Here is a 41339-nt window from a genome sequence, read left to right as displayed (position 1 = left end):
ATTACTAGCAATATTCGCTCAAATAAATTTTCGAGTAAATTCTTACTAATTGTAACCAATGATTTTAATTTATCAGTGATCAATCAGTAAAAATCCACACAAGTTGTTCTTCAATTCTCTTAATGATTTCTTCTCACTTCGTCAGCGAAAAGCATCAACACAACACTCCAAAACACATCAGCGTTTCGTTGTATCGCGTCGGTATGGGGTGCATTATAGGACGTTTTTTTTCTTTGACAAGCTTATTTTTAAATTTTCCTTACAAGCGTCTTTTTTTTGTACTATAAATCACACAACAATAAATCAAGTTATTGTTTTTTATAAATAATTTATTTTGATGTGTTTTTGCCTATTATCTGCACTCTTTCAATTTGGATTGGGTTTGTTGGAACATTTTGGTAAATACCTTTAGTAGTGGTGTTTACATTTGAAATCTTATCAACAATATCTAAACCTTTAACCACCTTACCAAATACGGTGTAGCCTGCATCGTATGTGCTTTGGTTGAGTGGTTGGTTATCTACAGTGTTAATAAAGAATTGACTTGTTGCTGAGTTTGGATCGTTGGTACGAGCCATTGCAATTGTGCCACGTGTATTCTTAACTCCATTAGATGCTTCATTTTTAATAGGTGCAGCTGTTTTCTTTTCTTGAAGATTTTTATCAAAGCCACCACCCTGAATCATAAAGTTAGGGATAACTCGATGAAATGTAGTTCCTTGGTAAAAACCACTTTTTACATAGTTCAAAAAATTTTGTGTCGTGATTGGGGCTTGCTGATCATAAAGTTCTATTTCTATATTGCCTTGTGATGTTTGCATGTTTACAAATGTATTAGCGAATGATGTGATACTTATCGCTGCTGTTGCGATTAATAAACCAATTTGTTTTTTCATCTTTATACCTGACATTTAAAAGTTATTTCACGTGAAGCCTTAATCTATCTATAAATAGTAATATATTTGAGTCAAAAATCCGTATTTTTGTTGTTATTAAAACGTCATTATATATTTTTCTAAATTTATAAATCATGCTTTGTTTATGAATAGTGATGTAGAAAATTTCAATTTTTGCGCTTGAATTTCCTTGATTCGCCCCGATTTTTTAATTTAATAGATTTGTATTTTCATGGCAGTTCAGGATTCATGCAGTTATCAGCTGATCGCCAATTAAGGACTGTACATGTTTGAAAAACTTTTTAAACGGAGATCATCAATGGCTAATGAGCAAAAAGACACCGCTCAAGAAAACCAAGCAGACGTAGAACAGCAACAAACTGACGAAGTGGTTGAGCAAGTAGAAGTTAGCATTGAAGATTTGCAAGAACAAATCACCAAGTTAACTGAAAGTTTAAAGTTAGAAAAAGCGCGTGCTGCCAATGCAGTTTACGATGCAGAAAAAGTAAAAGAGCGTTTAGAACGCGAAGCGGATAATGCTAAAAAGTTTGCCTTAGAAAAATTTGCTAAAGGTTTACTTGATTCTGTTGATAATTTAGAGCGTGCAATTACAGCAGCAGGCGAAGAACAAACACCATTACGCGAAGGTGTTGAGCTGACATTAAAGTCACTTTTAACCACTTTAGAAAAACATGCGGTTGTGGCTGTTGATACGGAAAATGGTTTTAATGCAGATTTGCATCAGGCTGTTGGAATTGATCCTGAAGCCAAAGCGGGCGAAATTGGTAACGTATTACAAAAAGGTTATACGCTTTCAGGTCGCCTACTTCGCCCTGCAATGGTAACCGTAGGTCAATAATTTTGGGTGTTTTTTTATTTTTTTAAAATTTTTTACTTGAAAAAAATAAATTAACTCTTATATCAGATGCATAGCAAAAACATTTAAAAAAATTTGAGGAATGTATTAATGGCTAAGATCATTGGTATTGATTTAGGTACAACCAACTCATGTGTTGCAGTACTTGAAGGCGATAAAGTAAAAGTAATTGAAAACGCAGAAGGCACACGTACAACACCATCTATTATTGCGTATAAAGATGGCGAAACGTTAGTAGGTCAAAGTGCAAAACGCCAAGCGGTAACCAACCCTAAAAACACATTATTCGCAATTAAGCGTTTAATTGGTCGTCGTTACGAAGATTCAGCAGTACAAAAAGATATTGGTCTTGTACCATACAAAATCATCAAAGCAGACAATGGCGATGCTTGGGTTGATGTAAACGATAAAAAATTGGCACCTCAACAAGTGTCTGCAGAAATTTTGAAAAAAATGAAAAAAACTGCGGAAGACTATTTAGGTGAGGCAGTAACAGAAGCTGTTATTACAGTTCCTGCTTACTTCAACGATGCACAGCGTCAAGCAACAAAAGATGCAGGTAAAATTGCAGGTCTTGATGTTAAACGTATCATTAACGAACCAACTGCTGCGGCACTTGCGTTTGGTATGGACAAAAAAGAAGGCGATCGTAAAATTGCTGTTTACGATTTAGGTGGTGGTACGTTTGACGTATCAATCATTGAAATTGCTGACTTAGATGGCGACCAACAAATTGAAGTATTGTCTACAAATGGTGATACATTCTTAGGTGGTGAAGATTTTGATACGGCTTTAATTGACTACTTAGTAGAAGAGTTCAAAAAAGATCAAAATGTTAACCTTAAAAATGATCCTTTAGCGTTACAACGTTTAAAAGAAGCTGCTGAAAAAGCAAAAATTGAGCTTTCTTCTTCTACTTCAACAGAAATTAACTTACCGTACATCACTGCTGATGCGTCTGGTCCTAAGCACTTAGTGATTAACGTAACACGTTCTAAATTAGAAAGCTTAGTTGGTGATTTAGTACAACGTACGTTAGAGCCTTGCCGTATTGCATTAAAAGATGCTGGTTTATCTAACAGCGAAATTTCTGATGTAATTTTGGTGGGCGGTCAGACTCGTATGCCACTTGTACAGCAAAAAGTACAAGAATTCTTTGGCAAAGAGCCACGTAAAGACGTGAACCCTGATGAAGCAGTTGCTGTAGGTGCTGCAATTCAAGGTGCAGTATTAGCAGGCGATAAAAAAGACGTATTGCTTTTAGATGTAACACCTTTAACACTTGGTATTGAAACAATGGGTGGTGTGTTAACTGCAATTATTGAGAAAAACACGACGATTCCTGCGAAGAAATCTCAAGTATTCTCAACAGCAGCTGATAACCAACCTGCGGTAGATATTTCTGTTTACCAAGGTGAGCGTAAGATGGCTCAACAAAACAAATTGTTGGGTAACTTCCAATTAGGTGATATTCCGCCTGCTCCACGTGGAACACCGCAAATTGAAGTGTCTTTTGATATCAATGCTGATGGTATCTTAAAAGTATCTGCAAAGGATAAGAGCACTGGTAAAGAGCAGTCGATCCAAATTAAAGCAAACTCTGGTTTATCTGATGCTGAAATTGAATCTATGATTCAAGATGCTGAAGCAAATGCAGAAGAAGACCGTAAGTTTGAAGAGCTTGCTAAAGCACGTAACGAAGCAGATGCATTAGTATCTAGTGCTAACAAAGCAGTAAAAGACTTAGGCGAGCAAGTAACAGCTGACGAAAAAACTGCGGTAGAAGCTGCTGTTTCTGAGCTTGAAGCATCAACTAAAGAAAACGATGCTGATGTAATCAAAGAAAAAACTGAAGCATTACAAAACATTTTAATGCCAATTACACAACGTGCTTACGAACAAGCACAAGGTGCACCTGGTCCTGAAAGTTTTGATCCAAATGCATTCAACCAACAAGGTAATGCAGGTCAACAAAAGAAAGATGATGGCGTTGTAGATGCTGAGTTTACAGAAGTAAAAGACGATAAAAAATAATTTATCGGCTTCAAAAAAACCGCACTTTATGTGCGGTTTTTTTATTAGACTGATCTACAAAATTTATCACCTGTAAAAAGATGCAATTAGCTCGTTTCGAAAAAATAATTTATATCAGCAAAATTTTATGTTGTGGCTTAATTATTACCTGTATTTCTATCTTTTTTAATAAAGATCAAATTTCTAATTTTTTTCTTTGGGGTTCTTTAACTGCTTTTTCTTCAATTCAATCAGATTTAAAAAACAAAGTAAATTTTAATCAAATTATCGGTAACTTAATTGGTTCTGTTTTAGGGGTTTTGACATGGTTGATTTTGTATAAAATTTCTTTTCACTACCCTATGTATATCAATATTGAATATTTATTTTTAGTGATTGGTATTTTAGTTACCACTACTTTATGTGTACTTTTAAAACATGCCGAATATTGTGGTATTGCTTTAGCAGGCTTTTTAATTGTAACGGTTTATGATGTTTCACATCACACCATTGAAGGCGCGCTTTTTAGAGTTTTTTACTGTGCAACAGGTTGCTTAATTGCATACTGTGTCGATAATTCAATTCGCTTTTTACTCAAAAAGAAAAATATACAATAAGAAAAACCTCTTTGTGGCATGTCATCACAAAGAGGTTTTTCTGTACCCTCGTTCTTTTTTTAATTATCTATTTTTATCATTTTTTGTTTCTTGTTTGGGTAAAGCTAAGATAACTAAATTTGCACTTAACGTCTGTAGGACAAAACATACATATGGTTAAAAAAATAACCCCACCATTTTAAGTGTATGATTTACAAAATAAATTTAAATGTTATCTTTCTTAACCTTATGTTATGAAACGTTAAGAACCAATAAACCTGAATAATACTTAGAAAATACAAACACTCTAAAGCTATATTGGCAGACTTACTTTTTGTTTTGTAAAAAATACTGATTGCACAAATATGTAATATTTGGATATGACTCAATATTCAATAATTAAAAAATTTAGCACTTAACCAAGCCTAATCGTATTTGAATTATAATCACTATAAAAATGGAGATTAGATGTGAGCATAGATTGGGAAAATAAAGTAATTACAGTATCAGCCGCTATTATTTTAAATGATCAAAAAAAAATACTGGTTGCCAGAAAAAGAAATACCGAATTTTATATGCAAATTGGTGGAAAGCTAGAAGCAAACGAAACACCTCAACAAAGTCTACTTAGAGAAATTGAAGAAGAAATTTTAGTAAAAGCAAACATCTTAAAAGATTTTGGATGTATCGAAACACAAGCAGCCAATGAAGCCAACTTTAAATTAAAAGCTTACTTGTTTTATGTTGAATTATTTGGTGAGCCACGAGCCTGTGCGGAAATTGCAGATATTCAATGGATTGATGCCGACAATATACAAAATTTACCTTTAGCACCGCTTACAGAACAGTTTGTACTTCCTTTAATTAAACATTTGTAAGCATCAACTGATCATATTCATTTTTATGCTATTTTTAGACCTATAACTTGTCTGTTTGGAGATCTATGTGAGCTTTTATCATATTATTATTGAAGCCAACGACCATATTAGTAAAATTGAAGAAAAACGAGATATTGAATTATTTAATATAGAAAACTTAACATCTTATCTACATTCTCTTTTATTACCTGCTTTTAATAAAGAAATGATTGAGTTAGAAGATGAGAATATTAAATACGAAGACCTAACCTCATTAAAAATTTACCATACATTGATGCCGATTGAATTTTTAATTGAAGAAGAACAAAAAGAATTACCTAGCGAGACGGATATTACCATTACGGCACATGAAATTTTTAACGACCGTGATCTATCTTATGATGTTACCCAAGTCATTTTTGATATGTTAGATGCCGCCAAAATTGATCGCGCAAACTTTTAAGAAAAAAGCCTCAGTTTTAGCTGAGGCTTTTTTTATTTAACGCTTAATTGCATTTAAAAATAACTGACCTGCGCGCCCTGTTGGTGCAAGCCCCATTTTCATTTGTTCATTCTTAATTGCCTGACGTGTTTTATCACCGATCAAGCCATCTGCTGCACCAATGTCATAGCCTTTTGCCAATAAATAATTTTGAATTTGACGACGTTCTGCTCGAGAAGTCCCTACATCATCCGTTGGCCAAGCAGTTTGAAATGCAGGCTTACCTTCTAAACGATCTGATAAATGTGCAATAGCCAGTGCATAACTTTCGGCAGCATTATAGCCATAAATTGCATCGAAATTTTTAAAAACTAAAAATACAGGACCATTTGCACCTGCAGGTGACATCAACCCTGCCATAGATGATTCAGTTAAATTTCCTTGTAGTATTGGCGCACCATCTACACGTTTTAAACCTTTACTAATCCATGTTGAAAGTGGCTTTTTATTTTTTCGACTTTCGCCTGCTATAGACATTCCTTGTGGAATCTTTACTTCAAAGCCCCATGGCATTCCTGTTTGCCAACCTGCTTTTTTTAGAAAATTTGCCGTTGAAGCTAATGCATCAGGTGCACTCGAAACTAAATCACGACGCCCATCGCCATCAAAATCGACAGCTAAACGCTCATAAGTTGATGGCATAAATTGTGTTTGTCCAAAGGCGCCTGCCCATGAACCTACCATTTGTTGTTGCGTTAAATCCCCACGTTGTAAAATTCTCATTGTGGCAAAAAACTCTGTACGGAAATAGCTTTGACGACGCCCCTCACAACTGAGCGTACCAAGTGCTTGTAGAAGTGGGTATTTTCCTCCAATTGTGCCGAAGTTACTTTCTACGCCCCAAACTGCAACCACCGTTTGAGCAGGTACACCATATATTTGGGAAATACGTACCAATTCATTTTGGTACTGTAATAGTTTTTGGCGCCCAGTTTGAATACGCTCTTCATCTACTAGACCAGATAAATAGTCCCAAATAGGCGTAGAAAATTCAGGCTGATAGTCTAATTTTTCTAAAATAGAGTAATCAGGTGCTAAATTTTGTGTGTACTGATCATAAGTATTTGGATTAACACCTGCACTTAAGGCAGATGCACGCAAATTGATTAAACAACTTTTAAAGTTACTATCAGCTATTGTGGGTAATCTAGGTGTAGGTGTGGATAACTTAGGCACAGATGTGGGTAACTGCGTTGGCAAGGGTGGAGGCGTAACAGGTGTTAATTTTTTTGTTTCTACAACTTTCACTTCTGACGTTGCACATGCAGATAAAATTAGACTGACACAGATAACAAGATATTTTTTCATTTTTAGAAACCATTTAGCTAGGTGTTGGTTGATATCATTTACTGATTAATTTAATGCAAAGTTTTAAATTTAAATAGACTATTCTTGTTTTGAATTTAAAAAATAGTTTGTATATAGCTACGGATGGTATATTTCTCTATTCAAAGCATTCTTCAGATATTAGCCATTCAAAAATAGTTTTAAAAAATTATGATATCAAGAATATCCTTTTCATTTACTTAATCTTGAATTTTTGTAAATTAGGCGATAAAAAATACTTTAAATATAGATAAAACAGTAATTTATACAGTTGAATAGATTTGAAATTATATGTATCTCATTTTAAGATTTCCTCTTTGAAACATAACTTCAAATTCTTTTATTAACTCTAGAGGAAGTAATTTTAATTTTGAATGATGAAAACAAAGTATGGGTATAGATTTCTTTTAAAAATCATCTAAATAATGTTTTAGATAAAGTAAAGCCTATTGCTTTAGTCAAAATATTTAATAAGTGATTCAGGTTAGTTATCAAGCCAATAGAGTAAAGAAAATTTATGAACTTAAATAATAAGAGCTAAGAGCGTTTAGCTCTTGCCTTGAAATATTTTTATCATATCCAAAACTATTCTTACGATATATCCTAGCGTTTAATTGTTTTAAATTTAAATTTCTATTTTTAAATTCAAAGTTTTTTACCTAATTTTATAAGATTTATCCACAATTTATTCATCAGGCTTATCCACAAGCCATAAAAAAAGCAGATAGCTAAAACTATCTGCTTTTTTATAGAAACTTAGATTAAATCTTCATATCTACTGTTAGAGCCAAAGGCTGTGGTAAAAGAGTTGCTAATTGTTGGCATAAATTAGAGCGTTCTTCTGCTTGATTAGGCATAATTGTAAGATGTCCTATCTTGCGTCCTTCTCGCTCTTCTTTATTGTATAAATGCAAATGCACACAATCTAACGCTAAAATTTTTGCTTTATCGGGATACTCACCAATAATATTGACCATCACGTTTGGGCGGATTGTGTCTGTACAGCCTAAAGGTAAACCTGCAACTGCACGAATATGATTTTCAAACTGCGAGCAAACAGCACCCTCAATTGTCCAGTGTCCTGAGTTATGAACACGCGGTGCAATCTCATTGGCATATAAACCATCAGAAGTGACAAATAGCTCAAGCGTGAGTACACCTACATAATCTAAATGATTAAGTAATCGTGTAATGTAGTCTTGTGCTATTGGCTGTAAATCATCACTTTGTGGGGCAGGCACAATAGAATGCGACAAGATCCCATGGTGGTGATGATTTTCGGCAAGTGACCACGTTTTCACTTCGCCATTTTGCCCTCTGACAGCAATAATAGACACTTCTCTTGAAAAGTTCACAAAGCTTTCTGCAATTAAGGTTTTGGCATAACTCAGTACACGCCATGCTTCATCAATTTGGGTTTTATCCTTAACCACAAATTGTCCTTTACCATCGTATCCACCCATAGCAGTTTTCACCACAATAGGTAGTCCAAGTTGCTCTACTGCTTGCTTTAACTCATCTAAACTTTCTACACCACAAAATGGCGCAACAGGAATATCTAATTGCTGAAATAAACTTTTTTCAAGTAAGCGATTTTGCGCCGTTGCTAAAGCCAAACGTGGCGGAAACATAGCTTTGTTTTGTGTAAGATAGTCTGTAGATTCTACAGATGTATTTTCAAACTCTAAGGTAAATACATCTGCTTGCTGTGCAAAATCTTGAATAGTATTTTGAGGAAAAACTTGACCTAACTGCGAGGCAGGACAATCGGCTTGATCTTCTAAAAATATGCATTGAATATTTAAGGGTAAAGCCGCCTGTGCCATCATGCGTCCGAGCTGCCCACCACCTAATATACCGATGGTCTTATCCATATCTACCTCAGTTATGCTTGTCCAGGAATATTATTACTTGCAACTTTATGTGTTTGTGCTTCACGGAATTTTGTCACGTTTTGTGCAATTTCAGGGCGTGTTAAACCTAAAATTTGTGCTGCCATAATTGCCGCATTAGTTGCACCTGCCTGACCAATTGCCAACGTACCGACTGCAATTCCTGCGGGCATTTGTACAATTGAAAGCAATGAATCTACGCCATTTAAAATAGAAGATTTAACAGGTACACCCAATACAGGTAAATCTGTTTTTGCTGCACACATACCTGGTAAATGTGCCGCACCGCCTGCACCTGCAATAATCACTTGAATACCACGATCACGCGCCGTGTCTGCATATTCAAATAAACGATCTGGTGTACGATGCGCAGAAACCACTTCTGCTTCAAAGGGAACGCCTAATTGTTTAAGCATATTTGCAGTATGTTCTAATGTTGCCCAGTCCGATTGGGAACCCATTATAATTCCAACCAAAGGTTGATCTTGCTGTGCTGCAACCGTGTTCATTCGCATTTCCACTAAAGTTGTAAGTAAAATAAAGTGTCATCACTAGACTAAGTATCCACTTTATTTTGGATAGTTTTACATCATTATAGCTTGATTTTTAACACTTGTTTCGACAAAAAACAGTGAATTTTATTGATGTTTTCACTTGTACCTTTGACCTTATTTTTATTTTGAAAATTAAAAGAAACGTAATGGATACATATCAATTTAGAAAAGCCATCTCTACCGATCTGCCTTATATCTTAGAATTAGTTAACACGGCTTATCGTTCCAAAACTTTGCGTGGTTGGACATCAGAAGCAGACCTAGTTACAGGTCAAAGAATTGATATCAATCAACTTAAAGCATTGATGACAGCGCGTTCTGATTTATTTGTAATGCAATTTAATAATGAATTAATTAGTTGTGTTTACCTCAAGTTTCATTCTATATATTGTTATATCGGTATGCTGACCACTCATCAAAAATTTCAAAATAAAGGTATAGGTAAACAGCGATTACAGTATGCTGAAAAATATGCCTTTGTTCATTATTCTATTGATGAATTCAGAATTTATTTTCTCTGCATGACAAAAACTTATTCAATTTTATCAAAGATCTGGCTATTAACTTACAAATCGCCGTACTCTATTCATGCCAATGTAGGTATGCCTCAGGCTCAAAAGTTATGTATTTTTAATTGAAATAAGTTTTTGAAACTCAGGACATTCCATATGTTCAGGATATGGACACGATTGAATATGCTTAAGCACTTCTAAAGAACGTTGCAGTGTTTGGACTTTTGATACCATTTCACTCATTTTTATCTCTAAAATATCTTGATTTACTTTAATTTTTTGATCTTTTATAAAAATATTTTGAATATCCTTTAAAGATAAGCCACCATTTTTCATCAATTTAATTAAAGCAACAATATGAATCGTATTTATTGAATATTGCCGTCTTAATCCTTTACGCCCTATAGATTTAATTAAACCTTTTTCCTCATAAAAACGAAGTGTAGCCGTTGAGCATTGCACTCTATCTGCCAAATCACCAATATCAATTTCTTGCATATAACACCTTGACTTAAAGTTAACTTGAAGTTGAAAAATATCATCTAACAGATTCTTTAAGATGGCAATGATATGCACTTATTTTTATATAGTATTTGGATTGGAATATTGGCAACAGCTGTCATGGATTTCATTGCTTGGTTACGAGCAACTTTTTTTAATACTAAATCTTTAAATTATGCACTTATAGGACGTTGGATTTTATCTTTTAAAGATGGACGTTGGGTACACAACACCATTTTGACAACTTCACCTAAATATGGTGAAACTTGGTTTGGATGGGCCGTACATTATTTGATTGGTATTCTTTTTAGCTATGTCTATTTACAACTTAACCTGTATTTTGCTTTTCAGTACACTATTTTAAATATTTTAGGGTTTGCAAGCTTAACTACACTTATTCCTTTTTTAATGATGCAACCTGCCTTAGGTTTTGGTTTTTTTGCATGTAAGACCCCAAAACCTTTAAACAGTATTTTGAACAGCTTGATTGCACATTTAGCTTTTGGCTTTGGATTGTATATTGCTGTTTCTTGTTTAGTTTTTATCTACCGAAGCTAAGCGAACACCCTCAATACGGTCAATTCTATCACTGGTGTTTAAACACATCACTTGTGCAACAAGACGTTGATTAATTTCGACACTCACACCCGATTGTGCTTGTTGATTCACACGATCAATACCGCTAAACACCGTATGATTTTTATTTGGAATAATAATGATATAGTTAGAGCCACTATTGCCCTACTACTAAAATTTTTTCGCTTTATGGCGATCAACATTTAAGTTGATTTCGGCAGGTTGTCCTATTTTAGCCAATGAATATTGAATAGTTTTTCCTACATCACACACCTGTAATATTTTATGATTGGTGGTGGTACATTTAAAAATAGTTTTTGTTTGGGGTGGACAGTTTGCCAAGGCTGACATAGATAGTAGTCCACCCAATAAAAATCCAATACTTTGCTTCATTTCATTACACATCTTTGAGTAAAAAATGAGTTTACTTAAGTGCTGGGACAGGTGGTGTCATTGGCTTCTAAATACAAAATAAACACAGCCCATTAAGCAAAAAATTGCCCATAAATAATCAAGTTTAAAAGGCTGTTTAAATAAAAACACCATAAATGGCACAAACACAATCAAGGTCATGACTTCTTGCGTAATTTTCATTTGTCCAAGCGACCAACCATGTTGTGACAACATACGTGTTGCAGGAATCATAAAGGCATATTCTAACAAGGCAATCAGCCAACCAATTAAAATGGCTTGCCATAACGGCGCATTATGTAAAAATTTTAAATGCCCGTACCATGCCAATGTCATAAAACAATTTGAAATGATGAGCAATACAAAAGGAAGATAATTTGCAGACATAGCACGCCTTAAACCGAATGAGGTTAAATTTATTTTGTAATTAAAATAAATATAGCATGAGTCAGATTAAACAAAATTAAGTACATGCATTTGGTCACTATTTTTTACTATCTTTTCAAAAATAGCCTTGTTAAGGTGTCGTAAATTTTAATAAATGTATTGCGTTAAAACGTTGGAGTCGGCACATCATGCATCTGCATATTTTAGGTATCTGTGGCACGTTTATGGGGTCTTTGGCTCTTTTAGCCCGCGATTTAGGACACAAAGTGACAGGGTCGGATTTAAATGTTTATCCGCCCATGTCTACTCAACTTGAACAAGCAGGCATTACCTTAATGCAGGGCTTTGACCGTACCCATCTACAGCCCCATCCCGACCTTGTGATTGTGGGTAATGCCATGAAACGTGGGATTGATGCCATTGAATATATGCTTGATGAAGGTTTAGCTTATGTATCGGGTCCACAATTTTTAGCTGATCATGTATTACAAGGTAAGCATGTTTTAGGTGTTGCAGGTACACACGGAAAAACCACCACTACCACTATGTTGGCTTGGGTTTTAGAGCAAGCAGGCTTAAACCCTGGTTTTTTAATTGGTGGTGTTCCTCTTGGCTTTAAAGAAAGTGCACGTTTAGGCGGTGGGCAGTACTTTGTTGTAGAAGCCGATGAATATGATTCTGCTTTTTTTGATAAGCGTTCTAAGTTTGTGCATTACCACCCTAAAACAGCAATTTTAAATAACCTAGAATTTGACCATGCTGATATTTTTGATGATTTAGCTGCAATTCAAAAACAGTTTCATCATCTTGTGCGCACTATTCCAAGTCAGGGAAGAATTATTGCCCCAATCACAGAAACCAACATTGATACCGTTCTTGAGCAAGGATGTTGGACGCCTGTGGTTCGCACAAGCTTAACACCTGATGCACAAGCTCACTTATCAGCAAGCCTTATCCAAGCAGATGGCAGTCATTTTAGTGTAGAGCAAAATGGTCAAACGATTGCCGAAGTAAAATGGAATATGACAGGGCAACATAGTGTTGCCAACGCACTTGCGACCATTGCCGCTGCTGAGCACGTAGGTGTTTCTATCCAAACAGCTTGTGATGCGTTATCCTGCTTTGGTGGTGTTAAACGCCGTATGGAGCTTCTTGATACAGTCAATGGCATTGAAGTGTATGACGATTTTGCACACCACCCTACTGCCATTGAAACCACATTGGACGGCGCACGCAAACGCTTAGGAGAACGCCGTTTATGGGCAGTCATTGAACCACGTTCTAATACCATGCGTATGGGAAGCTATAAAGCGGAGCTTGCGCATGCTGCACGCTTAGCAGACGATGTTATTTGGTACCAACCTGAAGGATTAGACTGGGATTTGCAACCTGTTGTGGATACTGCAACCAATCACGCTTTAATTCAGCGTACTTTAGAAGATGTTATTACAACCATTACCACACAGGCGAAAGCAGGTGATGCTGTTGTCATTATGTCTAACGGTGGTTTTGGTGGCTTACATCAAAAACTCATTGCAGCATTAAAAAAGAGATTTACAGGTATTTAATTATCTGTCATGATCATTTGATAGATGATTTTCATCTCACAAAATTTGACAAGGGGAGTAGCCTCCTCCAAACGTAAGAAATTACGTGTCAGCTATCGTCATTACACTTTGCAAAAAGTCGGTAGCTGAGCATTACCCTGGTAATGTAGGCAAGACCTTGATCACGTTGTTACAGAATTTTCTGGCAACTTGATCAAGGTTTTTTTATACCTATCAAGTGCCAGAACGACACAGGAGAGACAAAATGGACTCTATTGGTAATATCTGGCTATATCTTGTTTTTTTTGGCTTAGTCGCAGTGATGCTCATCATTGACTTTGTAGGCTTTAAAAATAAAAAAACGGCGTCGGATGCTCAGGTTTCGTTAAAAGAAGCAGGACTATGGAGCATGGCATGGGTCAGCATTGCACTTTTGTTTGCAGGCGGACTTTGGCTTTATCTCAAACAGCAATTTAGTATCGAAATTGCAAACCAAAAAACGCTTGAATACCTCACAGGCTATTTACTCGAAAAATCACTTGCAATTGATAACGTGTTTGTATGGCTGATGATTTTCTCGGCATTTGCAATTCCGCCCCAACTACAACGCCGTGTATTACTGTATGGCGTACTCGGTGCTATTGTATTACGTAGCGTGTTTATTTTTATGGGAGCATGGCTTGTACAAGAGTTCTCATGGATTTTATACATCTTCGGGGCATTCTTAATTTATACAGGCTTTAAATTTTTAACAGGACAAGACGAAGACAGCAAAGTTGAAGACATGCCGTTACTTAAATTTCTACAACGTCATTTTTCTGTCACACCTACATTAAAAGGTGAGCGGTTTTTTGTGGTTGAACAAGGTAAACGCTGGGTAACGCCGTTATTTATTGTCCTGTTATTGGTTGAGTTTTCAGATGTTATTTTTGCTGTAGACTCCATTCCTGCTATTTTCTCTGTTACGCAAGACCCCTTTATTGTGCTCAGCGCAAACTTAATGGCAATTTTAGGTTTACGCGCAATGTTCTTTTTATTGGCAGGTGCAGCTCAAAAATTAAAATATTTACCGTACGGTTTAGGCGTTATCTTACTGTTTATTGGTGTAAAAATGCTTTTACTTGATGTGTTCCATGTTCCTATTAGTTGGTCACTCGGTTTTATCTTTACTGTCCTCATCATCACAGCATATTTATCACTTAAAAAGTGCCGTTAAGTTATCCGCTTTTTAAAATGAGTTATCCACAGTTTTTCATAAAAGGTGGATAACTCACACTAAAACTACGCTACAATTTAGCGAAAAATAAAATGGTTTTGCCTTATGACTACAATCGTCCGCGGTCGTTTTTTAGATATTCAACAACCTGTTACTTCACCTCAAGACATTGCGCAACATGTTCGTTATATCGAAGATGGTGTACTCATCACTGAGCAAGGTAAAATTTCTTGGTTTGGCACATGGCAAGATGCGCAAGCACATCTCCCTACAGATGCAAAAATTGATCACTATCCAGATCAACTGATTGTATCAGGCTTTATTGATACCCATATTCACTTCCCACAAACCGAGATGGTGGGTGCATACGGCGAGCAATTGTTAAGTTGGTTAGAGACCTATACGTTCCCCACAGAAATGCAGTTTAAAGATAAACACTATGCAGACAAAATTGCTCAATTCTTTATCCAAGAACTCTTAAAAAATGGAACAACCACTGCATTGGTTTTTTGTACCGTACATCCTGAGTCGGTAGATGCTTTATTTGAAAACGCAGAACAAAAGCAAATGCGTCTTATTGCAGGTAAAGTGATGATGGATCGTCATGCACCTGAGGACCTATGCGATACGCCTGAAACGAGCTATCAGCAATCTAAAAATTTAATTGAAAAATGGCACAATAAAGGACGTGCGCTTTATGCCATTACACCACGCTTTGCGCCTACCTCGACACCTGAACAACTACAAAAAGCACAACAGCTCAAACAAGAATACCCAAGCGTTTACTTACACACTCATCTAAGTGAGAACAAAGATGAAATTGCGTGGGTTAAGTCGTTATTCCCAGAACATAATAGCTATTTAGATGTCTACCATCATTATCAGCTTACAGGACAGCGTGCCGTATTTGCGCATTGTGTGCATTTAGAAGACCATGAATGGGACTGTATGCATCAAACCAATTCGGCAATTGCGTTTTGTCCAACCTCTAACTTATTTTTAGGAAGTGGTTTATTTCCTCTCAATAAAGCATGGCAAAAACAAGTTAAAGTTGGCTTAGGCACAGACATTGGCGCAGGGACTTCATTTAGCCAACTACAAACGCTTAATGAGGCTTATAAAGTTCAGCAATTACAAGGCAATAAACTTTCTGCCTTTGAGTCGCTCTACCATGCCACACTCGGTGGCGCAAAAGCATTAGATTTAGACGATAAATTGGGGAACTTTAACATTGGTAAAGAAGCCGACTTTGTGGTGTTAGACTTACAACCCACTGCTTTACAACAACTACGCCAAAGCCGTACACAATCCATAGAAGATGCGTTGTTTGCCTTATTTACAATGGGCGATGACCGTAACGTACAAGCCACCTATATTTATGGAGAAAAGGTTTATGAAAAAGAAGCATAACCGTACTTTAAAATGGATTGCTTTAGGCTGTCTGTGTGCCTTCATTCTCAAAAAAGATTCAAAAGATGCATAAACATTGATTTTGTTTTAAACTATGCGTCAGTTTTTTAGGTGTTGCAAGTCAACGCCTTTTTTATTCGTACATGTAGGATTTTCCCATGACTGTTCCAATGCGCGTGATGATTCCCGCCGATGAGATTCAAGCCAAAGTTAAACAGCTCGGTGAACAAATTAACCAATTCTATTGTCAAAGTGATAAAGAACTCGTTTTAATTGGTTTACTTCGTGGCTCCGTAATTTTCATGGCAGACTTATGCCGAGCAATTGAAAAAGAACACGAACTCGACTTTATGACGGTATCGAGTTACGGCAGTGGTACAGTTTCAACACGCGACGTAAAAATTTTAAAAGACCTTGATAGCCATATTAAAGGCAAAGACGTTTTAGTGGTTGAGGATATTATTGACTCAGGTAATACACTCAGTAAAGTGGTTAAAATCCTTGAAACACGCGAACCAAATTCGATTAAGCTTTGTACATTAATCAGTAAACCTTCACGCCGTGAAGTTGACCTTGATGTTGAATTTTTAGGTTTTGAAGTAGAAGATCGTTTTATTGTAGGTTATGGTTTGGATTACGATCAAAAATATCGACACCTGCCTTATATTGCAGAGATTGGTCTTTAAAAAAGTGGCTTTTGCCGCTTTTTTTTAACCACAAAAAAGCTACATATCGCTACTTTTAATTTTTTTTAAGTCCGTCAAAATTTATGTGATAAAAAAAATATTTGGAGGTCAGTATGTTTAGTTTAATTGGTGCAATCATTATTGGTTTCTTTGCAGGACTCATAGCACGTGCCTTACATCCTGGTGAAGATAAAGCAGGCTTTATTGTAACCGCGCTTTTAGGGATTGCAGGTTCGCTTGTTGCAACATACGGTGGTCGTATGCTCCACTTTTATGATCAAAACTCATCAGCGGGCTTTATTGCCTCTGTGATTGGTGCGATTGTGGTACTTGCCGTGTATAACTTCATTGTTAAAGAAAACTAATGCCAAGAAGGAAGCCAGCAAATGCCGGCTTCCTTGATGTGTTTTGATTTATAAGATGATAAAAAAAATAGCTTTCTCTATAATATCATGCACACCTTGCACCATCGTTTAGCAGACCTATCATTTAACATATAATAAAAAATTAAATCTGTTTCATCAAAACTACATAGGCTTAACTACTCTAAAAACAGATTCTAATAAGAATTTATCAATATAGTAATTTATTCTTAGGCATTTAAAAAAATAGCATCATACTTAATTTAAATACCATACTCCTTCCATACTGCTTCGATATCAGTTTTAGAAATAAATCCAGTTGATTTAAAACCATTAGAAAAAATAATACCCGGCGTACCATCTATACCTAACTTTTTACCTAAATTTAGGTTTTGTTGGATGGGGTTTTCACAACTTGAGTTTTGTGGTGGTTGGATATGGCGACGAATTAAATTTTGCCATGTATAGCTTGGACTTGAACTACACCATACTTGTTTACTTGGTAAAATAGATACTGTTTGAATTGGGTACAAGAACGTATAAACGGTCACATTATTCAATTGATCAAGTTCTTTTTCTAATTTTTGACAGTACGGACAATTCGGGTCTGAAAAAATGGCAATCTGATGTTGACCATTACCTTTAACTGTTTTAATGGCTTGATTTAAAGGTAAATCTTTCCAACTTATTCGATTGGCATTTACGACTAAATCTTTGGTTAAATTTTTCTGATCTTTTAAGCGAATCATTGACCCCAACATCACATGCTCGCCTGCTTCATCTAGATATACTACTTGACCATCCATGGTGGCACTATAAATACCTTTTAATTCCGTTGCCTGAATATCTTCAAATTTTAATTTAGGATACTTGATTGCAAGTTGTTTAATATCTGCATGTGCATTGACTACACATCCTGTTAATAATAAAGAAAGTAATAATTTACGCATATTTCAAAAATGATAAGAATAATTACAGTCTATTGTGAAGTAAAAAATAAGATTACACCGTATTAAATTGTTGTAAAAGTTCCACGTGGAACATGAAAAAGTGTGATACAGTTATCACAATTTTTATCATTTAAATTCAATTAATTAACATAATTTTATAAAAATTAATAGACCAAAAATCACCAAATTTGCTGTAATAGTAAGCAAAAGATATACAAGTAAATTCTATTTGATTATAATGTTTTGAAAATTTTAAGTTTACCTACCTTTTCACTCAGATTTAGAGCCACTATCTATGCTTTTGCAAAAATATAAAATCGTTTTTGGCGGAACAATGGGTGCAGGAAAGTCATCTGCCATTCAAATCCTTTCCGATATCCCTGTTGTATCCACAGAAGCCGTTAATACTGATATTGCAGCGCATACAAAAGCTTTAACCACTGTAGGAATTGATTACGGCGAAATTGTACTTGATGATGGTGCAACCATTGGTTTATATGGTACACCAGGACAAGAACGTTTTAATTTTATGTGGTCAATTGTATGTAAAGGTGCTATTGGTACTGTTGTACTGATTGATCATTCAGGGCCAAATCGCTTGAAGGATTTAGAGTTTTACTTAAATTCATTTAAAGAATATGGTGAAAATATTGTTATTGGCATCACACATTTAGATGAAGAAAAAGAACAGCAACTCAAAATTTATCGCGATTGGTTAAATATTAATAAACATAATTACCCACTTTTTTCTGTGGATGCACGACAAAAGGATGATGTTTTGCTCATGGTGGAAACACTTATTGCAAACGTAGAGGTCGAACTTTTATCTCAATAATTTTAGGTTTCTTATGACAAGTATGACAACACCACAAAACCTCCCAAAAGGCTTAATTGAACTAGGCGAAAAAAAAGTACATGAACTTTTACGCAACGTAAAACACGTCAATTTTTGTATGCTATGTACAGCAGATGGTTTTGAAATTGCTGTTGCAACCAAACGCCAAATGAATAATGTGAGTAAAGTTGCTGCCGTAAGTAGCTCTATTATTGCCATGGTCTCTGCTTTTATCTCCGAAATTAATTTAGAAGACTGCCAAACCATTACCTTGGATGCTAAAAATGGTAAAGCTTTACTAACCTCTATTCCTCATCCCAAATATCCTGCAGTGCTTGTTGCACTCACAGATCGCGAGGTACTTTTAGGGCAGATTCTTTACGAATTAAAAGCAACCTCAGAAGAAATTAGCCGATTTAACTCATGATAAAAAATTAAAGACTGTTGGAATTTGAGTAGCACTTATGAAAGAAGTCATAAACATTGCTATGTTTGGTTTAAGCTTAGATATAGCAAACGAATTAAAATCACGCATAGAAAAGCTTATTCCACCCACTCAAACTGTACAATGGGTCAATATTGCATCTAAAGAATTAGAATTACTATTGGTAAGTGATAGTTTCTTTAGTGCAAATACGATACAAAGTATTATTAAAAATAAATCGTGTAAATTTCTACGCCTTGTTAAAGATCCAAAGCAAGGCGGTAAAATTGTGGCAGATACATTGCATTATCCATTTACCAATTCTCATGATTTTTCTAAATGGATTCAACAAGAGTTCAATATTGGGCAAATTGAAGTACAAATTTCTCAAAATAATACAACATCTAGTCCTATGTTTGGGCAAACACCCACTGGACAATTGAGTCAAAATTTTAGCTCTACAGTCGTAGAATTACTTAATCCACGTAATGGCTTTGTTAGAGTTTATGATCAAGCTGGCGAGATCGGTATTGTTGATACACGTACAGAACGTTTATGGCTTAATCCTGAACGCGATTACAAAGCTGTCACACCGACTTTTAGTCAAAGTTATGCAAAAAACTCTGTTGCAACACAAATTCAACAAGAGAATGTTAAAGATTTAAGAGTTTGGTTATGGCAGATTATTTTCAATTCAAATGCTTATCAAGTAGATGATTTAAAAGAAAATGATTACTATAAATTGATAACTTGGCCGCAACTTAAAAAACGTGTAGAGCGTAAAGAAATTTTAAAAGTATCTGCATGCTTTGCACGTGGTGCAAAAGTTCAACATGTTTTACAGCATATCGAAATTAATAAGAATCATTTAGCGCATTTTTTATATACCGCACAGTTACTTAATATGATTGAGCGTATAGATGCAGATCAGGCAAAATTTTCTATCAAACAGAATTCAGCAGAATCACAAAACTCTGGTGTTTTTCGAGGGTTTCTTAGCAAACTTCGTAAAAAACTTGGAGTCTAATATCCATATTTTTCTCTCTTAATTTAAATGCGAATTGAATAGATATTTTTATCTTTAAACCTTTAATTAAAAGTAATGATCAGAACCATCCGTCTTAATAAGTTTGATGGTTTTGTTACCCCTTCTCTTGTAAATTAGCTAAGTGAATGAGACTTGATAAAAAAGAGCCAGATATTAACCTCAATGCTGTAAAGGCAGATAGTGCAAGCCTTTTTGCATATTTAAAAAAATAATATAATTTTAATTATTTTAGGGCAAAATATCATATTATTTACCTATTGTATCGACATACTCTTTTATTATATATGTTTATATATATCGTAACCTAGAAAATCTTGTAATGTCACATTATTCGCTTAAAAGTTACAAAGAAGGATTAAAATTTTCTTACGCTTGAAAAGTCAAAAGCTAGCGAAATATCACTATCTTTTCTTTAAAAAATCTAAAAAATAACTATCTATTAGTTAATTATATTTAATTAAGTATTTGAAAATTAAGAAATATCAAAAAAATTGATGACTGTTTTACGATAATTTGATAATTTACCGAAAATGTTTATTTAATGTCCTTTATATAAACATTATATCTTTTTTTTATTTTCTAGGGGTGGCATTTTATGTCAAAAATTCAACTCTCTTTACTTAACGAACTTGATGGTTTTATTGCTGCTTCTTTAGTTGATAGTGAAAGTGGTTTGCCATTAGCAACTGAAGGTACGGGGCTAAATTTAGATCTTGCCTCTGCAGGTAACACCGAAGTAATTCGTGCTAAACGTCGTGTAGCACATACATTAGATTTAAACGATAAAATCGAAGATGTCCTCATTACATTAGGTAATCAGTATCATTTAATTCGTCCATTACATGGTAATGAAAATTTATTCCTCTACTTAGCTTTAGATCGTAGCCGTTCAAATCTTGCGATGGCACGTCATTTATTGAAAAAATTTGAAAGTGATTTAGATTTTTCTTAATTAATTTTTTAGGGAGTACTACTAATGTATTACTCCCCTTTATAAGAAAATTACAAAAAATAGACGATTAAATTTTGATAGTTTGCTAATTTTATAATTAATTATATTAATTATCTTTCACCACGAAAAATATAACCTCAACAATAATCATAGGAGCAACAACAATGTCAAAAATTCAACTTTCTTTACTACAAGATTTAGATGGTTTTATTGCAGCATCTTTAGTAGATGTAGAAAGTGGTTTGCCATTAGCAACTGAAGGTGATGGTGCAATGGATTTGACATTAGCATCAGCAGGTAACACTGAAGTAATTCGTGCTAAACGTCGTGTGGCAAAATCGTTAGATCTAAATGATGAAATTGAAGATATTTTGATTACACTTGGTAAGCAATACCATCTCATTCGCCCACTAGCAAAAAATGAAAATCTTTTTCTTTATCTAGCATTAGATCGTAGCCGTTCAAACCTTGCTATGGCACGTCATTTACTGAAAAAATTTGAAAATGAATTAGATTTTTCTTAAGTCTAAAACTCAAAAAAGCGAGATTAATTCTCGCTTTTTTATTTATTAATAGCTGACGTTACTTTCCAATACAAAAAGAACCAAAAATTTCACCTAGTAAATCATCCGCACTAAAATCGCCCGTAATTTCGCTTAATGCATTTTGTGCTAGCCTTAAAGACTCTGCCACAAGTTCACCCGCGTTAAAATCAACTAACTGCTCACGTGCATCTGCTAAATGTTGCTGAGTACGCTTCATTGCGTCTAAATGGCGTGTTCTTGCGATAAAGGTATCTTCTTCAGGTTGAAAGCCTGCATGCGCTGTAATCGCCTCTATGAGCGTTTGAACACCATCTTCTTGCTTTGCTGAAACTGTAACATGTCTAAACCCGTTATAATCACTTAATTTAGCTAAATCTTCCGTTTTGTCACATTTGTTTCCAATCAAAATTAAACGGCGTGTATCTAAATAATTAGCAAAATATTCTTGAGCAAGAGATAGCGGATCATCGCTTTGCGTTAAGTCATAAACAAGTAGTAACAAGTCGGCTTGTTCAATTTCTTTAATTGCACGGCGGATACCCTCTTTTTCTACAATATCCCCTGTTTCTCTTAAACCTGCTGTATCTGTTAGGGTAATCGGTAAACCATCTAGTGTAATTTTTTCATGCAGAACATCACGTGTCGTTCCTGCTATATCAGTGACAATTGCACGCTCATTGCCTGCTAATGCATTTAACAAACTTGATTTACCTGCATTAGGCTTACCTGCAATTACGACCTGTAGTCCTTCACGCAAAAGCTGTCCCTGACGAGCAGATTTTTGCACAAGACTTACAGAAGATTTAACATCATCTAACAAAGTTAAAATTTTACCATCTGCTAAAAAATCAATTTCTTCTTCTGGAAAGTCAATCGCAGCTTCGACATGCAAACGTAAATGAATCAGCTTTTCTAAGACAATATTCACTTTTTTAGAAAATGTACCTTGCAAAGAGCGGACAGCAGAACGCGCTGCAGCTTGTGATGTTGCATCAATTAAATCTGCAATTGCTTCGGCTTGAACTAAATCCATCTTACCATTTTCAAATGCACGCATCGAAAACTCACCTGCTTGCGCCGCAGTTGCACCTAAAGCAAGCAATCTTGTAAGGAGTGTATTTTGGATAACAGGGCCGCCATGTCCTTGTATTTCTACAACGTCTTCACCTGTAAAAGAGTGAGGATTAGGAAAACAAATCAGCAAACCTTCATCTAAAATTTGTCCTTGCTCATCATAAAATTTTCTAAAGCCTGCCATACGTGCTTGAGGTAAATCATGCCCCGATAAGGCTTGTGCAATCTGATATGCCTTTGAACCTGAAAGACGAATCACGCCGACACCACCACGTCCTGGCGGTGTCGCAATAGCAGCAATGGTGGTTTGGTTCTGCATTGGCTTAACCTGCATAAAAAAATCCGCCTAAGAGTATCATCTTAAGCGGATTTTATCAGCTGTCTAACTTGTGTTAGCTCGTTGCTTTTTTCTCACGTTCTTTTTTTACGCTTTGGCTGATAAACCATTGCTGTAAAATTGTAATACTGTTGTTTACAATCCAGTAAAGTACAAGACCCGCTGGGAAGAACAGCATAAATACCGTAAAGATAATTGGCATTAAACGGAACACTTTAGCTTGCATTGGATCAGCAGGTTGCGGGTTAAGCATTTGCTGAGCAAACATCGTACCACCCATAATAAGCGGTAAAATGAACCATGGATCCATTGCAGATAAATCTTGAATCCAAGCTAACCATGGTGCATGACGGAGCTCTACGCTTTCCATCAGTACCCAATACAGTGCTAAAAAGATAGGCATCTGAAGAAACATTGGCAAACAACCAGAAAGTGGGTTAACCCCTTCTTTTTTGTATAGTGCCATCATTTCTTGCGAAAAACGCATACGATCTTCACCAAACTCTTCTTTCATGCGTTGCATTTCGGGTGCAATAACACGCATTTTTGCCATAGAGCGATAACTTTTTGCAGATAGTGGCCATAAAATCATTTTAACCACAATAGTCAGTAAAATAATTGACCAACCCCAGTTACCCACAAACTTATGGAATGTTTCAAGACCTAAAAATAATAGTTTAGCAATTGGCCATAACCAACCATAATCAACTGTCTGATTCAGCCCTTCTGCCAAACCTTTGAGTTCAGACTGTACTTTTGGCCCTGAATAGAAAGTTGCATTTACTTCCATCGTTGTTCCTGCAGGAACATTAATGGCAGGCGATGTAAATCCAATAATATTTAGATTATCGGCTGTCTTACGAGACTGTAAGCTAGCAGTATAAGGCTGACCATCTGCTTGCGTTAATTTCAACTCACCTGGAATCCAAGCACTGACAAAATAGTGTTGTACAACTGCAATCCAGCCACCTTTCGCCTGAACATTTAACTTTTCATCATTGAAGTTACCAAACTTCAATTTATTATAATGTTCATCAGGTGTACCCCATGCGCCACCTAAATACGTTCCAAGTTGGAAAATACCTTGGCTAGACTTACCAGGATCGACAGAATCATCACGTTTGATTTGACCAAAAAGTTGTCCTTGCCAATTTTGATGACTACGGTTATTGACCTTATAGTCTACAACAATTGGATAAGCACCTTTTTTGAACGTGAACGTTTTAACAATTTCAACACCATTGGCAGTTTTATATACCATTGGTACAGTTAAAACATCAGTTTTAGCATCTGAAAGTGAATAAGTGTCTTTTTCAATCTCAAATGAAGGACGACCATTTGCACTACTATCTGGTCCATCAGTTCCTATTAAACCAGATTGTGCAACATATGTACGATCTTTATCATTTTCAAGCATTACAAAAGGCTTATCACTTCCCTTTGATTCATCATGCCCAAGTAATTCAAGACGTACGATATCTCCACCTTTTGGATTAATCCATAAACGGTAAAGATCTGTTTGTACAGTCACTAGTTTTTGACTTACAGATGTCGTTGTCTGTGGTGTTTGAGATGTTGCAGACTGAGGAACATCTGTTGCAGCAGTATTTTGACTGGTTGGCAAATCGGCAGAAATATCACGCGCAACAACAGCATTTGCTGGTTGTTGTACATTGGTATTTGTCTGTCCGTAATCTTTTTGCCAAGCCAAAATAAGCAAATACGCGGTGACTAACATTGCACCGATAATCGCAAACCTGGCCCATTGTTGCATAGCTATGACCCCAAGTGGTTATATTGTTTAGTTCATAAAACGTTCACGAAAGGGTACAACAACGTGAAGCGTTTGAGAATTGATTTGCTGAAATGAAATAAAACGAATTGCTTTTTTAGGAACAGGGTCATAACCACAACTTCCCCAAGGGTGACAACGGCAAATACGTTTAATAGACAAATAAGAACCGTGTAAAGCACCATGCATATGCAATGCTTCAATTGCATATTGGGAACAAGTTGGAATATAACGACATCGTGGTCCAATGAGTGGACTAATCACTATTTGGTAAAGACGTACGAACCAATGCAGTACTTGAGCCAATGGTCATCTCTACTTTGAGGGGAGGGTAGTCGCGTTATTTTGATGTTTTTTTGCCAAGCGTTGTAGCTTTTTCCAAGCAAACCTCAATTGTTCATGCAGTTGTTCATTAGATACAACTTCAATTCCAACTTTTGGCATAACAACAATATCGAGTAAATCAATCTCATGCTGATTTAAACGAAAACTCTCACGAGCAATACGTTTTATTCGATTTCTTTCATGTGCACGACGCACTTTCTTTTTTGCAACAATAATACCTAAACGACTAGCAGGCTGTTTAGTTACTGTTGCTAAAAGCAAAAAATGGGGCTGATGCACTTTAAAAAGCGCACCATCGAATACACACTTGTAATCTGCAGCACAGCGTAATCGAATGTCTGTGCTGAAATTATAAAATGTCATATACCCAAATCGATGAAGCGTTAACGTTTAATAAAAATTAAACAGTTAAGCTATGACGACCTTTAGCACGACGACGAGCTAATACTTGGCGACCAGCTTTAGTTGCCATACGTGCGCGAAAACCATGACTACGTTTACGTTTTAGTTCAGATGGTTGGAATGTACGTTTCATATCGAAATTCCTAAATTTTGATCTATCTATAAAGGTTCGCGATTTTATGGTGCATTGTGCAAAGTGTCAATAAAAAAGCTTATTTTTAAGCCAAATTTTACATTTTATTTAATTTTTACTTAGCTTAAAAAGCTAAAAGATAGTTTGATTTAATTTCATATTTAATTTGAATTTAAAAACTTATCCACAAAATATGTAGTGCTTATAAATAAATTCAAATTTATAAATTTAAATTTATTATTATTAGGGCACCTTTTTTCTGTGTAAAACTCATTATTTATAATATAAAACATATACTTAGGATGTGGATAAATATGTTGTTAATTTATGGATAAAATGGGGGTAACTTTTCAAAAAATTATGTCCACAAGTTATGCATAGAGTTATCCACAAGTTGGTTGAGAGGTTTAAATACTGTGAAAATTATGAACTTATACACAATTTTTTATGACAGGTGTGGATAACTTAGGTAGAATGATTTCCCCCATTTAAAAATATGGGATTTCTTTTCAAATATCAGTTAGAGGTTCTACATGCTTTGGACAGAGTGTTTGACTCGTTTACGACAGGAGTTATCAGATAATGTCTTTGCAATGTGGATTCGTCCCTTAGTTTCTGAAGAAAAAGACGGCGTGTTGTATTTATATGCACCTAATCCTTATTGGACCAGGTATATACAAGAACATCATTTAGAACTGATTAATATTTTGGCAGAACAATTATCTGAGGGAAGAGTAACCAAAGTTGAAATTACGGTTGATTCTCGACCAGGTGCGATTTTAAAACCAAATGAAAAACCTGCGACAAGTACCTCGGCATTACAACAAAATACGACTGTAAAACCTACACGCAGTGCAAAAAAAGTAACAGAGAGTGAAAACAGCACACACCAAGCAAAATTAATAAAAAAGCGTCAACTCAATTCTTTATTTACATTTTCACTTTTTGTAGAGGGCCGTTCTAACCAAATGGCAGCAGAAACCTGCCGTAAAGTTCTGACGCAACTCGGGGCTTCACAGCACAATCCATTGTTCTTATATGGTCCTACTGGCTTAGGTAAGACGCATCTTATGCAGGCAGTGGGTAACGCATTATTACAAGCAAAACCAAATGCGCGTGTGATGTACATGACAGCAGAAAGCTTTGTACAAGATTTTGTAGCTTCGCTTCAAAAAGGTAAAGTAGAAGAGTTTAAAAAGAACTGCCGTTCTTTAGATTTACTCCTTGTAGATGATATTCATCTATTGGCAGGTAAGGAAGCGAGTTTAGTAGAATTTTTCTATACATTCAATGCTTTACTTGATGAATCTAAACAAATTATTTTGACCTCAGATCGCTATCCTAAAGAATTAACTGAACTCGACCCACGTTTAGTTTCACGCTTTTCATGGGGATTATCAGTAGGTGTCGAGCCTCCTGATATTGAAACACGTATCGAAATTTTGTTGAAAAAAGCAGAGAATACGGGTGTAGATTTACCGCGTAATTGTGCTCTTTTTATCGCCCAACAAGTGGTTGCAAATGTGCGAGAACTTGAAGGTGCTTTAAACAAAGTTGTGGCAATTTCACGTTTTAAAGGATGTGAGATTGATCTAGATACAGTCCGTGAATCTTTAAAAGATGTGCTTGCTATTCGAGCGAGAACCATCAGTACTGAAAATATTCAGCGTGTGGTAAGTGAGTATTTCCGTATTCCGTTAAAAGAGCTCACAGGTCCAAAACGTACACGGATTTATGCACGTCCTCGACAGCTTGCGATGGGATTAGCGCGTGAGCTTACAGGGGATAGTTTTCCTGAAATTGGTCTAGCATTTGGTGGACGAGATCATAGTACAGTGATGCATGCGTGTGAAAAAGTACAAAGTCTATGCAAAACAGATCCAATTTTTGACGAAGATTACAAAAATTTAATGCGCTTGTTACAAAGTTAAAGCGTTCAATCATATAATGTATCAATATGCAAATGTTCATCAACGAGAGGAATGAATTGTGCGTTTAAAGATCGCAAAAGAAAGCTTGCTAAATATTCTATCTCAGGTAGTTGGGGTGGTTGAGCGTCGTCATACCTTAAACATTTTATCAAATGTAAAATTACAGGCATCTGCTCAAGCATTGACCATTACAGGTTCTGATTTAGAAGTAGAACTTGTGGCAAGTATGCCTTTTGCTTCGGGCGCATGTATAGAGCAGGGGGAAACCACACTACCTGCACGTAAATTAATGGATATTTGTAAGTCACTCCCTGCAACATCTATCATTGATTTACAGATTACAGAAGATCAACGCTGTATTTTGAAATCGGGTAAAAGCCGTTTTGTATTAGGTACATTACCTGCTGAAGATTATCCGCTATTGAGTACAGAAGCCACTCAAGGTACACAGGTTCAAGTAACTAAACGTGAACTAAAACGTTTGTTTGAAAAAACAGCTTTTGCGATGGCTGTTCAAGACGTACGTTTTTATCTCACAGGTACATTGCTTGAAATTGAAAATAATTTTTTAAGAGCAGTAACGACAGATGGTCACCGTTTAGCATTATGCGAAACGTCGACTGTTTCAACATCAGACCAAGTACAAGCCATTGTACCGCGTAAAGCAGTTGGAGAACTCCAACGCTTACTTACTGTTGAAGATGAGCCGTTGACGATTTTGATTGGTCGTGAATTATTAAATGTGACGATTCAATTACCAAGCCGTGATCCTGAACAAGGTGGCGTAACTATTCGTTTTACAACCAAACTTATTGATGGCAAATTCCCTGACTATCGTCGTGTTATTCCACGTGGTGGAGATAAACATGTGATGGTGTCACATGATTTATTTAAACAATCACTACAGCGTGTGGCAATTTTAAGTAATGAAAAACTACGTGGTGTATTTTTAAATTTTGAAACCGATAATTTAAAATTACGTGCTAATAATCCTGAACAAGATGAGGCAAGCGAAGATTTAGCAATACAATATCACTATGACCATCTTGAAATGTCATTTAACGCGCAATATCTTTTAGAAGTGATGAATGTGTTAGATGGTAATGATGTTGCTATGACCATGACTGAGGCAAATCAGTCTGTTCTAATTCAAGACCCACAACATACAGAGCAAACGTATGTTGTTATGCCAATGCGTGTTTAAATTATGCATTTAACACGTCTAAATATAGAGCGTGTACGTAACCTTACAACGGTTGTATTGCCTAGCTTACAGCCGTTTAATATTTTTTATGGCGAAAATGGTTCGGGTAAAACATCTGTTTTAGAGGCAATCCATTTGTTGGCAACAGGGCGATCGTTTAGAACGCATATCCCTAAATATTATGTGCAACATACCCAAACCGATGCCATCATTTTTGCTCAAGCATCACAAAATAAAATTGGCTTACAAAAATTTTCTTCAGGTGAGCAATATATAAAAGTCAATGGTGATACCGTTGCAACACAAGGACAGTTGGCTAAAATTCTGCCTTTACAACATATTGATCCATTGAGTACCGATATTATTGATCATGGGGCAAAAGCAAGACGTCAATTGTTGGATTGGCTGATGTTTCACGTGGAACCTGAATTTTATGATACATGGCAACTCTATGCGAGATCACTGAAACAACGTAATACACTATTAAAAACTAAACAAAAGCTCACCTTAGAACAGCTAGAACCTTGGAATAAATTGCTTGCAGAGTATGGTGAAATTTTACATTTGCAACGTATGAGCATTTTAGAGCAGTGGAAACCATTTTTCGAAGCAGAGCTTAAAGCTTTACTTCCCGATTTAACGGTTCATCTAGAGTATCAAGCAGGCTTTCATGTTGATCATGGGTTACTTAATGACTTAAATCATCATCATCAAAAAGATCTACAACGGCGTTATACCGAGTATGGTCCACATAAAGCAGATTTGCGTTTAAAGACCCTGATGGGGGATGCAGATGTGGTATTCTCAAGAGGACAAAAAAAGCTACTCATCATTGCGTTAAAGCTGTCTCAGATTGCAATGCTACATGCGAGTAATCGTGAAACTGTGGTATTATTAGATGATTTGACAGCAGAATTAGATTTAACTGCTCAACACCGTTTAATCAAGCGTTTAAGCCAACTTGGCAGTCAAGTTTTTTTAACAACTTTAGATCGCAATGCTGTCGAAAAACATCTTAAAGATCTAACAATTTCGTATAAATTATTTCATGTTACAAGTGGTCATGTTCAGGCTGTGGAAGAATAAAAACCATGTGCAGTGACTACTCTTTTATTACTAGGGAGAAACCATGAGTTCAGAGTCTCAATCTGCTTCTCAACCAGAACAAACCAATGAAAAGGCTTATGATTCCTCTAGTATCAAGGTATTGCGTGGTTTAGATGCCGTACGCAAACGCCCTGGTATGTATATCGGTGATACAGACGATGGTACAGGCTTACACCATATGGTGTTTGAGGTTGTAGACAATGCCATTGACGAAGCACTTGCCGGTCATTGTGATGAAATTGTAGTCACTATTCATGAAGATGAATCTGTAAGTGTGTCCGATAACGGACGTGGTATTCCAACAGATATCCACCCTGAAGAAGGTGTTTCTGCTGCTGAAGTAATTTTAACGATTTTGCATGCAGGCGGTAAATTTGACGATAATAGCTACAAAGTATCAGGTGGTTTACATGGTGTTGGTGTATCTGTTGTAAATGCACTTTCAAGTAAACTTGAGCTTACGATTCATCGTGCAGGTCAAATTCACCAACAAGAATATCAACATGGTGATCCACAAAAACCACTCACTGTCATGGGTGAAACAGACACCACAGGTACGATGGTTCGTTTTTGGCCAAGTGCAGACACATTTAGCCAAACCATTTTTGATGTGAACATTTTGGCACGTCGTTTACGTGAACTTTCATTTTTAAATGCAGGTGTTCGTATTGTTTTACGTGATGAACGCGTAACAGTTGAACATATTTTTGATTATGAAGGTGGCTTATCTGAGTTTGTTAAATACATTAACCAAGGTAAAACACACTTAAATGATATTTTCCATTTTACCACTGAAACAGATAGCGGTATTGCTGTTGAAGTAGCTTTACAGTGGAATGATGCTTATCAAGAAAATGTGCGTTGTTTTACCAATAACATTCCACAAAAAGATGGTGGAACGCATTTGGCAGGCTTTCGTGCAGCATTAACACGTGGTTTAAATAGCTATTTAGAAAGCGAAAATATTCTTAAAAAAGAAAAAATTAATGTATCAGGTGATGATGCACGTGAAGGTTTAACAGCAATTGTTTCTGTAAAAGTGCCTGATCCAAAGTTCTCATCACAAACGAAAGAAAAACTTGTTTCAAGTGAAGTCAAACCTGCGGTAGAGCAGGCAATGAATAAAGAATTTTCTGCTTATTTACTAGAAAATCCAGCCGCTGCCAAAGCTGTTGCAGGTAAAATTGTAGATGCAGCGCGTGCACGTGATGCAGCGCGTAAAGCCCGTGAAATGACACGTCGTAAAAGTGCGTTAGACATTGCAGGTTTACCAGGAAAACTAGCAGATTGCCAAGAAAAAGATCCATCTTTATCTGAATTGTATTTAGTCGAGGGTGACTCGGCAGGCGGTAGTGCCAAGCAAGGTCGTAATCGTAAAATGCAAGCAATTTTGCCACTTAAAGGTAAAATTTTAAATGTAGAGCGTGCGCGTTTTGACAAGATGATTTCTAGTCAAGAAGTTGGAACACTTATTACAGCACTAGGTTGCGGTATTGGGCGTGAAGAATATAACCCAGATAAATTGCGTTATCATAAAATTATTATTATGACCGATGCGGATGTAGATGGTTCGCATATTCGTACATTGCTTCTAACATTCTTCTTCCGTCAAATGCCTGAATTGGTAGAGCGTGGGCATATTTATATTGCACAGCCACCTTTGTATAAACTGAAAAAAGGTAAGCAAGAGCAGTACATTAAAGATAATGAAGCTTTAGAAACTTATTTAATCTCTAATGCAATTGATAGTTTGGAATTGCATATTAGTGCGAATGCTCCTGCAATTTCAGGTGAGGCATTAGCAAGCGTGATTGCTGATTACCAAGTTGCACAAAAAAGTTTGGCACGTTTAACACAGCGTTATCCTGCAAGTGTGTTGGATGCTTTATTAGAACTCGCACCATTTAAAGTTGATCAGACACATGATCAGGCTTATGTACAAAATTGGGCAGAGCAGTTACAACAAATTGTAGCCAAAGCACAACCAAGTTTACGCCCAGAAATTTCTTTAGAAAAATTTGATAAAGAAATAGCGGAAGGTCAAACGGTAACGCATTACGTACCACGTATTACGATTTTTGTGCATAATTTGCCGCATCATTATTTATTAGAAACAAGCTTATTTGCATCTGCTGAATATGCACGTTTACTTAAAAATGCGAAAAGTTGGTTTACCTTACTAGAGCAAGGTGCTTACTTACAAAAAGGTGAGCGTACTATCCCTGTTTCTAACTTCCATCAAGTGTGGCAAAACATTTTACAAGACTCACGTCGCGGGATGATGATTCAACGCTACAAAGGGTTGGGTGAGATGAATGCTGAACAACTTTGGGAAACAACGATGGATCCTGAAAATCGTAACATGCTACAAGTGACGATTGATGATGCCATTGAAGCCGACCGCATGTTCTCTTGTTTGATGGGTGATGATGTTGAACCACGTCGTAACTTTATTGAAGAAAATGCACTCAATGCCGATATTGATGCATAGTTAAAAAAGCACCCTACGGGGTGTTTTTTTTAATATTTTTTTAAATTCATTGAGTTAATTTGATTATAAGTAAGATTTTGCAACTTAGTAATATGGTATATTTTCACTTTATTTCTATCAAATATTTTGCGCTATTTTTCTAAAAATATGATTATTTTCAGTTTAAAATTTCTACCTGAAACAAATAATAAAAATTTAACATTTTATTTATCGAATAACGATTTTTTATAAGAAGTAAGCTTTTTAAATTGAGACTTTAGCAATAATAAAAAATTAATTTTATTTTGGCTAATATTTCAAAAGTAAAGAGCAATTTATTTTACTAACGTACTTAAAGCACCGACCGTAAGCAGTCTATATAATTGTTTTTTGATTAAACTAATAATTTATAAAAATGAGAGAACCGTTGTACCACATATGTAACCAATACCCACTAAAAGTACAATCCAAATAAATGCACCCACAATGTTATAAAACATAAAGCTGAGGTAATTCATTTCACTTGAACCTGCGGCAAAAGGTGCAAAAGAACGTGCAAAAGGAATAAAACGTGCAAGTAAAATAGTTTTACCACCATGTTGTGTAAAATAGTCTTGTGTTTTTAATAGATAATCGCGTTTAATTAAACGAGAGTTCATATTTAAAATACGATCACCTAGAAGTTTACCTGTATAGTAATTAACAACATAGCCCAATGAGCCAGAAATAAAAAGCAATAAAATCATATAGCCAACATGCATCTCTGGCGTCGTTGCACACAGCGCACCAATCGTGAGTAGTAAGCTATCACCTGGTAAAAAAAACATAAAAATAAAAGCAGTTTCGGCAAAAATAATAAGGAATAGAATGCCGTAAATCCATAGACCGTATTCTTGGATAAGTAGAGGTAAATGTTGTTCAAAACTTAAAAAAAATTCAAAAAAATCCATACGGAGGCTACAATCCGATTTTATAGTTACGTACCTTCCGAAAAAGGGCGATGGATACAAAATATATTGGCACAGTGCTGTATATTATATTTTAGTATATCCCCCATTGTGATTATGCTCAACTTTTATGAGTAAACAAACTTTATATATATATAACGTATCGAGTTATTAAACGGTACTTTACATAGCAAATACTTGATTGGTCTCAATATTATATGAAATATTTTGCTTTTTTCTGTTTTGTTGTAATTCAGTTTTATGGACTGCGTATAGCTTATGCAGCATCTTCTTGGACTCAGGTATACAAAGATAAAGAAGTAACCATTTCAGTAGATGAAGGGTCTTATTTTGATGAAACAGGAAAAGTTTTACTTTGGGTAAAGAATGGAACTCGGGATAAATGGATTTATGTACGTTATCAAATTATGTGTAAGCCCAATAAAGTATTTCGCATCGTTGCAATTAATGCACAAGATAAAAAAACAAACAAGGTTATTCCAATACAACTTGGTGACGGGATGAATGAACTTCATCAAGCACCTAAAAAGTCACCTGCTGAAGTGATTGTAAATTCAGTATGTGGAAAAAAATAAAGCAGATGAACAATCATCTGCCTTTATGTTTGTTATTCAAAAGAACTTTCTAACTCTTCAAGCTCCATCATCAGCTCTAACAGTTTCTCTTCAGCATCAGCGAGTTCCTGCTTGAATTGAGTTTGGTTATTCATTAATTGCATTAGATCATCTTTACGAGTCGCCTCATAAAGTGCGCTATCGCCTAAAGCAGTTTCGATTTCTACAAGTTTAGTTTGGATTTTTTCAATTTGTTTTTCAATTTTTTCAATGTTTTTACGAATAGGTCGTGTTTGCTCACGGCGTTTTGCAGCTTCTTTACGCTGAGCTTCCTTATCAACTTTGTTTGCTGTTGATTTAGGTTGTTCTAACGCTGACTGTGCATTCATTTGTTGTTGGCGAGCTTCTCTTAACCATTTTGCATAATCATTTAAATCGCCTGTAAAGTCTGTACAGTGTCCTGCATGTACCAATAACAGCTCATCGCATACACTTGCAATTAACTGACGCTCATGCGAAACCAATACCACAGCACCCTCAAAATCTTGTAGTGCCATCGTCAAAGCATGACGCATATCTAAATCTAAATGGTTTGTTGGTTCATCTAAAATGAGGACGTTTGGACGCTGCCACACAATTAATGCCAAGGCTAAGCGTGCACGTTCTCCACCTGAAAAACTTTCACAAGCTGTATCCATGCGTTCGCCACTAAAACCAAAACTCCCCAAAAATGAACGTAATGAAGCTTCGCTAATTTTAGGGTCAGCCAAGCGTGCAAGTTGTAGCATTGGGCTTGCATTGCCATCTAAAGCATCCATTTGATGCTGTGCAAAATAGCCAATATTGAGTAATTCAGATGGTTTACGTTTACCTTTAATTAATTTTAAATCACCTACAAGTGACTTAATGAGAGTCGATTTACCTGCACCATTCATACCTAACAAGCCAATACGAGAGCTTGGGGTAATTTGTAAGGTAATTTCTGATGCAATCTCTTTGCCTGTATAGCCAATCGTAGCATGTTCTAAACTGAGTAACGGCGTACTCATTTTAGTTGGTTCACGGAAACTAAATGTAAATGGTGTATCTACATGTGCAGGGGCTAATGTTTGCATACGCTCAAGCTGTTTGATACGGCTTTGTGCTTGGCGAGCTTTGGTTGCTTTAGCTTTAAAACGGTCAATAAATTTTTGTAAATGTGCGCGTGTTTCTTGCTGTTTTTCAAAAGCTTGTTGATGTTGTGCTAAGCGTTCACTGCGTGTGGTTTCAAAGGTAGAGTAATTACCTGTGTAAAGTGTCAGTTCTTGGTTTTCGATATGTAGAATATGATCCGTTACGGCATCTAAAAAATCGCGATCATGTGAAATTAGAACCAATGTGCCTTCGTAGTTATTTAACCAATCTTCTAACCATAAAATCGCATCTAAATCTAAGTGGTTGGTTGGTTCATCTAAAAGCAATAAATCTGAACGACTCATTAAGGTACGGGCAAGGTTTAGACGCATACGCCACCCCCCCGAAAAACTAGAAACAGTTAAACGGATTTGTGACTCCATAAAGCCCAACCCTGCAAGTAACTGTGCGGCTTTTGCTGTTGCCGTATAGCCATTAATTTCATCAAATCGCCCATGTAAGTGAGCAATATCGTCATTGGATAGCTGTTCAGAGTTCGCAAGTTGTTGCTGAATGTGCCAATACTCTTCATCGCCTGACAACACAAAGTCTAATGCAGGTAAATCGAGTGCTTCAATCTCTTGAGCCATATGTGCCACAGTCCAACCTTGTGGACGGCTCATTTGCCCCTCATCGCCGGTAATGTGTCCGAGTAAGGCAGCAAATAGGGTAGATTTACCTGCACCATTGACGCCAGTAAGACCAATTTTCCAACCGGGGTGTAATTGCATTGAAGCTTTTTGAAATAAAACGCGTCCACCGCGGCGTAAGCTAAATTGGTCAAGCTGAATCATAGTATGTATAACGTTAAGAATATGAAGTTATTTTAATCATGAAGTGATGAGAAAACAAAAATATAATATGCAGTTTAATCATCTACGTCATATTGATGTAAAACATCTTCAATAAAGCGTGATTTAATTTCTCTATACTTATCTTCAGGTAAATGTATACATGCAATTTTTAATTGGTTGTAGTCCCTAACCAAATGTTGATGTGTATTTAAAATATTACGAAAGGTTAAAAAACATAAATAAGGTGAGTCATCAGTCACTACCTGAAATGCAACATCTTCATTTTTCTTTTCTGAGACCAACATATAAAGTTGATGAGTACGTAACGTATTTTGTTGTTCTATAAAGTTGAGTGTTTTAAGTTTTTCAATAGACACTTCAAAATTCTGAGATGAAACTGAAATTAGAATATCTAAATCACCTTTAGAATAAGCATTAGAAATAGCAGAAGAGCCAATATGTTCTACCGTTGCATAGGGGAGTAAGTTTAAGATATGTTTTTTATAGTTTTTAAATAATAATTTGAGTCTAGGTTGGTAAACATCAGGTGCAATTAATTCCATTTATAGCCTATTAAGATCACAAAATCTAATCAACATTATCTGTATTTTGGAAATATGCTACAATTATTTTCTTAATGGTCTATACAAGACATTTATTCATTTGAGGAAAGCCCACCATGACTGCTCAGGCACTCGTAATTACAGATAATGCTGCAAAAAAAGTTCGTCAACTACGTGATAGTGAAGGCAACCAAGCGTTAATGTTACGTGTATATGTGACAGGTGGCGGTTGTTCGGGTTTCTCTTATGGTTTTAATTTTGCCGAAACCACAAATGATGATGATGCAGTTTTTGAAAATGGCGATGTAAAAACATTAGTGGACTCTTTAAGTTACCAATATTTAGTAGGCTCTGTTGTTGATTATATTGAAGGCTTAGAAGGTTCACGTTTTATAGTACAAAACCCAAATGCAACGACTACATGTGGCTGTGGTTCGTCATTTTCGATTTAATAAATGATATAACTTTATTTAGTATCAAAAAAAGCGACTGATAAACAGTCGCTTTTTTATATTATTCTTGAGCTGGTGTTGTTTTTTGCTGGTAGCCCTTAGACTGCATACATTGACCAATCAATTTATTTGCCTGTTCACCTTTAATTTCTTGTTTACCCACTTCAAACTTACAAGCAGCTAAATCTGAATTCCCCTGTTCAATCGTCACACCTTGTTGTGTCCACATTGTTGGTGTAGTCGTTGTACAGGCTGTAAGACCTAAAAGAACAGCTGCAGGGATTAAAATTTTTATCATGATCGTACGTTCCTATATTTATTAGTTTGTAAAATAAGTATAGGTATAAACTCATTAAAATGACGCAATTTTTAATTTTCTTTACATAAAGAAAAACAAACTACATCATTGTTGCATAATTTTTACAATCTTAAACAGCAGTAATCGTACCTAAAATTCGATATCCATCTGCACCAGTGACCGCAGGTAAATTTCCACTTAAATGTTGTACAAAACGCATAGCCAGCCAAGCAAATGCGACCGCTTCTACCCAAGTTGGGGATAACTTTAAAACATCTGTGGATTGTACTGACCAGTTATTTTTACGCAAACGCCAACGTAATTGCTCTAAAACATGAGAGTTGTAAGCACCACCACCACATACATAAATTTCGCCATTTTCCATGCCTGAACGAGAAATCGCTTTTTTAATCGCACGCACTGTTAATTTGGCTAGGGTTGCTTGAATATTTTCAGGGGTATCTTCTAACTCGTTGTATTCAAGATCATTACGCCAATCAATCAGCTGATCATCTAACCAATCAATATTAAAGTCTTCACGTCCTGTACTTTTAGGAGGCTCTTGTGCAAAAAATTCATGTGCATATAAACGGTCTAATAATGAACGAATCGGTGTACCATGTGTTGCCCAATCTCCATTTTCATCAAACGGATGTCCTGTATAACGCTCGCACCAAGCATCCATTAAAATATTGGCAGGACCTGTATCAAAACCATATACATCATCAGGATTATTTGCAGGCAACATGCTCACATTTGCAATACCACCTAAATTTAAAATCACACGATTAATAGAAGGATGTTGGAAAATAGCTTGATGAAACGCTGGTACAAGCGGTGCACCTTGACCACCTGCCGCCATGTCTCGACGTCTAAAATCAGATACAACAGGAATTTTCGTTATCTCGGTAATAATATTGGGATCACCAATTTGCAATGTAAATCCTTGTTCAGGACGATGACGAATCGTTTGTCCATGAGAACCAATGGCTTTAATTTGGTTGCGATTAATTTGATTTTTTTCAATTAACGCATTAATACCATGTCCAATCATCGTCGCTAAAGCAACATCTGCTTTACCCATACGATCAATCTCATTGTCATCAGGCAATGTCAGTGCCATTAACTCGTCTTTTAAATCAGGGTCAAAAGCAATCGTGTGTGTACCATGCAGAACAAGAGGGTCAAAAGACGCGGCAACAATATCCACGCCATCCATACTTGTTCCTGTCATTACTCCAATATAGATTGATGTCATGCGTAACAAAGCCTGCAATGCGTTGAAAAAATGTTAGTATATCGCACAAATTGAATAACTGATGTGTTGAGATTTTGTGATGACAAATTTCTTGCCTGCTGAAGAGCAACTCGCCCTCATCCAACGAGGCACTCATGAAATTATTTCTGAAGAAGACTTATTAAACAAACTAAAACAAAACCGCCCATTACGTGTAAAAGCGGGCTTTGACCCAACAGCGCCTGACTTACACTTAGGGCATACCGTTTTAATTAACAAATTAAAAACGTTTCAAGACCTAGGACATGAAGTTCTTTTCTTGATTGGTGACTACACCGCCATGATTGGCGACCCAACAGGCAAAAGTGCAACACGCCCACCACTTTCTCGTGAACAGGTCGAGCAAAATGCAAAGACTTATCAAGAGCAAGTGTTTAAAATTTTAGATCCTAAAAAAACAAAAGTGGTCTTTAACTCAGAATGGTTTAACCAAAAGTCGGCAGCAGACCTCATTCAACTTGCTAGCCAACAGACGGTTTCACGTATGTTAGAACGTGATGACTTTACAAAGCGATACAACAGCCAAAAACCAATTGCCATTCACGAGTTTTTGTATCCACTTGTACAAGGCTATGACTCTGTTGCATTAGAAGCAGATGTAGAACTTGGTGGTACAGATCAAACATTTAACTTGTTGATGGGACGTACACTACAAAGCCGTTACGGACAAGAATCACAAGTGTGCATTACAGTGCCAATTTTAGAAGGTTTAGACGGTGTTAATAAAATGTCTAAATCACTTCAAAACTATATTGGTGTCTTTGATACTCCAGGTGCAATTTACCAAAAAATTCTATCTATGCCAGATAGCTTAATCGAACGTTATTTTGATTTACTTAGCTTTAAAACACTGGATGAAATTCAAGTACTTTTAAAAGAAATGCAAGATGGACGCAATCCACAAGACATTAAACGTATTTTAGCATTAGAACTTGTAGAACGTTTCCATGATGCCGAAGCAGCACAAAATGCACATAAAGGTGCAGGTAACCGCATTGTAGATGGTGAAATTCCTGAAGATACACCTGAAGTTGAGGTTTCACGTGGAACAGAAGGCGAACTTTTCATTGCTTCTATTTTAAGAATAGCAGGTTTGACTAAGAATGCTGCACAATCTAAAGATGCAGTTGCACGCGGTGCTGTTAAAGTCGATGGTGAAGTAGTGGATGCAAGCTTTTCAGTCAATGAAAACAAGACTTATATTATTCAATCAGGTAAAAAAGCAATTGCCCGCGTAATCTTTATAGACTAATGTTTTAACAGGGCAGTTTAATTAAACTGCCCTTTTTATATTTCGATTTCATTCGAAACTCTGATCACAACATCAAACTTATAAAGTAGCTTAAACCAACATTTGATATATAGCTGATAGCAAAATTTTAGATAACCCTAAAAATCTAATACAGTTAGAGCTATTTCAAGCTCTTAAATTAAACAGTCACTCCTAATATAATTAAAGTACAGCTTTAATTTTAGATATATTTTATGACAAAAGAAGCTGAGCTCTTTCTAAAGTAGATGTTATGTGTGATATAGGTTTTGCTACAATATTATACTTAATCAATATTTTCCCAAAATATAGGTCAATATTACTTCAATAGCAGAACAGAATTTTTAATAATCCAAATCAATAAAAATTAGATTTGAATATACAAAAGAGAAGAACTGTTAGCCAATCACAATGTATAAGAAATTATATTTATGATGATCAACTAGCAAGTTTTTATAAGATTTAATCGGTTAATTCGAAATTTATAAAAGTAGTTAATTATATATTTTTTGCAATTATAAGCATTTTGGATCGTTATACAATTATTAGAAAATATTCATTAATGTGAGTTGTATCATAGAACATAAATTTTTATCTAAAACGGCAACATCAAGCAAATTTCTATTTCATAAGTATGATTATCATAATATATCCATTGTTAATAATTACTGATTAATAAATTAACTCAAAAATATAAGATAGAACTTTACTACGGACGATTAGGATATGAGTTGATGATATAAAAATATTTAAAGGGGTAACTGAGTGTTTTATTCTCAAAAAGAAAGATAGCACTATAAATAACTATGATTGAAAACTAAAAATATATTTAGGGTTAAGACAATTTGATTTTCACTAATATGATAAATATCTACTATTTTTTAAGTCATCTTCTAAAGGAAACTAAAAAGTCATCGGTACCTTTAATTAAATTTAGATCAAATCTAAATACTAAATAACAAATTTCTAACGAGTAACACTTCTTTTAATTCAAAATAAATCGCTCATTCGTCGGTACACCAAGTATAAAACCTTGTCTTTTTATGGATAGAAAAAAATAAATCATTCAAAACGGTAGGGAGAAAAGCCTGCAAATTGAGCAGATATCATAGTTTTTTATTCAAATTGTACTATAAGTGATCGTTTGTTAAAAAAAGTAAAAAAAAGGGTTGTGTTGTGTGAGGGATTGTCTATAATGCGTATCCATAGGCAGGGCGACTGAGAAAAAGTTGTTAAGAAACAACGAATTACGAAGAAGCTGAAAAAACATGTTGACAAAGATTTTAAATCGAGTAACATA

General features: G+C 35.7%; 42 protein-coding genes and 1 pseudogene. 24 read left to right on the top strand and 19 right to left on the bottom strand.

Annotation, left to right across the window (positions count from 1 at the left end; all coding sequences use genetic code 11):
* Positions 1 to 329 precede the first annotated feature (329 nt).
* A complete protein-coding gene (locus tag PCI70_RS11480) occupies positions 330 to 896 on the bottom strand; it encodes a peptidylprolyl isomerase (RefSeq protein ID WP_269915477.1) in 567 nt (188 codons plus the stop codon).
* Between the two features lie 286 nt (positions 897 to 1182).
* Between PCI70_RS11480 and grpE the strand changes: the two genes are divergently transcribed.
* The 5 genes from grpE (at position 1183) to PCI70_RS11455 (ending at position 5702) form a co-directional block, all read left to right on the top strand.
* The gene (gene grpE, locus PCI70_RS11475) at positions 1183 to 1755 is read left to right on the top strand and encodes a nucleotide exchange factor GrpE (RefSeq protein WP_269915476.1); all 573 of its coding nucleotides are present in this window, start codon (positions 1183 to 1185) and stop codon (positions 1753 to 1755) included.
* A 108-nt stretch (positions 1756 to 1863) separates the two neighbouring features.
* Positions 1864 to 3807 carry a molecular chaperone DnaK gene (gene dnaK / locus PCI70_RS11470; RefSeq protein ID WP_269915475.1) on the top strand — a complete coding sequence of 648 codons (1944 nt, stop codon included), beginning with the start codon at positions 1864 to 1866 and terminating at the stop codon, positions 3805 to 3807.
* 80 nt (positions 3808 to 3887) lie between these two features.
* The gene (locus PCI70_RS11465) at positions 3888 to 4403 is read left to right on the top strand and encodes an FUSC family protein (RefSeq protein ID WP_269915474.1); all 516 of its coding nucleotides are present in this window, start codon (positions 3888 to 3890) and stop codon (positions 4401 to 4403) included.
* A gap of 449 nt (positions 4404 to 4852) precedes the next feature.
* The gene (locus PCI70_RS11460; protein ID WP_269915473.1) at positions 4853 to 5260 is read left to right on the top strand and encodes an NUDIX hydrolase; all 408 of its coding nucleotides are present in this window, start codon (positions 4853 to 4855) and stop codon (positions 5258 to 5260) included.
* 67 nt (positions 5261 to 5327) lie between these two features.
* Complete coding sequence (locus PCI70_RS11455) at positions 5328 to 5702, top strand: hypothetical protein (RefSeq protein WP_269915472.1); 375 nt, start codon at positions 5328 to 5330, stop codon at positions 5700 to 5702.
* A 36-nt stretch (positions 5703 to 5738) separates the two neighbouring features.
* Here the strand turns inward: PCI70_RS11455 and PCI70_RS11450 are convergent, their stop codons facing one another.
* The 3 genes from PCI70_RS11450 to purE all read right to left on the bottom strand — a co-directional run bounded on the left by PCI70_RS11450 (position 5739) and on the right by purE (position 9468).
* Positions 5739 to 7049, bottom strand: coding sequence for a lytic murein transglycosylase (locus tag PCI70_RS11450; protein WP_269915471.1), 1311 nt, complete (start codon positions 7047 to 7049; stop codon positions 5739 to 5741).
* A 779-nt stretch (positions 7050 to 7828) separates the two neighbouring features.
* Positions 7829 to 8941: a 5-(carboxyamino)imidazole ribonucleotide synthase gene (locus tag PCI70_RS11445; RefSeq protein WP_269915470.1), complete on the bottom strand. Its 1113-nt coding sequence runs from the start codon at positions 8939 to 8941 to the stop codon at positions 7829 to 7831.
* Between the two features lie 11 nt (positions 8942 to 8952).
* Positions 8953 to 9468: a 5-(carboxyamino)imidazole ribonucleotide mutase gene (gene purE / locus PCI70_RS11440; RefSeq protein WP_269915469.1), complete on the bottom strand. Its 516-nt coding sequence runs from the start codon at positions 9466 to 9468 to the stop codon at positions 8953 to 8955.
* 191 nt (positions 9469 to 9659) lie between these two features.
* On the opposite strand from purE, the gene PCI70_RS11435 reads away from it, so the two are divergent.
* On the top strand, positions 9660 to 10151 hold the full coding sequence (locus PCI70_RS11435) for a GNAT family N-acetyltransferase (protein ID WP_269915468.1): 492 nt from the start codon (positions 9660 to 9662) through the stop codon (positions 10149 to 10151).
* On the opposite strand, the gene PCI70_RS11430 is transcribed toward PCI70_RS11435, so the two are convergent.
* The gene (locus PCI70_RS11430) at positions 10134 to 10523 is read right to left on the bottom strand and encodes a MerR family transcriptional regulator (RefSeq protein ID WP_269915467.1); all 390 of its coding nucleotides are present in this window, start codon (positions 10521 to 10523) and stop codon (positions 10134 to 10136) included. The genes PCI70_RS11435 and PCI70_RS11430 overlap by 18 nt on opposite strands.
* Before the next feature lie 72 nt (positions 10524 to 10595).
* Here PCI70_RS11430 and PCI70_RS11425 point away from each other — a divergent pair, with 72 nt between their 5' ends.
* The gene (locus PCI70_RS11425; RefSeq protein ID WP_269915466.1) at positions 10596 to 11084 is read left to right on the top strand and encodes a DUF2938 family protein; all 489 of its coding nucleotides are present in this window, start codon (positions 10596 to 10598) and stop codon (positions 11082 to 11084) included.
* Here PCI70_RS11425 and PCI70_RS11420 read toward each other — a convergent pair.
* From PCI70_RS11420 to PCI70_RS11410, 3 genes are all read right to left on the bottom strand, one after another.
* Positions 11061 to 11195 carry a hypothetical protein gene (locus PCI70_RS11420; RefSeq protein WP_269915465.1) on the bottom strand — a complete coding sequence of 45 codons (135 nt, stop codon included), beginning with the start codon at positions 11193 to 11195 and terminating at the stop codon, positions 11061 to 11063. The two genes, PCI70_RS11425 and PCI70_RS11420, sit on opposite strands and share 24 nt — an antisense overlap.
* Positions 11196 to 11273: 78 nt before the next feature.
* Positions 11274 to 11495: a hypothetical protein gene (locus PCI70_RS11415; protein ID WP_269915464.1), complete on the bottom strand. Its 222-nt coding sequence runs from the start codon at positions 11493 to 11495 to the stop codon at positions 11274 to 11276.
* 57 nt (positions 11496 to 11552) lie between these two features.
* A complete protein-coding gene (locus tag PCI70_RS11410; protein WP_269915463.1) occupies positions 11553 to 11900 on the bottom strand; it encodes a DMT family protein in 348 nt (115 codons plus the stop codon).
* A 188-nt stretch (positions 11901 to 12088) separates the two neighbouring features.
* Here PCI70_RS11410 and mpl point away from each other — a divergent pair, with 188 nt between their 5' ends.
* From mpl to PCI70_RS11385, 5 genes are all read left to right on the top strand, one after another.
* Positions 12089 to 13468, top strand: a complete 1380-nt coding sequence (gene mpl / locus PCI70_RS11405; RefSeq protein WP_269915462.1) for a UDP-N-acetylmuramate:L-alanyl-gamma-D-glutamyl-meso-diaminopimelate ligase — start codon at positions 12089 to 12091, stop codon at positions 13466 to 13468.
* Positions 13469 to 13712: 244 nt separating this feature from the next.
* Positions 13713 to 14663 (top strand): TerC family protein, encoded by a 951-nt coding sequence (locus PCI70_RS11400; protein ID WP_269915461.1) that lies wholly within the window; start codon positions 13713 to 13715, stop codon positions 14661 to 14663.
* A 105-nt stretch (positions 14664 to 14768) separates the two neighbouring features.
* Positions 14769 to 16073 carry a guanine deaminase gene (gene guaD / locus PCI70_RS11395; protein ID WP_269915460.1) on the top strand — a complete coding sequence of 435 codons (1305 nt, stop codon included), beginning with the start codon at positions 14769 to 14771 and terminating at the stop codon, positions 16071 to 16073.
* Positions 16074 to 16231: 158 nt separating this feature from the next.
* Positions 16232 to 16759 (top strand): hypoxanthine phosphoribosyltransferase, encoded by a 528-nt coding sequence (hpt, locus tag PCI70_RS11390; protein WP_269915459.1) that lies wholly within the window; start codon positions 16232 to 16234, stop codon positions 16757 to 16759.
* Positions 16760 to 16872: 113 nt separating this feature from the next.
* Positions 16873 to 17124, top strand: a complete 252-nt coding sequence (locus PCI70_RS11385) for a GlsB/YeaQ/YmgE family stress response membrane protein (RefSeq protein WP_269915458.1) — start codon at positions 16873 to 16875, stop codon at positions 17122 to 17124.
* A 260-nt stretch (positions 17125 to 17384) separates the two neighbouring features.
* Here the strand turns inward: PCI70_RS11385 and PCI70_RS11380 are convergent, their stop codons facing one another.
* Positions 17385 to 18071 (bottom strand): DsbC family protein, encoded by a 687-nt coding sequence (locus PCI70_RS11380; RefSeq protein ID WP_269915457.1) that lies wholly within the window; start codon positions 18069 to 18071, stop codon positions 17385 to 17387.
* A gap of 295 nt (positions 18072 to 18366) precedes the next feature.
* Here PCI70_RS11380 and PCI70_RS11375 point away from each other — a divergent pair, with 295 nt between their 5' ends.
* The 5 genes from PCI70_RS11375 (at position 18367) to PCI70_RS11355 (ending at position 21854) form a co-directional block, all read left to right on the top strand.
* The gene (locus PCI70_RS11375; protein WP_269915456.1) at positions 18367 to 18906 is read left to right on the top strand and encodes a GTP-binding protein; all 540 of its coding nucleotides are present in this window, start codon (positions 18367 to 18369) and stop codon (positions 18904 to 18906) included.
* A 13-nt stretch (positions 18907 to 18919) separates the two neighbouring features.
* A complete protein-coding gene (locus PCI70_RS11370; protein ID WP_269915455.1) occupies positions 18920 to 19333 on the top strand; it encodes a roadblock/LC7 domain-containing protein in 414 nt (137 codons plus the stop codon).
* Between the two features lie 37 nt (positions 19334 to 19370).
* Positions 19371 to 20357 carry a hypothetical protein gene (locus PCI70_RS11365; protein WP_269915454.1) on the top strand — a complete coding sequence of 329 codons (987 nt, stop codon included), beginning with the start codon at positions 19371 to 19373 and terminating at the stop codon, positions 20355 to 20357.
* A 616-nt stretch (positions 20358 to 20973) separates the two neighbouring features.
* Complete coding sequence (locus tag PCI70_RS11360) at positions 20974 to 21330, top strand: roadblock/LC7 domain-containing protein (RefSeq protein ID WP_269915453.1); 357 nt, start codon at positions 20974 to 20976, stop codon at positions 21328 to 21330.
* Between the two features lie 164 nt (positions 21331 to 21494).
* Positions 21495 to 21854, top strand: a complete 360-nt coding sequence (locus PCI70_RS11355) for a roadblock/LC7 domain-containing protein (protein WP_269915452.1) — start codon at positions 21495 to 21497, stop codon at positions 21852 to 21854.
* A 58-nt stretch (positions 21855 to 21912) separates the two neighbouring features.
* On the opposite strand, the gene mnmE is transcribed toward PCI70_RS11355, so the two are convergent.
* The 5 genes and pseudogenes from mnmE to rpmH form a co-directional block, all read right to left on the bottom strand.
* Positions 21913 to 23268, bottom strand: a complete 1356-nt coding sequence (gene mnmE, locus PCI70_RS11350; protein ID WP_269915451.1) for a tRNA uridine-5-carboxymethylaminomethyl(34) synthesis GTPase MnmE — start codon at positions 23266 to 23268, stop codon at positions 21913 to 21915.
* 73 nt (positions 23269 to 23341) lie between these two features.
* Entirely contained in the window at positions 23342 to 25060 is a 1719-nt protein-coding gene (yidC, locus tag PCI70_RS11345) for a membrane protein insertase YidC (protein WP_269915450.1), read from the bottom strand.
* 2 nt (positions 25061 to 25062) lie between these two features.
* Positions 25063 to 25384: pseudogene (gene yidD, locus PCI70_RS11340) on the bottom strand (membrane protein insertion efficiency factor YidD).
* A gap of 9 nt (positions 25385 to 25393) precedes the next feature.
* On the bottom strand, positions 25394 to 25786 hold the full coding sequence (gene rnpA, locus PCI70_RS11335; protein ID WP_269915448.1) for a ribonuclease P protein component: 393 nt from the start codon (positions 25784 to 25786) through the stop codon (positions 25394 to 25396).
* Positions 25787 to 25823: 37 nt separating this feature from the next.
* A complete protein-coding gene (gene rpmH / locus PCI70_RS11330; protein WP_269915447.1) occupies positions 25824 to 25958 on the bottom strand; it encodes a 50S ribosomal protein L34 in 135 nt (44 codons plus the stop codon).
* A gap of 533 nt (positions 25959 to 26491) precedes the next feature.
* On the opposite strand from rpmH, the gene dnaA reads away from it, so the two are divergent.
* Genes dnaA through gyrB form a run of 4 tightly spaced genes read left to right on the top strand, consistent with a single transcriptional unit; the run spans position 26492 to position 32691 of the window.
* Positions 26492 to 27889 carry a chromosomal replication initiator protein DnaA gene (dnaA, locus tag PCI70_RS11325; protein WP_269915446.1) on the top strand — a complete coding sequence of 466 codons (1398 nt, stop codon included), beginning with the start codon at positions 26492 to 26494 and terminating at the stop codon, positions 27887 to 27889.
* A 58-nt stretch (positions 27890 to 27947) separates the two neighbouring features.
* Entirely contained in the window at positions 27948 to 29093 is a 1146-nt protein-coding gene (gene dnaN / locus PCI70_RS11320) for a DNA polymerase III subunit beta (protein WP_269915445.1), read from the top strand.
* 3 nt (positions 29094 to 29096) lie between these two features.
* Positions 29097 to 30179: a DNA replication/repair protein RecF gene (recF, locus tag PCI70_RS11315; RefSeq protein ID WP_269915444.1), complete on the top strand. Its 1083-nt coding sequence runs from the start codon at positions 29097 to 29099 to the stop codon at positions 30177 to 30179.
* 43 nt (positions 30180 to 30222) lie between these two features.
* A complete protein-coding gene (gene gyrB, locus PCI70_RS11310) occupies positions 30223 to 32691 on the top strand; it encodes a DNA topoisomerase (ATP-hydrolyzing) subunit B (RefSeq protein ID WP_269915443.1) in 2469 nt (822 codons plus the stop codon).
* Positions 32692 to 33077: 386 nt separating this feature from the next.
* Here the strand turns inward: gyrB and PCI70_RS11305 are convergent, their stop codons facing one another.
* A complete protein-coding gene (locus PCI70_RS11305; RefSeq protein ID WP_269915442.1) occupies positions 33078 to 33620 on the bottom strand; it encodes a VTT domain-containing protein in 543 nt (180 codons plus the stop codon).
* A gap of 215 nt (positions 33621 to 33835) precedes the next feature.
* On the opposite strand from PCI70_RS11305, the gene PCI70_RS11300 reads away from it, so the two are divergent.
* Complete coding sequence (locus PCI70_RS11300) at positions 33836 to 34213, top strand: hypothetical protein (RefSeq protein ID WP_269915441.1); 378 nt, start codon at positions 33836 to 33838, stop codon at positions 34211 to 34213.
* 32 nt (positions 34214 to 34245) lie between these two features.
* Here the strand turns inward: PCI70_RS11300 and PCI70_RS11295 are convergent, their stop codons facing one another.
* Together PCI70_RS11295 and PCI70_RS11290 are read right to left on the bottom strand one after the other, a co-directional pair.
* Entirely contained in the window at positions 34246 to 36159 is a 1914-nt protein-coding gene (locus PCI70_RS11295) for an ATP-binding cassette domain-containing protein (protein WP_269915440.1), read from the bottom strand.
* A gap of 74 nt (positions 36160 to 36233) precedes the next feature.
* Complete coding sequence (locus PCI70_RS11290; protein ID WP_269915439.1) at positions 36234 to 36722, bottom strand: GrpB family protein; 489 nt, start codon at positions 36720 to 36722, stop codon at positions 36234 to 36236.
* A gap of 116 nt (positions 36723 to 36838) precedes the next feature.
* Between PCI70_RS11290 and erpA the strand changes: the two genes are divergently transcribed.
* A complete protein-coding gene (erpA, locus tag PCI70_RS11285) occupies positions 36839 to 37174 on the top strand; it encodes an iron-sulfur cluster insertion protein ErpA (protein WP_269915438.1) in 336 nt (111 codons plus the stop codon).
* Positions 37175 to 37235: 61 nt separating this feature from the next.
* Here the strand turns inward: erpA and PCI70_RS11280 are convergent, their stop codons facing one another.
* Together PCI70_RS11280 and PCI70_RS11275 are read right to left on the bottom strand one after the other, a co-directional pair.
* On the bottom strand, positions 37236 to 37472 hold the full coding sequence (locus PCI70_RS11280) for a hypothetical protein (RefSeq protein ID WP_269915437.1): 237 nt from the start codon (positions 37470 to 37472) through the stop codon (positions 37236 to 37238).
* 130 nt (positions 37473 to 37602) lie between these two features.
* The gene (locus PCI70_RS11275; RefSeq protein WP_269915436.1) at positions 37603 to 38730 is read right to left on the bottom strand and encodes an anhydro-N-acetylmuramic acid kinase; all 1128 of its coding nucleotides are present in this window, start codon (positions 38728 to 38730) and stop codon (positions 37603 to 37605) included.
* Positions 38731 to 38809: 79 nt separating this feature from the next.
* Between PCI70_RS11275 and tyrS the strand changes: the two genes are divergently transcribed.
* Positions 38810 to 40021 carry a tyrosine--tRNA ligase gene (gene tyrS / locus PCI70_RS11270; protein ID WP_269915435.1) on the top strand — a complete coding sequence of 404 codons (1212 nt, stop codon included), beginning with the start codon at positions 38810 to 38812 and terminating at the stop codon, positions 40019 to 40021.
* Positions 40022 to 41339: the final 1318 nt, after the last annotated feature.

The organism is Acinetobacter sp. HY1485 (genome assembly GCF_027568475.1).
Classification (GTDB): domain Bacteria; phylum Pseudomonadota; class Gammaproteobacteria; order Pseudomonadales; family Moraxellaceae; genus Acinetobacter.
This window is presented reverse-complemented; position numbering and strand designations above follow the sequence as displayed.

Coding starts and splice junctions, on each gene's coding strand:
- PCI70_RS11480 (WP_269915477.1), bottom strand. CDS start 896: ATGAAAAAACAAATTGGTTTATTAATCGCAACAGCAGCGATAAGTATC.
- grpE (WP_269915476.1), top strand. CDS start 1,183: ATGTTTGAAAAACTTTTTAAACGGAGATCATCAATGGCTAATGAGCAA.
- dnaK (WP_269915475.1), top strand. CDS start 1,864: ATGGCTAAGATCATTGGTATTGATTTAGGTACAACCAACTCATGTGTT.
- PCI70_RS11465 (WP_269915474.1), top strand. CDS start 3,888: ATGCAATTAGCTCGTTTCGAAAAAATAATTTATATCAGCAAAATTTTA.
- PCI70_RS11450 (WP_269915471.1), bottom strand. CDS start 7,049: ATGAAAAAATATCTTGTTATCTGTGTCAGTCTAATTTTATCTGCATGT.
- PCI70_RS11445 (WP_269915470.1), bottom strand. CDS start 8,941: ATGGATAAGACCATCGGTATATTAGGTGGTGGGCAGCTCGGACGCATG.
- purE (WP_269915469.1), bottom strand. CDS start 9,468: ATGAACACGGTTGCAGCACAGCAAGATCAACCTTTGGTTGGAATTATA.
- PCI70_RS11435 (WP_269915468.1), top strand. CDS start 9,660: ATGGATACATATCAATTTAGAAAAGCCATCTCTACCGATCTGCCTTAT.
- PCI70_RS11430 (WP_269915467.1), bottom strand. CDS start 10,523: ATGCAAGAAATTGATATTGGTGATTTGGCAGATAGAGTGCAATGCTCA.
- PCI70_RS11425 (WP_269915466.1), top strand. CDS start 10,596: ATGCACTTATTTTTATATAGTATTTGGATTGGAATATTGGCAACAGCT.
- PCI70_RS11415 (WP_269915464.1), bottom strand. CDS start 11,495: ATGAAGCAAAGTATTGGATTTTTATTGGGTGGACTACTATCTATGTCA.
- PCI70_RS11410 (WP_269915463.1), bottom strand. CDS start 11,900: ATGTCTGCAAATTATCTTCCTTTTGTATTGCTCATCATTTCAAATTGT.
- mpl (WP_269915462.1), top strand. CDS start 12,089: ATGCATCTGCATATTTTAGGTATCTGTGGCACGTTTATGGGGTCTTTG.
- PCI70_RS11400 (WP_269915461.1), top strand. CDS start 13,713: ATGGACTCTATTGGTAATATCTGGCTATATCTTGTTTTTTTTGGCTTA.
- guaD (WP_269915460.1), top strand. CDS start 14,769: ATGACTACAATCGTCCGCGGTCGTTTTTTAGATATTCAACAACCTGTT.
- hpt (WP_269915459.1), top strand. CDS start 16,232: ATGACTGTTCCAATGCGCGTGATGATTCCCGCCGATGAGATTCAAGCC.
- PCI70_RS11385 (WP_269915458.1), top strand. CDS start 16,873: ATGTTTAGTTTAATTGGTGCAATCATTATTGGTTTCTTTGCAGGACTC.
- PCI70_RS11380 (WP_269915457.1), bottom strand. CDS start 18,071: ATGCGTAAATTATTACTTTCTTTATTATTAACAGGATGTGTAGTCAAT.
- PCI70_RS11375 (WP_269915456.1), top strand. CDS start 18,367: ATGCTTTTGCAAAAATATAAAATCGTTTTTGGCGGAACAATGGGTGCA.
- PCI70_RS11370 (WP_269915455.1), top strand. CDS start 18,920: ATGACAAGTATGACAACACCACAAAACCTCCCAAAAGGCTTAATTGAA.
- PCI70_RS11365 (WP_269915454.1), top strand. CDS start 19,371: ATGAAAGAAGTCATAAACATTGCTATGTTTGGTTTAAGCTTAGATATA.
- PCI70_RS11360 (WP_269915453.1), top strand. CDS start 20,974: ATGTCAAAAATTCAACTCTCTTTACTTAACGAACTTGATGGTTTTATT.
- PCI70_RS11355 (WP_269915452.1), top strand. CDS start 21,495: ATGTCAAAAATTCAACTTTCTTTACTACAAGATTTAGATGGTTTTATT.
- mnmE (WP_269915451.1), bottom strand. CDS start 23,268: ATGCAGAACCAAACCACCATTGCTGCTATTGCGACACCGCCAGGACGT.
- yidC (WP_269915450.1), bottom strand. CDS start 25,060: ATGCAACAATGGGCCAGGTTTGCGATTATCGGTGCAATGTTAGTCACC.
- rnpA (WP_269915448.1), bottom strand. CDS start 25,786: ATGACATTTTATAATTTCAGCACAGACATTCGATTACGCTGTGCTGCA.
- rpmH (WP_269915447.1), bottom strand. CDS start 25,958: ATGAAACGTACATTCCAACCATCTGAACTAAAACGTAAACGTAGTCAT.
- dnaA (WP_269915446.1), top strand. CDS start 26,492: ATGCTTTGGACAGAGTGTTTGACTCGTTTACGACAGGAGTTATCAGAT.
- recF (WP_269915444.1), top strand. CDS start 29,097: ATGCATTTAACACGTCTAAATATAGAGCGTGTACGTAACCTTACAACG.
- gyrB (WP_269915443.1), top strand. CDS start 30,223: ATGAGTTCAGAGTCTCAATCTGCTTCTCAACCAGAACAAACCAATGAA.
- PCI70_RS11305 (WP_269915442.1), bottom strand. CDS start 33,620: ATGGATTTTTTTGAATTTTTTTTAAGTTTTGAACAACATTTACCTCTA.
- PCI70_RS11300 (WP_269915441.1), top strand. CDS start 33,836: ATGAAATATTTTGCTTTTTTCTGTTTTGTTGTAATTCAGTTTTATGGA.
- PCI70_RS11295 (WP_269915440.1), bottom strand. CDS start 36,159: ATGATTCAGCTTGACCAATTTAGCTTACGCCGCGGTGGACGCGTTTTA.
- PCI70_RS11290 (WP_269915439.1), bottom strand. CDS start 36,722: ATGGAATTAATTGCACCTGATGTTTACCAACCTAGACTCAAATTATTA.
- erpA (WP_269915438.1), top strand. CDS start 36,839: ATGACTGCTCAGGCACTCGTAATTACAGATAATGCTGCAAAAAAAGTT.
- PCI70_RS11280 (WP_269915437.1), bottom strand. CDS start 37,472: ATGATAAAAATTTTAATCCCTGCAGCTGTTCTTTTAGGTCTTACAGCC.
- PCI70_RS11275 (WP_269915436.1), bottom strand. CDS start 38,730: ATGACATCAATCTATATTGGAGTAATGACAGGAACAAGTATGGATGGC.
- tyrS (WP_269915435.1), top strand. CDS start 38,810: ATGACAAATTTCTTGCCTGCTGAAGAGCAACTCGCCCTCATCCAACGA.